This window comes from Bacteroidales bacterium (genome assembly GCA_012519055.1).
GTDB lineage: Bacteria > Bacteroidota > Bacteroidia > Bacteroidales > Salinivirgaceae > JAAYQU01.
Map to the genome: position 1 here is coordinate 1 of JAAYQU010000031.1, position 57,671 is coordinate 57,671.

At 35.2% G+C, this 57,671-nt stretch carries 45 protein-coding genes; 21 read left to right on the forward strand and 24 right to left on the reverse strand.

Annotated features, from left to right (window positions below; genetic code table 11):
* Positions 1-105 precede the first annotated feature (105 nt).
* The 4 genes from GX311_05455 to GX311_05470 are packed head-to-tail and all read right to left on the reverse strand — an operon-like array spanning position 106 to position 4,991.
* Entirely contained in the window at positions 106-2,010 is a 1,905-nt protein-coding gene (locus GX311_05455; GenBank protein ID NLK15826.1) for a sulfatase-like hydrolase/transferase, read from the reverse strand.
* A gap of 11 nt (positions 2,011-2,021) precedes the next feature.
* A complete protein-coding gene (locus GX311_05460; protein ID NLK15827.1) occupies positions 2,022-3,494 on the reverse strand; it encodes an alkaline phosphatase in 1,473 nt (490 codons plus the stop codon).
* A gap of 30 nt (positions 3,495-3,524) precedes the next feature.
* Positions 3,525-3,992, reverse strand: a complete 468-nt coding sequence (locus GX311_05465; GenBank protein NLK15828.1) for a pyridoxamine 5'-phosphate oxidase family protein — start codon at positions 3,990-3,992, stop codon at positions 3,525-3,527.
* An 18-nt stretch (positions 3,993-4,010) separates the two neighbouring features.
* On the reverse strand, positions 4,011-4,991 hold the full coding sequence (locus tag GX311_05470; GenBank protein ID NLK15829.1) for a LysM peptidoglycan-binding domain-containing protein: 981 nt from the start codon (positions 4,989-4,991) through the stop codon (positions 4,011-4,013).
* A gap of 138 nt (positions 4,992-5,129) precedes the next feature.
* Here GX311_05470 and cdd point away from each other — a divergent pair, with 138 nt between their 5' ends.
* A complete protein-coding gene (cdd, locus tag GX311_05475) occupies positions 5,130-5,612 on the forward strand; it encodes a cytidine deaminase (GenBank protein NLK15830.1) in 483 nt (160 codons plus the stop codon).
* Here cdd and GX311_05480 read toward each other — a convergent pair.
* The 8 genes from GX311_05480 to GX311_05515 form a co-directional block, all read right to left on the reverse strand.
* Positions 5,604-6,305 (reverse strand): NTP transferase domain-containing protein, encoded by a 702-nt coding sequence (locus tag GX311_05480; GenBank protein NLK15831.1) that lies wholly within the window; start codon positions 6,303-6,305, stop codon positions 5,604-5,606. The genes cdd and GX311_05480 overlap by 9 nt on opposite strands.
* On the reverse strand, positions 6,302-6,880 hold the full coding sequence (gene gmhA / locus GX311_05485; protein ID NLK15832.1) for a D-sedoheptulose 7-phosphate isomerase: 579 nt from the start codon (positions 6,878-6,880) through the stop codon (positions 6,302-6,304). The genes GX311_05480 and gmhA overlap by 4 nt, the downstream gene beginning before the upstream one ends.
* Position 6,881: 1 nt before the next feature.
* A complete protein-coding gene (locus GX311_05490; protein ID NLK15833.1) occupies positions 6,882-7,907 on the reverse strand; it encodes a dehydrogenase in 1,026 nt (341 codons plus the stop codon).
* A complete protein-coding gene (locus GX311_05495) occupies positions 7,904-9,043 on the reverse strand; it encodes a glycosyltransferase (protein ID NLK15834.1) in 1,140 nt (379 codons plus the stop codon). Before GX311_05495 ends, GX311_05490 begins: the two co-directional genes overlap by 4 nt.
* A 177-nt stretch (positions 9,044-9,220) precedes the next feature.
* Positions 9,221-10,228, reverse strand: a complete 1,008-nt coding sequence (gene gap / locus GX311_05500) for a type I glyceraldehyde-3-phosphate dehydrogenase (GenBank protein ID NLK15835.1) — start codon at positions 10,226-10,228, stop codon at positions 9,221-9,223.
* A 171-nt stretch (positions 10,229-10,399) separates the two neighbouring features.
* A complete protein-coding gene (locus tag GX311_05505) occupies positions 10,400-13,393 on the reverse strand; it encodes a T9SS type A sorting domain-containing protein (GenBank protein ID NLK15836.1) in 2,994 nt (997 codons plus the stop codon).
* A gap of 603 nt (positions 13,394-13,996) precedes the next feature.
* On the reverse strand, positions 13,997-15,481 hold the full coding sequence (locus GX311_05510; protein NLK15837.1) for a tetratricopeptide repeat protein: 1,485 nt from the start codon (positions 15,479-15,481) through the stop codon (positions 13,997-13,999).
* A gap of 86 nt (positions 15,482-15,567) precedes the next feature.
* A complete protein-coding gene (locus tag GX311_05515) occupies positions 15,568-16,041 on the reverse strand; it encodes a hypothetical protein (GenBank protein ID NLK15838.1) in 474 nt (157 codons plus the stop codon).
* 388 nt (positions 16,042-16,429) lie between these two features.
* Between GX311_05515 and GX311_05520 the strand changes: the two genes are divergently transcribed.
* The 8 genes from GX311_05520 (at position 16,430) to GX311_05555 (ending at position 23,598) form a co-directional block, all read left to right on the forward strand.
* Positions 16,430-16,651, forward strand: a complete 222-nt coding sequence (locus GX311_05520; protein ID NLK15839.1) for a hypothetical protein — start codon at positions 16,430-16,432, stop codon at positions 16,649-16,651.
* Positions 16,652-16,761: 110 nt separating this feature from the next.
* Entirely contained in the window at positions 16,762-17,457 is a 696-nt protein-coding gene (locus tag GX311_05525; GenBank protein NLK15840.1) for a response regulator transcription factor, read from the forward strand.
* A gap of 8 nt (positions 17,458-17,465) precedes the next feature.
* Positions 17,466-18,134 (forward strand): YggS family pyridoxal phosphate-dependent enzyme, encoded by a 669-nt coding sequence (locus GX311_05530; GenBank protein ID NLK15841.1) that lies wholly within the window; start codon positions 17,466-17,468, stop codon positions 18,132-18,134.
* A 37-nt stretch (positions 18,135-18,171) separates the two neighbouring features.
* Positions 18,172-19,149: a dihydroorotate dehydrogenase-like protein gene (locus GX311_05535; protein NLK15842.1), complete on the forward strand. Its 978-nt coding sequence runs from the start codon at positions 18,172-18,174 to the stop codon at positions 19,147-19,149.
* 259 nt (positions 19,150-19,408) lie between these two features.
* Positions 19,409-20,320 (forward strand): hypothetical protein, encoded by a 912-nt coding sequence (locus GX311_05540; protein ID NLK15843.1) that lies wholly within the window; start codon positions 19,409-19,411, stop codon positions 20,318-20,320.
* Between the two features lie 123 nt (positions 20,321-20,443).
* Positions 20,444-22,180: a dipeptidase gene (locus GX311_05545; GenBank protein ID NLK15844.1), complete on the forward strand. Its 1,737-nt coding sequence runs from the start codon at positions 20,444-20,446 to the stop codon at positions 22,178-22,180.
* A 5-nt stretch (positions 22,181-22,185) separates the two neighbouring features.
* Positions 22,186-22,806 carry an ATP-binding cassette domain-containing protein gene (locus tag GX311_05550; protein ID NLK15845.1) on the forward strand — a complete coding sequence of 207 codons (621 nt, stop codon included), beginning with the start codon at positions 22,186-22,188 and terminating at the stop codon, positions 22,804-22,806.
* A 3-nt stretch (positions 22,807-22,809) separates the two neighbouring features.
* Complete coding sequence (locus tag GX311_05555; protein ID NLK15846.1) at positions 22,810-23,598, forward strand: ABC transporter permease; 789 nt, start codon at positions 22,810-22,812, stop codon at positions 23,596-23,598.
* Positions 23,599-23,780: 182 nt separating this feature from the next.
* Here GX311_05555 and GX311_05560 read toward each other — a convergent pair whose 3' ends face one another.
* From GX311_05560 to GX311_05595, 8 genes are all read right to left on the reverse strand, one after another.
* Positions 23,781-24,974, reverse strand: coding sequence for a hypothetical protein (locus GX311_05560; GenBank protein NLK15847.1), 1,194 nt, complete (start codon positions 24,972-24,974; stop codon positions 23,781-23,783).
* A 13-nt stretch (positions 24,975-24,987) separates the two neighbouring features.
* Positions 24,988-25,788: a hypothetical protein gene (locus tag GX311_05565; GenBank protein NLK15848.1), complete on the reverse strand. Its 801-nt coding sequence runs from the start codon at positions 25,786-25,788 to the stop codon at positions 24,988-24,990.
* A gap of 93 nt (positions 25,789-25,881) precedes the next feature.
* Positions 25,882-26,151, reverse strand: coding sequence for a hypothetical protein (locus tag GX311_05570; protein ID NLK15849.1), 270 nt, complete (start codon positions 26,149-26,151; stop codon positions 25,882-25,884).
* Positions 26,152-26,163: 12 nt separating this feature from the next.
* Positions 26,164-26,466 carry a PKD domain-containing protein gene (locus tag GX311_05575; protein ID NLK15850.1) on the reverse strand — a complete coding sequence of 101 codons (303 nt, stop codon included), beginning with the start codon at positions 26,464-26,466 and terminating at the stop codon, positions 26,164-26,166.
* A 188-nt stretch (positions 26,467-26,654) separates the two neighbouring features.
* Positions 26,655-27,287 (reverse strand): hypothetical protein, encoded by a 633-nt coding sequence (locus GX311_05580; GenBank protein ID NLK15851.1) that lies wholly within the window; start codon positions 27,285-27,287, stop codon positions 26,655-26,657.
* A 306-nt stretch (positions 27,288-27,593) separates the two neighbouring features.
* Positions 27,594-29,021: a T9SS type A sorting domain-containing protein gene (locus GX311_05585; protein NLK15852.1), complete on the reverse strand. Its 1,428-nt coding sequence runs from the start codon at positions 29,019-29,021 to the stop codon at positions 27,594-27,596.
* Between the two features lie 87 nt (positions 29,022-29,108).
* Positions 29,109-31,571, reverse strand: coding sequence for an endonuclease MutS2 (locus tag GX311_05590; protein ID NLK15853.1), 2,463 nt, complete (start codon positions 31,569-31,571; stop codon positions 29,109-29,111).
* A 70-nt stretch (positions 31,572-31,641) separates the two neighbouring features.
* A complete protein-coding gene (locus GX311_05595; protein ID NLK15854.1) occupies positions 31,642-33,042 on the reverse strand; it encodes a hypothetical protein in 1,401 nt (466 codons plus the stop codon).
* Between the two features lie 255 nt (positions 33,043-33,297).
* Here GX311_05595 and GX311_05600 point away from each other — a divergent pair, with 255 nt between their 5' ends.
* The 6 genes from GX311_05600 (at position 33,298) to GX311_05625 (ending at position 42,439) form a co-directional block, all read left to right on the forward strand.
* Entirely contained in the window at positions 33,298-33,945 is a 648-nt protein-coding gene (locus GX311_05600) for a WbqC family protein (GenBank protein ID NLK15855.1), read from the forward strand.
* Between the two features lie 49 nt (positions 33,946-33,994).
* Positions 33,995-37,282, forward strand: a complete 3,288-nt coding sequence (locus tag GX311_05605; GenBank protein ID NLK15856.1) for a SpoIIE family protein phosphatase — start codon at positions 33,995-33,997, stop codon at positions 37,280-37,282.
* Between the two features lie 99 nt (positions 37,283-37,381).
* Positions 37,382-38,071, forward strand: coding sequence for a hypothetical protein (locus GX311_05610; protein ID NLK15857.1), 690 nt, complete (start codon positions 37,382-37,384; stop codon positions 38,069-38,071).
* Between the two features lie 44 nt (positions 38,072-38,115).
* A complete protein-coding gene (locus tag GX311_05615) occupies positions 38,116-38,832 on the forward strand; it encodes a 2-phosphosulfolactate phosphatase (protein ID NLK15858.1) in 717 nt (238 codons plus the stop codon).
* Positions 38,833-39,016: 184 nt separating this feature from the next.
* On the forward strand, positions 39,017-41,314 hold the full coding sequence (locus GX311_05620; GenBank protein NLK15859.1) for a T9SS type A sorting domain-containing protein: 2,298 nt from the start codon (positions 39,017-39,019) through the stop codon (positions 41,312-41,314).
* A gap of 12 nt (positions 41,315-41,326) precedes the next feature.
* Positions 41,327-42,439 (forward strand): hypothetical protein, encoded by a 1,113-nt coding sequence (locus GX311_05625; GenBank protein ID NLK15860.1) that lies wholly within the window; start codon positions 41,327-41,329, stop codon positions 42,437-42,439.
* Positions 42,440-42,516: 77 nt separating this feature from the next.
* Here the strand turns inward: GX311_05625 and GX311_05630 are convergent, their stop codons facing one another.
* On the reverse strand, positions 42,517-43,845 hold the full coding sequence (locus tag GX311_05630) for a PhoH family protein (GenBank protein ID NLK15861.1): 1,329 nt from the start codon (positions 43,843-43,845) through the stop codon (positions 42,517-42,519).
* A 73-nt stretch (positions 43,846-43,918) separates the two neighbouring features.
* On the opposite strand from GX311_05630, the gene GX311_05635 reads away from it, so the two are divergent.
* The 4 genes from GX311_05635 (at position 43,919) to GX311_05650 (ending at position 47,998) form a co-directional block, all read left to right on the forward strand.
* Positions 43,919-45,229 carry a bifunctional folylpolyglutamate synthase/dihydrofolate synthase gene (locus tag GX311_05635; protein ID NLK15862.1) on the forward strand — a complete coding sequence of 437 codons (1,311 nt, stop codon included), beginning with the start codon at positions 43,919-43,921 and terminating at the stop codon, positions 45,227-45,229.
* 378 nt (positions 45,230-45,607) lie between these two features.
* Positions 45,608-46,393, forward strand: coding sequence for a formate/nitrite transporter family protein (locus tag GX311_05640; GenBank protein NLK15863.1), 786 nt, complete (start codon positions 45,608-45,610; stop codon positions 46,391-46,393).
* A gap of 584 nt (positions 46,394-46,977) precedes the next feature.
* Positions 46,978-47,445, forward strand: coding sequence for a hypothetical protein (locus GX311_05645; GenBank protein ID NLK15864.1), 468 nt, complete (start codon positions 46,978-46,980; stop codon positions 47,443-47,445).
* A 139-nt stretch (positions 47,446-47,584) separates the two neighbouring features.
* Entirely contained in the window at positions 47,585-47,998 is a 414-nt protein-coding gene (locus GX311_05650; protein ID NLK15865.1) for a hypothetical protein, read from the forward strand.
* 89 nt (positions 47,999-48,087) lie between these two features.
* Here the strand turns inward: GX311_05650 and speA are convergent, their stop codons facing one another.
* The 3 genes from speA to GX311_05665 form a co-directional block, all read right to left on the reverse strand.
* A complete protein-coding gene (gene speA / locus GX311_05655) occupies positions 48,088-49,977 on the reverse strand; it encodes a biosynthetic arginine decarboxylase (protein ID NLK15866.1) in 1,890 nt (629 codons plus the stop codon).
* 109 nt (positions 49,978-50,086) lie between these two features.
* Positions 50,087-51,802 carry a GNAT family N-acetyltransferase gene (locus GX311_05660; GenBank protein NLK15867.1) on the reverse strand — a complete coding sequence of 572 codons (1,716 nt, stop codon included), beginning with the start codon at positions 51,800-51,802 and terminating at the stop codon, positions 50,087-50,089.
* A gap of 48 nt (positions 51,803-51,850) precedes the next feature.
* The gene (locus GX311_05665) at positions 51,851-52,627 is read right to left on the reverse strand and encodes an ATP-binding cassette domain-containing protein (GenBank protein NLK15868.1); all 777 of its coding nucleotides are present in this window, start codon (positions 52,625-52,627) and stop codon (positions 51,851-51,853) included.
* A gap of 246 nt (positions 52,628-52,873) precedes the next feature.
* On the opposite strand from GX311_05665, the gene GX311_05670 reads away from it, so the two are divergent.
* Both GX311_05670 and GX311_05675 read left to right on the forward strand, forming a co-directional pair.
* Positions 52,874-55,963, forward strand: coding sequence for a tetratricopeptide repeat protein (locus tag GX311_05670; GenBank protein NLK15869.1), 3,090 nt, complete (start codon positions 52,874-52,876; stop codon positions 55,961-55,963).
* 24 nt (positions 55,964-55,987) lie between these two features.
* Positions 55,988-57,655 carry a hypothetical protein gene (locus tag GX311_05675; protein NLK15870.1) on the forward strand — a complete coding sequence of 556 codons (1,668 nt, stop codon included), beginning with the start codon at positions 55,988-55,990 and terminating at the stop codon, positions 57,653-57,655.
* The last annotated feature ends 16 nt before the right edge of the window (positions 57,656-57,671 follow it).

Here is a 57,671-nt window from a genome sequence, read left to right on the forward strand (position 1 = left end):
AATTTCCAACTCGGCAATAATTTCAAATGCCTTTTCTATATTTCTTTTCGAGATACTTTCTAAATTTTCCATATTATCTACTTATTTCTGTCGGCTCAAACTGCACTACCTTGGCATTACCGCTAACTTGTTGTTTATTAATCTGTAGCGATAGTCTTGAATAATGGCTTTCAGTAACTGTAATTCTGTAAGTTCTCGATAGTTGTGTTGTTTAACTAAATTTTTATTCAAAAGCTTATCGTTCAATGGGTCATACACACCGATCAGCTTTTCGCCATCAAATTGAATTAGCAGTGAATCGGCAATTAATTGGTAAACATTATTGAGATAATTTATAGCCCAACCAGAATCACGATTAAATACCGAAGTACCATAACATAAAATTGTATCTTTTAGGTTAAGATAATTAATCACCGAAGGGAAAATATCGGTCTGTTGCACTACATGGTTTTTAGCACCTATCATATCCTCGTTGGAGGGGTCAAAAAACACCAACGGTATTCTGTAGTTTCCGTGCATATTGGCAAATTCGGGAGTGTAGCTTTGTGCTGTATGGTCGGCGGTTAAAACAAAAAGTGTGTTTTTGTACCAATCTGATTTGGAAATCCTGTCGAAAAATTGTTGCAATGCATAATCGGCGTAGCCAATTGATTCCAATATTGGGATATTCCCTTTTGGAAATTTTCCTGAATATTCGTTCGGTATTTTGTACGGATGATGTGACGACAACGTAAAAATACCGGCAAAAAACGGAGATTTTACAGTATCAAGATAGTTGGCAATATATTGAAGATAAGGCTCATCGTAAATACCCCAGCTACCATCAAAATCTGCTTTATTGCCAACATATTCGTTCTGCCCAATATAGTTGTCAATACCGGCAGCCTTTGAAAAATTGTCGAAACCCATTGTTCCGTTTATTCCGCCATGGAAAAAAAATGTTTCGTAGTTGTATTTTTCTAAAACAATTGGCAATGAATTAATCATGTTAGAATTGTACTGGCTTGTAATATAAGGATTTTCTAAAAGTGCTGGTATTCCACTTATTATTGCGGGCAACGCTTCCATTGACTTCTTGCAATTTGAGTATGCACGTGTAAAATAACACGACTTCAGCATTAGACTATCTAAAAACGGTGTATATCCAAAATCATTTCCCGACAAAAGAAGGCTGTATTCTGCACTGAAACTCTCTAAAATAAGTATTATTACATTTTTTTTCGTAGGCAATTTTGTCTGATGATATATTTGTTTAGGTGTGAAAATATCTGACAACTGTTTTTGCGGAAAATAGTTTACTTCTTCAATTCTGTCAGGCGAGTATGAGTTTATTAGTGTGAATGTTGAGTTAGTTACCAATGCAACTTTGTTGGGTTTTAAATATTTTACTGCCGTAAGTGTATTTATGGGCCTTAATTGCAAGCCTCCTCGAGCACCTATTATCATTAAGCCAAAAATTGCAACAGATATAGCTGTTTGATATGTAGCTGTTTTTAAGGTAAGCTTTGTTTTTCTATACTCATGTTTTTTCCCGGGGTATAGTTTAAATAATCCAAAAACAGTTAATCCCCAAAGCAATATTATGTGCCAGTAATCGATAATAAAAACAGGTATCAAGTTCCATATATCACCGCTTGTTTGTACAAAATAGAACAAGTCCCATGTTGAGCGTTTGTTAACGAAAGAATAGTATTCAATATCAATAAAGTTGAGTAGTAAAAAGGTAGAGTTAACAATAATAAATATCCAAAATGTGATCTTTTGAACCTGTTTACGATATTTCCACTCACCTGGAATAAGATGTAACAGTATGAAAATAAAGTTTGTATATAATATTGCTGATATGTCAAACCGCAACCCGGCAACAAACGCTATCAAAAGTTCGATAGCATCAACACGAAAATAGTTGGTGTTAAAAATATAGAACAAAAATCTACAAACAGAGTATGCCGCTATAATCAGCAGTAGCCTGTATAAAAGTAACTTTTGAGTTTGTATATAATTTTTCACGACGTTTAATACTATTTTTTATCGTTTATATGTTCAATTTGCATAAGTTCGGCTAGTTTCCAAGCCAAGTCGGTATTATCATGGAATCCTGCAAAAAGTTCAGAACCAGTTCCGCTTGCAAACACCATAGTTGGTTGCCATGTGTGTGCACCTGTTGCCCAAGCAATTCCAGCTTTCGAAGCTAAAATATTAATTGCTTTTGACGCGAGTTTAAACATTTCAGAGTCAGTTTTGTCGGAATTGCGTTTCACGGCGTTGTTAAAGCAGTTCTCCAAATCGGTTAACTCTTCTTTAGTTAATTCCATTTCAGAATTCCCAATTCCAACATATTTTTTCAATGTGTCGGCAATTTCGGCAAAGTTGACATTCTGTTTTTTTACCTCTCTGTAGTTTTTTAAAATCCTCGATAATGAGTCTACTGATACTTGTTGATATTTTAACAATGCGGGATTGCTTTCATATTTACCTTCACGATTGCCGAGGCTTAGCCCGCCTGTCTCGTGGTCAGAGCAGACTACAATTAACGTATTTTCGGGATGTCTTTTGTAAAACTCTAACGCAATAGCTATTGAGTTGTCAAAATCTATAATATCGCGAATACTCGTAGCAGCATCATTTGAGTGATTTGCCCAGTCGATTTTTCCGCCCTCAACCATTAAGAAAAAACCATCGGAATTGTAGAGAAGTTCTGTAGCTTTTGCAACTGTTTGTGCCAGAGTTAAATCCGTTTCGTTAAAATCTATGGCGTACTGCATAGCGTTTTCAGTATCGAGGTTCTGATTAATGAAAATAAGACTTTTATCTAATTTCTGTAAGCTCAAAAACTCGTTGTTACTGCTTAGTACGTTAAATCCTTTGTTTGACAGTATTTCAATCAGTGATTGTTTGTCTTTATCCTTGCCAGTTATTTGATCAAAACCACCTCCGCCAAAAAGGTCAAAATTTGATTCACCTATTTGTAATCCTATATCATAATATTGGCTTCTTTCGGGAACGTGAGCATAAAAAGCTGCCGGCGTAGCGTGGTTGATTGTTACTGACGATATCATTCCAACTTTATAGTTTGCTTTCCTTGCAGAGTGGGCGATTGAATATAACGGCTCTTTTTTGTCTGCCGTCATTCCAATGGTGTTAATCGTTGTTTTAGAGCCAGTTGCCAACGCAGTACCCGCTGCCGCGCTACCTGTTATAAGTCTGTTTTTTGCGTGCGTTCGGGCTAATCCGACATGCTCCATCTGGGTCATATTTAAACGTGGCGTGCTATGGTTGTTGTCTGATATTGCTGCTAAATAGCTTTCTGTTAGGATTATATGCGAAAGTCCCATTCCATCGCCAATAAAATAGAACACATATTTTGCTCTGTTTTGTTTTTGTGCTTTATTATTACTGTCGCAACTACTCCAAAGTAATGCTGATACAATGGTAATTGTAAATAAGACAAACGAGATTTTTTTAATTTGATTTAGGGTTTTAAATGGTTTCATAAGGTTTTAAATTAGAAATTTATAAATCTGTTATAGTTTACCGTACTGTTTACATTTTAATTCTTTAGGCTTTAATATAAATACAATAACGTTGTTAACTGCCGGGTCGCTGAATGTGAAATCTTTATCTGAGTACTGTTTCATAAAAATTTTCAAAGCCTCAATTTTCTGTTCCTTATCTTCAATGAATTTAATTTCTCCTTGTGCATATAAACTTCTGTAACTCAATCCGTAGGAGCAAGCTACGTTTTCGTTTTGATGAAAATACCGATGATTTGTGCTAAGTGCAATTGACACACTAGGGTTTCTTTTCAAACAATCTATTTTTTTACCTTTTGGGTCGCTGTGAAAATAGAAAACACCGTCTTTGTATCCGAAATTCATCAGTATAACGTAAGGTTTTCCGTTTTCGTCAACCATAGCAAGGCTACACGTATCGGCACTTTTTATTACCTCATTAATCTGCTCATCTTCTGTTATCCATATAGTTCTTCTCATAATGTAAACTGTTTATTTTCAACTATTTTCAGGTTTCCGTTTGCGTAAATACATTTTTTGTCCAACTTCGGGCTCTTCGTCTGCTTCCATTCTGTTGAGCTTATACAATCGGTTCAATCTAATACCGTATTTCTGTGATATTGACCACATTGTCTCTCCTTCTGTGACTGTGTGATAACGAAAATCGCGATCTGCTTTCCTTCTTTTTGGTTGTAAAAATATTACCTGTCCTTGCTTTATTTCGGCTGACATTTCGCGTGAAATATCGTTGTACTTGTACAGCTCCCAAGGCATTTTGTTATGTTTTTTTGTTAAACTTCGCCAGGTGTCATTTTTTTGTGCAATCACATAATCTATGCGATTGATTTGTCCGCCTTTTACGCCGTATAGGTCTATTTCAGTTGACTCAGGTGTTTTGACAATTGGTTTTGTGGGTTTAACATCTTTTATTATTTGTGTGGTAGTGGTTTGTTGGGCTATTCTGGGCTGAACCTTAACATCTTGGTCGAACAGATAGAGTTGATTCTCCTCGATAATTCTTATTAACATGTTGTCGTAATTTTTTTCTGTAGCGTAACCAGCAGCCTTTAAGCCTCTACACCAACCTTTGTAGTCGGATGGCGACAATTCGAATAAAAATGCGTATCTGCTACCTTGTGATAAAAAGTCACTATGATCTCGAAATGACTCTTCGGCGTTATCGTAAGCTCTGAAACATTCGCCTTTGTGGTCGTCGTCGTGAGTTATCTTTCTTCCTGTCCAGTTCTTGTGGCACTTAATTCCAAAGTGGTTGTTTGCCTCTTTTGCCAACCTGCTGTTACCCGAACCCGACTCTAAAATCCCCTGTGACAGTGTAATAGATGCAGGAACACCTGTCCTTTGCATCTCTTCAATAGCGATATCTTTATATAATAAAATATATTCTTCGCGAAGTATCTTCTGGGAGAAAAGTAGCTGTCCCAGAAAAATTAAAATAAGACTAAAATTTACTTTTGACATTTGTTGGTAGTTTTACGTAAAACACTTTATCTTGCTAATTGTGTTATTTTTGTAGAAATAAATTGATCTCAATTGCAAATATACCTATTTGTAGATATTGAAAAAACGATATTTGTGATAATTTAGCAAAACAAGACTATGAAGACAATAGAGATTAAATCAATAATAAATGAATATAGCTCATTAGAAGAGCTTAGTGAGGTATCGAAAAACTTGTGTAATTCGGCTTTAGAAGCGGCAAAAACTGCTTACGCTCCCTATAGTAAATTTCAGGTAGGGGCTGCAATAATGTTGGAAAATGGGGTGGTGGTAAAGGGTAGTAATCAGGAGAATGCGGCTTATCCAAGTGGATTGTGCGCAGAGCGTGTTGCTCTGTTTTATGCTAACTCAACTTATCCCGATCAAGCAGTTGAAGCTATTGCTATTACAGCAATTCATAATGGAAGTCAAGTTGAAAATCCAATTTCTCCGTGTGGTAGTTGCAGGCAGGTTATTGCAGAAACGAAACAAAGATTTAACAAAAAAATAAAGATACTTTTATACTCTTCTAGCAAAATTTTGGAAATAAGTGATTCTGATACACTGCTTCCTCTTTCTTTTGTAATGGATGATTCAGAGTAGTTGATTAATATCGCTTTGCGCCTTTTCGTAATCTTCAGGAATACCAATATCAATAAAATATCCATCGGAGACAGTTCCGTAAACAGTTTTATTCTTGACCTCTTTTTCTAAAACATCTTTCTCAAACGAGAATTTTTCTGCACTTACGGAGTTAACAATGTCTTTATCAACAACATATACGCCTGTATTGATAAGTCCAAATTTGCAAAACTGCTTCTCCTGAAACTGAGTTACCAATCCCGATTTATCTGTTTTAACCGAGCCGTAGCGGTCAAAGTTTTTAAGCTCTTTAAGCGACAAAGTTATTTTGGCACCATTTTGTTTATGAAAATTTGCTAACTCTCTTAAATCCGATTTGAAAAAACTGTCGCCATTCAGCAAAAAGAAGCAGTCAGATTTAATGCTGTTTGATGAGAACTTTACTGCCCCGCCAGTTCCTAAAGGCTGGTTTTCAATTGCATAGACCAACTCTAAATTTTCAAACTTTTCGCCAAAGTACTCAATAATTGTCTCGTGACGGTACCCTACACTAAGCACAACTCTATTTAATCCAAACGAGTTGATGTACTTCAAAATATAGTAAATAAATGGCTTGTTGCCAACTGGAGCCATTGGTTTAGGCACATCAGAAACAACTGATTGTAAGCGTGTTCCGAAGCCACCGGCGAGAATTATAGCCTCTTTGCAAATCATGGCTTAGGAAATAGTGTTGATTCAACAATTTCGCAAATAATGTGACCAATCATAATATGAGATTCCTGTATGCGTGGAGTATCGTTCGATGGCACATTTATCAGAATATCAGAGACTTCTTTCATTTTTCCGCCAGTTGAGCCAGTTAACGATATAGTTTTCATTCCTAGCTTCTTAGCTTGCTCCATTGCTTTTATAACATTTTTGGAATTTCCAGATGTACTTAGCCCAATAAGAATATCTCCACTGTTCCCGACTCCCGCAATGTATCTTGCATAAACTTCGTCGTAAGAGTAGTCGTTGGCGACGGCAGTCATATATGAAGTGTTTACGTGAAGTGCTTCAGCTGCAAGAGGAGGACGGTCGTAATAAAATCGCCCACTAAGCTCTGCAGCAAGGTGTTGCGCATCAGCTGCTGAACCTCCGTTACCGCAAAACAGAACCTTTTTATTGTTTTTATAGGCATCAATTATTGTTTCTGCCGCATTTTCAATCGATTTCAGTAATTTCTCAGAGTTTAAAATCTCTTTTTTTACCTCAATCGAATTGTTTATTATATTTGATATTCTTCCCATACTATTTTATTGTCCAAGTAGTTAAACCATATTTTACAAATTCGTATCTATGTAAAGATCCTCCAAACTGTTTCAGAGTGTTAATCACGTTAAATCTCACGTTTTCAGGGCAATAAAATACCATAAATCCTCCGCCACCTGCACCGCTTATTTTCCCTCCAGTAGAACCCGCCTTAATAGCAGCTTTGTATATATCTTCAATCAGCGGGGTTGTAATTCCTTGCGCCATTTTTTGTTTTTGCTGATGTCCGTAATCTAATATTTCTCCTATTTTATCTAACTCCTCTTTTAAAATAGCTTCTTTCATTATAATAGCCTGATTTTTAATCTCATGCATCGCATTAACAGACTCCTGGTTATTTTGCCTTACGTTGTTTTGTTGTCGTTCAATTATTTTGGCAGATTCACGGCTTGTGTCAGTATAGAACAGTAACATATTATGCGCGAGCTCGTTTAGTATTTTTGTTTTAATTCTCAACGGGTTTATAATCACTTTGTTATCATTGTAAAACTCCATAAAGTTGATTCCCCCAAAGGTTGCAGCATATTGGTCCTGTTTTCCGCCAGCCATTCCTAAGTCTATCCTTTCGATTTCATAGGCAAGATGAGCCAAATCGTAGTGTCCTAATGGTAAAAGTTTCCATTCGGCAAAGGCTCCAAGAATTGCCGTTACCAAAGTTGAGGATGTGCCTAATCCACTACCGGCGGGAGCGTCAACCCACGTAGTTAGTTCAAAACTCATAGGCTTTTTTATGTAGTCTTTAACAATGCGGTTATATACGCCTTTTGCCAAATCTAGCTTTCCGTCAATTGGCAGTGACATTTGCGCATCGTATTCAATTTTATCGTTCTTGTCGTAGGCATGTATAATTATTTTGCCATCGAAACGTGGTATAATTGTGGCATAAGCGTACATGCTAATAGTTCCATTCAAAATCGCACCTCCGTAAAGGTCGCTATATGGCGATACGTCACTACCTCCGCCTGCTAAACCAATTCTTAAGGGTGCTTTACTTCTAATAATCATAATGTTATCTGTTTGTAAACAGTTTGTATAGTGTTAATCATTCTTTCCCAAGAATACTTTTGTTTCTCCTCTTTTATCCCTTGAACGAATTGTTCAGTTCTATTGTTGGTGAAGAAGTCAGCTATGGCATTAGCGATTTCTGTAGTATCAATATCTACAACGTAGCCAACCTTACCATTTGGAACAATCTCGCTTAATCCTCCAACATTCGTAACAACCATAGGTTTTTCAAAATGGTATGCTATCTGCGTAACCCCACTTTGAGTAGCACTTTTGTACGGTTGAACAACTAAAGAGGCTGCACCAAAGTATAAGTTTACTTCATTATCGGGTATAAATTTCGGATAAACAATAACTCTATTGGTTAAATCAAGTTTTTCAATCATTTGATAGTATTTTTCACTATCAGAATAAAACTCACCGGCAATAATTAATTTTACAGGAAGTGTTTTAAGAATCTCATTTGCAAAGGCTTCCAAAAGTAAATCTAAACCTTTGTAATCGCGTATTAGTCCAAAGAATAGAATATATTTGTAGTTGTCATCAAGTTTCAATTGCTTGAATGACTCTTCTGTTGTTAAAGATTTGCCAAAATTATCATAAAGTGGGTGAGGGCATAGTCCTCTTGGTTTTTCTTTGTTGAAGATTTCCAAATCTGATTGAACGCTTTCCGACATTGAAACAAATCCGTCTATATGTTTAATAAACCAACGGGTAAATATTTTGTCGCCAAATCGTTTTTCATGAGGAACCACATTGTCTAAAATTGATATGACTTTTGTGTGACCGTTTTTTCTAATTTGCCTTGCTATGGTTCCAAAGCACGGACCCATAAATGGCAACCAGTATTTAATAATAACTATATCGTATTTTTCTTTTCGCAATCGTCTGCCTACATTAATCCAATTTAGTGGATTGATTGAGCTTATAGTACGTTTAATACTAATATTTCCTTCATATTCCCATTCGGCATATTGAGTTTTTCCCGGAAATAGAAATCCGGGGTATTGTAGTTTGAAAGTTTCAATTTTTACTTCGTCGCCATTGTCGGCAAATGCTTTGGCAAGTCGCTCGTTATAAACAGCCAAGCCTCCACGATAGGGATATGCAGTACCTATAATTAATACTTTTGCCATAAAGATATTGTTTCAGTTACAAAAATACCTTTTTTACTTGTGGATTTCGTATAAATTATGAAAATGAGAGAATTTTTTGTGATAATGCTCGTATTTTAGCATTATCAATGAGGTTTTGACTTACAAAAATAAGCCCGACACTGGGTGCCGGGCTTCTGTTATATAGATTTTTACTTTCTATTTAAAAGCTAATCTTGCTAAATCTACAACTCTGTTCGAATATCCCCATTCGTTATCATACCATGCTACAACTTTAATCATTTTGCCGTTAACCATGGTTAATTTAGAATCGAATATTGAGCTGTGTGGATTGTGAATAATATCGCAAGAAACAATCTCATCTTCAGTATATTCAACAATGCCCTTCATCTTACCTTCAGCGGCTTTTTTAACAGCTGCATTAATCTCTTCTTTTGTAACCTCTTTTTTCAAAGTAGCTGTGAAATCACATAGTGAGCCAGTTGGGGTTGGAACGCGAATTGAAAGACCGTCAATTTTACCGTTTAGTTCAGGGATAATTTTTCCTACTGCTTTGGCTGCACCTGTTGTGGTTGGTATTTGAGAAACAGCTGCCGAACGTGCTCTTCTTAAATCAGAGTGCGGAGCATCTAATATCATTTGATCGTTGGTGTATGCGTGAATAGTATTCATATATCCCAACTCAACGCCGAAGTTTTCATGTAATATTTTCACAATCGGAGCCAGACAGTTGGTTGTACATGACGCATTTGAGATACATTGATCTGTTGGTTTTAGATCAGAGTCGTTTACGCCTAGAACAATCATTCTGTCAATGGTGTCAGCAGCGGGTACTGTTAATATTACTTTTTTTGCACCTGCTTTAATATGGTCGCCGTAACCACCTTTTGGACTCTCTTTTGAGCGGAAAACACCTGTTGCTTCAATCACAATATCAGGAGTTTTAGCCCATTTAATTTGTGCAGGAGATCTTTCTGCCGACACGGGAATTTTTGCTCCATTTACAATTATATTGCTTTCGTCGAAATCTACCGTACCGTTAAATTTACCTTGAGTAGAGTCGTATTTAAGCAAGTGCGCTAAAATTTTAGTGCTTGTAAGGTCATTAATACCTACAATTTCAAATCCTTTTTGTTCGACCATGATTTTGAACACATTACGTCCAATTCGGCCAAATCCATTAATTCCTACTTTTATTGTTGCCATATGTGTTGTTATTTATGTTAATTAATAAACAAAATTAACGAATTATTTTTGAATTATCAAAATGTAAAGAGCTTAAAGGTATTTTTGGGGATGTATATTATATATGTGTCGACATATCAACATAAAAAAGGGCACTTTTAGGGTGCCCTTAAATTTATTTAGTGAAAAACATTATTTTACTAACAACTTTTCTGTTTTTCTTGCGTTGCCAGAAATGCATTGAACTAAATATGTTCCTTGTGTAAATTCAGAAACAGGTATGGTCAAATTATGTGTGCCAGCCTCAAGTTTTGATGTTTTGTGGCTATAAACTAATTTGCCTGTTAAATCGTAAACAACAATCTCAATAACCGATCTGTTATCAACAGAAATACTAATATTTGCAATGTCAGAAGCAGGATTTGGAAACACTTTAATATTTAGAGAATTATCCGCACTGTTATGATCACCAATTATTGGGTCTTCAATACCTACAAATATTGATGATGTGTCTGTAAATACTCCACGTCCGTATGTTGCAATAATAAATTCTCCATAAGTATATATTCCTGGTTGCTTTCTTTCATTATATCTTTGTTTGATACTAAGTACAGGATAGTGTCCCAATCCATTGTTACCCTCTTGCCATATTACGTTTGAACTTAAATAGTTGTCTGTAATGAATACGCCATGTTCTGTTCCAACAAGTAGCTGGCCGTCAGCAACTGAATATGGGTTTTTGTTTACACATGCTGAATAAACAGGCATTTTAGGAAGGTTTCCTTGAATTGAAGCGAAATTGTCATTCCATATTGTACTGCTAGTGCTTGCTGCATGCTCTGCAACATATATGTGCTCCTCGTTACCATATTGTCCCATAGTAACAATTAGAACTTCGGGATTTTTTGGGTCAGTCTCTAAGCTTGAAATATATCGTCCTTTAACTGCACCAATTTTTTGAACATGGGTTATTCTTGAGATAGCTGAGTCTAGAACCGCGTGGTAAGCAGAAAATGCTGCATGTCTAGGTCTTGTACAAGCGTGCAAGTTCGAAATTCTATAAATAATTGCCGAATCTTGATGATTTGGCTCAGTAGCTCCGTAAGCAATGTCACCGTCTGGAGAGAAAGCAACTGCCACAAAGCGAGTTGCAGGTTCTGAAGTACCGACACTGTCAAATAATGTTCTATTGTGAATATCCCACCAGTCAAAACGTTCTATAGGATTAAAGTTTAAAGCCTTTTTGGTGTACCATATTCTGTTACCCATGCCAAATAGAAATACAGCTTGATAAGGGTCTGGAAATGATATTGTGTCACCAACTTCATAGTCTCGATCGGGTGTCCACCATATCATTTGACCGCCAACATTGGCAGATTGAATTAGGTATGGTACGCCACATACGTAAGGTACTATAGCCATAACTCTTGATGTGTCAACCCTTATATGTGAAAAGTCATCACACTCCCATAATGCTACTGGAGTTTTCCATGAGGCATTTCTACCCTGCCAAATTAAATTGTCTGAACTCCAGCCATTATCAGAGGCCATTTTTGAAGACCAGAAATAGAAAAAGTCATCACCACCAGTGTTAGAACGCTGCATATTTCCTCTCTCATACGAAGAAATTATAACATTGTCGCTTAGGCTAGAGAATAAGCACTCTGTACCGTTGCCCCCTTGGATTTTTCTTCCATATTGATACTGTGAGCCTGGTAAATCATGTTTAAGAATGTAAGTGCCGTTATCTTGAGTTCCAACAATAATTTCCCCTTTGCTATTGATATCAGCACTATAACACAAGGTTGTGCGATAATAAGTATTCATAGGTTGGATACCGTTGCTGCCTATTCTATAAATTCCACCATCAGTTGCAGCAAATATGCTTGTCCCAGATGGATGTGGTGCAAAATCATGGATGCCTGAGTGAATATATGCTGTATGTTGTCCTTCTCCCACAGAGTAGTATATTTTGTTCCACTCGAATGCATGAGAACCTTCAACACCACTACCTCGCCAGACATCAACTCCAGCAATAAGAACTAGATTTTTAGATAATGCTAGTAATGAGTGTGCGAAAATTCCTGTTTTTGCAGACCATCCAAAAGGAATAAACTGGCTACTGTGTCCAAAACCAATTTTTTCCCATGTTTGTCCCTTGTTAAGAGTTCTGAATACACCTTCTAAATCACCTACAGAATCGGAGATTGAAGCAAAAATACATGAGGGGTCACTTTTTAATATTTGGTACACATATCTTCCGACTATTTGAGGAAGTTTACCTTCTTCAGTACCAGAAACAGACTCAAAAGTGCTAGAATTAGGTATACGAATATAAGTTTCATTGTATATGTTCGCTATGACCGTACCATCGGAACCCATTGCAACATCCCAAGATTGACCTTCAACATCAATTGCTTTTGCCCAAGTTTCTCCACCATTTGTAGTTTCCCATAAGCCAGTTGTTGTTGCAGCTAGTAATATATTTGGGTTTTGTGGGTGTGCTACAAGTCTTCTAGTGCCATAAAAGTTAGCTGAATTACTTGGAGAGGTTGATTCTAATCTAACAAAGGTGTCACCTTGTTGTTTAAATATTCCACCGCCTTTTATTAGAGGTACATCCTGAACTGATCCTGTGAAAAAATCATTATCTGTACCTGAGGCAATAAAATGTTTGTCAAATGGCTCGCCTGTCCCAAAATATATTGTTCCGTCGGCTGTTTGTGCAATTGATGATACAGATGTTGGGGTGTACCCTTCTGCAACTGAATAATCAACCTTGTACCAGTACTGACCACCGGTTGTTGACTTCCATATTCCACCTGATACAGATCCTGCCCACATAACATTTGGGTTGTCTTTATCAATCAAAACAGATCGTGTACGTCCACCGACATTATTTGGACCCTCTTCAATCCAATTAAATCCTTGGTGAATCCTAGATTTGGTCATGAATTGTTTCATCTCTTCATTGGCCTTAGCAATCATTTCAGGGCTTATGTTGCGTGTGTTTTGATTTGCTTTCATTTGAAACAACCATTCCTGAAACTGATCGGCTGAGTACATCTCTTTTACAGCATTTTGAGGTACGTAAGTTCTCTCGTATGTCGCTGTATTTGTATAGTTTAGGGTAATTCCCCCGGCTATTGCAGCCGCAAATAACATTAGTAAGTGTTTAGTTCTCATAAACATTTGATTTATTGTCTTGTAAATATTTTCTTAAATTGTGCGACAAGATAGAAATAATTTAACGAATAATGAATACAAAAATTTAATTTTCTTAATAAAATGTTAACTTATATCTACAACGTCAAGTTAATAAATAAATGTAATTTTTATTTATAGTTCTAATAACAAAGAAGAACAATAATATATTATTTAGCTGATGGTTGGGAAGATACGTAGTAAATATAACTATTTTAAAATACTATGTCGCCCAACTATTGCCTATGTTTGTTATTGCTCTTGGACTACCTTAATTTCATTTTGTGAATAGGCAGAACATTTTGACGACGACTGGCAAGAAATAAATATCAATGCAAATAAAAGTATTGATATTGCCACAATAAACTTTTTTTTCATAAACTTCACGGTTTTATATTTTTATAGTTATTAATTTTTTGTATCATTGAGTAGTGTGATTAAATCAAGAAATATATTAAATAGCAGTAACGACCGGTAATGCATGTATGGTTTAATACAACTACTGATGTGTTATAAACTCTTTCGGTGTACAAATATATTGCATAAATCTAAATGAACAAATAAGTATTTCAAAAATTTCCTTATTTATAATTTATTTAATTCTGATTTTGCTTTATCCTCAATATCTTTTCTGTTAGCTTTTTTAGCATATTGAATACTCTGATTGAAATAGTTACGCGCTTTTTCAATATTGTTTTTAATTACATAAATTTTACCACAATCGTATGCGGACTGAGCTTTGTAATAACTTTTTTCGGGCATGTCAGGATCTAAAGCTTTTTGAAATTTTTCTAAAGAATAGTCATAGTCTTGTAATTGGAATAAAATTCTCCCATATCTGTAGTAATATTCGAGTTTGAATTCTGGAGATAACTTTTTGACGTTTACTGAGTTTAGTTCGTTTTTAGCTTTACTATATAGCTTAGCATCAAATAATAGTCTGGCTTTCAATAGTTTTGGATGATGTTCTGTTTTTATTTCTCTTTCTGCCATTTTATCCCGAAAAAAATTGCTCTTTGGCATTAGTGACAATCTGTTCAGATACAGAGTTCGTGATGATTTTGAACCGTTAATTATTTCAATGTAATATAATCCCAAAAGTGATGCTCGCTTAAATACAACGTTTTCGGGACTTTCAATGTGTTTATTAAATTGTTTTTCTGCAAGTCGATAATTGCCTAGTGTTAAATTTGCCCAACCCTTAATGTAATTGTCCAAAGGGTTGTTAATTAACGAATTATTATTTGAGATATCTATTGCATTTTGAGAAAGTCCCGAATTAAGGTAATAGAATGCATATATTAACTTTTCAGTTTCAGTCTTAACTTTGACCTCTGTTTTATTTTCACTATTCTCGTTTAAAAGATTATTTACAATGGCATCAAAAATGGGCTTTTCTGATTCTGACCAATTGATTTTTATTAGGTTGCTATCTACTTTAAATGGTTTTGATATAAAATACTCGATAAATGAGTTTTTTTCAATAACTATCTTAACACCTAAATTGTAAACAGAGGCTAAAGCGTGTAGAGGAGGATAATCCGGATACTTATAGTAAGTTTCAGAAAACAGACTATTGGCTCGATATGCTGACCATAAAGCAGAAAAATATTCTTCGCGAAAAAAGTGTATTAAAGTTTTGTTTATCAATAAGCGGGTTTTAACATAGCCCCATTCGGCTGAGTTTTTTTCAAGTTTTTCAATTTTGTCTAGCAGATTAGTATTGATCTCGTACTCTTTGTGTAATCTTTCGGAATCCGTCGTGTAAAAGAGAGTCTTTAGAAGAACCTGATTGCATGTTGGCAATATATCTAATGGAGAAGTTGTGTTTTTTACTTTAGCAGACAGCTCGTAATTTGTTTTTGAAAAATCAAAATTCAGTACTTTCTCTAATCTAAGATCAAGTTCTTTTGGATATTTATAGGATTGGGGTATTGCAATTGCAGGTATGCAGAAAAGGAAAAAAAACGCTACGCTTACACTTGACAATTTTATCTTTTGCCTAATGAAACGAACATACCAACCTAACTTGGAACACAAGAAAATGATTATAATGCATGTGAGTTCCATACGACCTTATACTTAAAAAATTATAAACATATGAAAGTGGTTGTTTTTATATAAGTGAGAGTTTTGCGTAGGGACTCAAAAGTGGTTTAACTATTTGCTTTGTTGATATTTGCGAGATGGGTTAGCGCTTGTTCTAATGCCTCGCGCTGAGCCTTGGTAAGGGCAGAAATGCTAACTTCAGGATATTTTGCGATTTCTCCGCGCATTGATACATAAATTGTGATTTTGGGAACTAATCCAAACATCGTTTTTTTTATTTTATACCCTCTAAACAGTTCGGGTTTTATTTGGTAAGCTTTAAACTCTTTGTTCAATGGTCCTACACCATGAAATCTAAATAGAAGTGATTTTTGAGAAATTTCGCAATAAAAATAGCGGTACTGCATTATGCTTAAAGCGGCAAAAGCTACAGCCATAACTGCTGCCGATATTCCAATTATCCAGTATCCATTCTTTAATTCAAGAAACAATGCTATTATAGCTATTAATGCAAACACAACAGGAATAATTAAAAATATAGTTTTTACTCTTTGTGCTTCTTTGGTGTTTTCTACAATCATTTTTATTAACCCTCTTCGTTTCCTTTTTTGCAAAAATAGTGATAATTCTCTTTCATTCTGTTATTTAATGAAACTTTTTATCTGTCGGATTAATTCCCGTTTCCGTATATTAGGCAGTCTGTTTTATTATTTCATTAGAACATAGTTGTATAAATGTTATAATTTAGATAAAGAGACCAGTCTCACAGTTGATTGGTTCAAAGGTATATAGAAAAATAAATGAAAAACATTGAGAGTTTGTAAGTAAATAATATTATATTTGAAACACGATATTCCTTTAGAAATGTGGTTGAGCTGAAGTTAATTCATTGTAGCTTTTCGCATAGTGCAAAGGAGATTATATTAATATGGAAAATTGTATACAAATATTATAATATAAAGAGGAAATATGTCAGAATGTGAATGTTTACCAGGATGCCCATTTTTCAATGATAAGTTAAAAGATGTGCCTGCAATTGCTCAAATTTATAAAAAGAAGTATTGTTTAGGCGGCGATAAATACAGTTGTGCTAGATATATTGTTAGGAACGCCATAGGGAAAGACAAAGTGCCAATTGATTTATATCCCAATCAAATAGAAAGAGCAAATGAATTAATATCATCAAAATGATTTACTTGTTAGCTGAAAACAGTATGTGAAAAATAATTTTTAAATATATTTGTTTCGAAAAATATGTACTAGCCGGTTTTAAAAGAGATACGGTATAATTAAAGCCATTTATTATGACACAAAAAACAAAGATATTGATAGTTGAAGATAGTCTTCCAGAAGGAGCCATGCTGGTTGATATTTTAGAAGATGAAGGTTTTGAAGCTAATCATGTTATTGATGCAGAACAAGGAATACGAGCATATCGCGAAGGAGGCTATGATTTGCTTTTACTCGATATAATGCTCCCTGGGAAAGATGGTTTCCATCTTGCAAAACAAATCAAAGCCATAAATGAAGATGTTCCAATAATATTCCTAACAGCACGGACATTAAAATCGGATGAGATACAGGGGTTTACAATCGGAGCAGACGATTATCTTACTAAACCATACGACAGAGAATTGCTTATATGGCGCATTAAAGCAGTGTTAAAACGACACATATCTGCAGAATCCAGTATTCCGGATATTTTTCAAATCGGGAAATATCTATTTGATTATAAAAACCTTACTCTTACGCGAGGTTCTAATGTCCGCAGAATGACAAGGCGTGAAGCTGATATACTGCAAATGCTTTGTATAAATGAGGGTCAACTTGTTAAACGAGATGATATATTAATTTCCATATGGGGCTCAAATGATTATTTCAATGGTCGTAGTCTTGACGTTTTTATTACCAAATTACGTAAGTATCTGAAAGATGATCCAAAGGTTATTCTTGAAAATATTCATGGGGTTGGATATGAGTTAAAGTATCCAAAATAGGTCTTAAAATGATTAAACAAAATATTCAAACCATTCTCTCACAATTACCGGAGCATGTTACATTAATAGCAGTCTCAAAAACACATTCTACAGACACCATTTTAGAAGCGTATAATGCTGGATTAAGAGATTTTGCCGAAAATAAAGTACAAGAACTTACCGCAAAGCAACCGCTATTGCCAGCCGATATTAGATGGCATATGATTGGGCATTTGCAACGAAATAAAGTCAAATATTTAATACCCTTTGTACATTTAATACATTCGGTTGATAGTGAGCGACTTCTGAATCAAATTCAAAATGAAGCCACAAAAGCAAATAAAACAATATCGGTACTTTTGCAAGTACATATAGCTCAAGAAGATCATAAATTTGGATTTAACTCAGAAGAGATCAAAGAGTTTTTTGAACAATTGAAGAATAAAAACTATCCAAACGTCTCTATTAAGGGACTTATGGGTATGTCAACTTTTACCGATGACGAATCAATAGTAAAAAAAGAGTTTGATACTTTAAAGGATCTATTCGATTTGATAAAACTTAATCATGGAGACCAACTACCAGATTTTAAAGAGTTAAGCATGGGAATGTCGTCCGATTTTTTATTAGCAGTAAAACGCGGTAGTACAATGGTAAGGGTTGGTAGCTCAATATTCGGAGAAAGAGATTATAGTTAAAAAAATTAAATTTTAAACAATTAAAACTAACTACGATATGCCTAATTTAGAAACAACATTTGCAGGATTAAAACTGAAAAATCCTATTATTGTGGGCTCAAGCGGATTGACAAATAGTGTTGATAAAATCAAAGAGATATCTCAAAAAGGGGCCGGTGCCGTTGTTCTTAAAAGTTTGTTTGAAGAGCAGATAATTCACGATGTAAATAGCACCATAAAACATGGTACTTATCCGGGAGCTGATGACTATATTGCAGAATACATCAAAAGCAATAATGTCAACACATATCTAAATTTGATTAAAGAGGCTAAGGCAAAAACTGATATACCTGTTATAGCAAGCATTAATTGCCAAAACAGCACAAAATGGATAACTTTTGCAAAAGATATTGAAAGTGCCGGTGCGGATGCATTAGAGGTTAACGTTTATTTCTTGCCTATTGATAAAAACAAACCTTCGTCTGAATATGAGCAGACCTATTTTGATTTGTTAAAGTCACTCAAAGAAAACACAAAAATCCCTCTGATATTTAAGCTCGGAAACAACTTTACAAATCTCACCTATTTGACTAACCGATTAAATGCAAATGGAATATCGGCCATAACTCTTTTTAACAGGTTTTACGAGCCTGATATTGACGTAGATAATCTTAAACTTACAGCAGCAGAAATATTTAGTCATCCATCTGAGTCAAGAAAAGTTATTCGTTGGTTGGCTCTTTTGACCGATAAAGTAAAAGGGTTAGAAATATCGGCAAGCACTGGAGTTCACAGTAAAGAGACTGCAATAAAATATTTATTGGCAGGAGCAACAACTGTTCAGCTGTGTTCCGTAATTTATAAAAATAGTGTTTCTACTATTTCCGAAATAATTGATGGTATTAGCAAATGGATGGAATCTAAAAAGTTTGAGAAAATTTCAGATTTCAGAGGAATGATGAGTTATAAACAAATTTCAGATCCTACGATTTACGAACGTGCACAGTTTATCAAGCATTTCTCTAATTTTGAATAATCGTTAACTTTTATTTTAATATTTTTAAAATAGTGTGATTATTTTTGCTAAGGTCTGTGTTTCATATAATTATAAGACATTGAATTGAGTTTATATGGAAAACAGATATTTCATAATCATGTTTTTGTGTGTCAAATAGTTAGTAAAGTATTTGAATTTTGCTTTTTAATACTTACTTTTACGCCTGATACATAATAACATTTATATAAATATTTTGTATCTTTGAGAGTTAAATTTATCACTTAAATAACACCTAAACATGAGATTACTGTGTAATATATTCATAATATTATTAGCTTCAATGTTATGGATTTCTTGTGGTGCAGACCAATCAAAAAAGGTTGAAAAATCGTTAACTGAGCAGGAAGCAGATGAGCTTGATAAGATGAGTCAAGACTTTAATAAAGCAAAGCAAATTTTTTATTCGCTGCCATCACCAATTGAAACGGCAATGCTTATAAAGCGTTCGGGAGTTCAATTTAACGAAAGTTTGTTGAACAGAACCGACAATTATTCAAAATACACTACAACATTACAAAAAGCCTTAAACCTAGGTATATACAGTGCCGATTTGAGTTATGCCAGTATGTTCGACCAAACTCAAATTGCAATTCAGTATATGGGTATATCGAAGATTATGGCTCAAGATCTGGGAGTACTAAATGCAATTGACGAAGAAATTATACACAGGCTTGAAACAAATATTAACAGTCGTGATTCGATTATGGAAATTATCACAGAGTCGTTTATGAACAGTGATATTTATTTAAAAGAGAACGGACGACCTGAAACAGCCGCTATTATTCTTGCAGGTGGTTGGATTGAAGGGCTTTACTTGGCTGTAAAATCAGTTGATAGCAAACGAAGCGGTAACGATGATTTAGTTGATAGAATTATTGATCAAAAAATAAGTCTAAGCTCACTAATTCAACTTCTCGAAAGTTATCATAATATTGAAATGGTAAACAGGTTGTTGATAGATATTCGTAAGGTTTCGAATGTTTACGAAAATTTCGATGTTGTATATTCTCACATTGAAACACTTACTGATCCTGATGATCGTACAACAGTTTTAAAAGCTCGTACCGATGTTTTTAAATCAGCTAATGCATTAAAGTCGTTGGGTTACGTTGTAGATAGCTTGCGTACACAGTACGTTAAAGGGATGTAAGATTCACTCAATAAGTAGCGTAACTTGTTAGAAGTTAACATGGCAGATTAATACGGCATACTGATATGTGTTCGTAGTAGTCTGGATATCATATTTTTATAATATTTTACAATTTAAGGTCATATGAAACGAACCCTATTAATTTTCATTTCTCTATTTTGTTTAACATTTAGTTCTACCCCTTGTACGAGTTATTTGGTTTCAAAGGGAGCTTCAGTTGATGGCTCGACAATGATTACCTATATTGGCGATTCGCATATAAGATATGGTAATTTATATTTCAAACCGCGCGGTGTGTGGTCCGATGGAACAATGATAACCATATACGACCGCAGTTCAAACAAACCTTTAGGTCAGATAGCGCAAGCAAAAGAGACTTATCAGGTTATTGGCTTTATGAACGAGTATCAAGTGTCAATCGGCGAGACTACGTTTGGCGGACGTTCAGAGTTGAAAGACTCAACTGGAATTATTGACTGGGGTAGCATTATGTTTCTTGCTTTGCAACGTTCCAAAACAGCACGCGAAGCTATTAAGGTAATTGCCGAATTAACAGCTGAATATGGATATCACAGTAGCGGAGAGTCCTACTCAATTGCTGACCCAAATGAAGTTTGGATAATGGAGATTGTTGGCAAAGGCACAGATTTAAAAACCGATAAAAAGACAAAAGCAAAATATAATGCTAACAGAGGAACTGTGTGGGTTGCAATGCGAGTTCCGGACGGTTATGTGTGCGCACATGCCAATCAGGCGCGAATAACTACTTTTCCTCTTGAGGATGGAGTTAAGTCAATCAGTTCCAAAAGTTTAGATAAAATTAATAATCCTTCGATTGAGGTAGTTTATGCGTACGATGTTATAGATTTTGCCCGCAGTAAGGGATACTTTTCCGGTAACGATGCCGATTTCAGTTTTTGCGAAGCTTATGCTCCATTGGATTTTGGTGCTGCACGTTTTTGCGAACTGCGTGTTTGGGCGTTTTACAATCGTGTTTGTGGCGATATGCAACAATATTGGGATTACGCCACAGGCAAAACAAAATCAGGCGCCATGCCACTATTTGTAAAACCAAATCGCAAATTGAGCTATCAGGATTTAACGGCAGCAATGGGCGATTACCTACAAGGCACCGAGTTGGATATGTCAAAAGATGTCGGAGCGGGTCCACACGGACTTCCATATCGTTGGAGACCAATGACCTGGAAATATAACGACAAGGAGTATTTTCACGAACGTGTTACAGCAACTCAACAAACTGCTTTTTCGTGGGTTGCCCAGATGCGAAACTGGTTGCCAAATCATATCGGAGGTCTGTTTTGGTACGGTTTAGATGATGCAAATCACACTGTTCACACACCTTTCTATTGTGGAATGTCAAGTGTGCCACACTCTTACGCTGAAGGGAACGGCGATATTCTGACATACTCCGATAATGCAGCATTTTGGGTGTTTAACCGAGTTTCACACTTTTCGTATCTGTTTTACGATAGGGTAATTGTCGATATTCGTAAGAAACAAAACGAGTATGCCGAAAAGTATAAAGCGTACATTCCGGTAATAGATGCTGGAGCAGTGAGCCTACATAAAGAGAATCCCGAAAGGGCGGTTGAGTTTATTACCGATTTTTCGCACAACATGGCAAATGCATTGGTTAACGATTGGAAAAACTTCAGTAACTTTTTGTTGGTCAAATACTTAGACGGAAATATAAAACAGGAAATAGATGGCGAGTTTATACGCACGCCTTACGGATTTCCAAAAGGATTAAAGCAATTTGATTACCCCGATGAGTGGAAAAAAACAATTATCGACCAAACAGGCGATAAGTTTTTAGTTCCAAAAGAAAAATCTGAGTAGCTACGATGTACGTAAAAATCAAAGATTTACGTTATGAGGTCAATGGACAGGTTATAATTAATAATCTGTCTGTTGATATTTCCGAGGGGTGTAAATATCTGTTAGACTGGCCCTCGGGCACAGGAAAAACATCGCTATTGCGGATTTTATTTGGGTTTGCTGTGCCAACATCTGGAGAGATTTTTTTCGATGGAAAGATTGCTCAAAGAAATGATTTCAGAAATATCAGAAAATCAATAAGTTATATAAATCAGCATGCCGATTTACATTCGGGAGTTGTGAAAGAGGCTTTAGATGAGATTTTTTCGTATCCTGCCAATGCTACGATAGAAAATCCTGTGCAGAAATTAACAGAACTGTTGCCACAACTGAATTTACAACCCGAAATATTTACAAAACAGAGTGCAGACCTCTCTGGTGGCGAACGCCAAAGATTGTTGTTCCTGATTTGTAAGGTGTTAGACAAGCCGTTGTGGTTATTCGACGAAATTACATCAGGTCTCGACATAGATAACAAACGAACGGTAGTTGAAATGGTTGCAAAATCGAAACAGACAGCAATAATAAGCTCGCACGATACTGTTTGGCGCGAGAATCCTAACTTTATCTCAATTAAACTCAAATAAAACATGGGAGCATCAGACATCACGTATATAGGAATGATTTGGGCAATACTGTTGCTGATACCTGTTTTTTTAATAAACTATTTATTTGATTTAAAGCAGTTTAAGCCTTATGTCGTAGCCGCTATACGAATGATTGCGCAACTTGCTTTCGTAGGAGTTTACTTGCACTATATTTTTGAATGGAACAAGCCTTGGGTCAATTTTTTGTATTTAGTTGTGATGATTTTTATTGCTGTTTATCAGTCAATTAAACAAACAAAAATACCATTTCGAAGGTTTATATTTCCTGTAATTTTGGCAACATTTATCCCAACGGTTACTATTGTTCTATACTTCAATTATTTAATTGTTGGAATAAGTGATCTGTTCGATGCCAAATACTTGATTCCTATTGGAGGAATGATTTTAGGAAACTCAATGAAATCAAATATTATTGCGCTTGAGCGTTTTTATGGGGAGTTATCGACCAATACGCGAGATTATTTGGTTCCAATATCGTTTGGAGCGGACAGAAACAGGGCAGTAAAACCTTTTGTGCGAAAAAGCATTTTAGCCGCCATGAGTCCTATTGTTGCTACAATGTTAACAATCGGATTGGTTTCACTTCCGGGCATGATGACCGGACAGATTTTAGGCGGAAGTATGCCCGTAACTGCCATAAAGTACCAAATAGCTATAATGTTGGCAATATTTTGCTCAAACATTGTTGGCGTAGCGATGACGTTAAAGTTGGTTATTCCCCGTTCGTTCGACTGTTACGATATGCCTATTAAGTTGAAAGTTAAAAGTTGAAAGACGACATGCCTCTTCTCTAAAATAGCTACAATTGTTGATTGTTCACTTCGGCTACGCTTGCTTCGACATGTACGCCATCACTTTAAAACTTTGTTTCGTGTTTTTATGTTTGATTTACAGTTAAGATATTTTAATATGATGGTTTTTGAATATTTGTAGCTTGTTGTGTGGTGTTTTTATTAATACTCTCTTTTTACATTTCTTTCCATATTTCCTAATCCAATAGTTATATAGTGCATGTTCCCAGACATTCCATGATATTTTTTCTCAAACCTTGGAATAGTGTAGCCATATCTAATTCTCATAAACCAGTAACTTGTTTTAGGACTATATTTAGGCGTATGTTTTGGTCCAAATTTTATATCGAAGTTTATTCCAGCAATATATGTTGTTGTAAAATTTAATGATACTTCTTTTAGTTCAGGTGTTTTTTCTATATCTTTAGTCGTAGGACTAATATTCATTGTTCCAATACCTGCAAACGGTGATAGTTTAAACCTATTGCTATTATATGTCGCATAACCTAACGAAGCCTCGAGTAGATAACCCGTAGTTTTAGAACCTTTTTCCCAAGTACCCAAAGAGTAACTAAAATCCTTTTTTGTTTTATTGTATCTTGTATTGGCTCTGAGATACAATTCAAATTTTTTATAGCAAATATCAAGTGAAACTCCTAATGGGACATTGTTTGTATAGTTGTCGCTCAAATTTCCAGTGTATATGCCATAACCACTAAAAAGTTCATAAGCTATTCCCCAATTTTCTGGGATTAGTTTATACCTAATGTGCTTTTTTGTAAAGTCTTCAAATTTACTTTGTGGATATGTTTTAAGAAAATTGTCTGCTTGTTCGTTTAAAGAGTCTTGAGCATAAATATTTTTTAAATCCAATAAAATACATTCAAGGTTTAGATCTAATATCTGTTTTGTTTCGGAATCTAAATCGGAATCTTGTATTTGCCCTTTTATCAGTGTTTTATTCTTAAGAGTCATTTCTTTTAACCTGTCAAAAAGCTTATTGTATGGTTGACGAATACGTATGCAATAATTGTCAACTTTTGCTGGGGCGTAGTTCAGAAGATTTTCTGCTAACTCTGAATAATCCTTAGTCCAGTATAAAACAAACCAATATTCTCTTGGATAAAAGGCTATAAAATAATCATCTTCAATTTTTATTAAGTAATCTTTAATTTCCTTAACTTTCGCCAAATCTCCCTCAATAAACTTATCCAATAATAATCCCCGACCTTTAGAAATTATTATTGATTTTGAATCTTCATAATTAAGAATCTGTGATCTAATACTATCATCTTGACTATAGAGACAATTTGAGAATATTATTAAAATAAATGTGAGTTTAAATACCCTTATCATGATAAACAATCGTTTAAAATTGTCCAATCCCCCAAACTATTGCACATATAACGTAGGGTGTATCGCCTTTTGCATAATGGTCATTGAACTTAAGTATTTTATTATATCCGGCTTCTAATTTTAAACTAAAGTATCCTTGTGTATAATGGTATCCGTAGTACATGTTGGGATAACTATACTCATGTAATTTAATTTCTGTGTGAATACCAGCTCCGTAGGTAAATGAGTCAAAGATTTTATACTCTAAATCATTGTCCTCGGAAGATTTGTACTTATTGCTTTCTAAATTGCTTCCAGATATTGAAACATATGGAGCTAAATGAAATCTATCATTTCTAATTATAAAATATCCGCCTTTTATTCCAGCATCTATGTAAGGGAATTTGTCATCCACTTTAAAATCAAGTGTATCTACTTCCGAAACCGCAATAAAAGGTTCTTTCAATTTCAAGCTTGTTGCATGCATATATAAAGAAGTAAAGACTTTACCAATATTTATATCCATTGCCATATTGAAAGAGGCGTTGTTTGCAAAGTTCTTAGATAGATCATCTGTTGTAAATATCATACCTGAACCGAATGAGAAACCCCATGAAGCTCTTATCGTTTTTGCTGGCAGAAAGCCCTTTTCAAATGATTCATACTCTTTGTTTTTAAAATCGCGTTTATAGGATTCAAGTTTTTTGTTATACTCATTATCAGTACCTTCACGCTCAATAAATGTAATCAAAATATCAATAAGTCTTTTTGCTTGCTCATTAATCTGTGAACTATTGCAATTTGATAGAATCTGTTGGCTATTTTTCAGAATCATATCTTGGAGTTTTGGGATTAAATACTGGGAATTAGGATATATAACACGGTCTTTATTCTTCTCATAATCAAGCATAAGCGCGTTTGTTGTTTCTCAATCATTGGCTAACATATTGATATAAAAATCCTCTACGTAATAAAAAGATGAGTATGGTCCATCTTTTGTTTGTGCTGTCAGATAATCGTAAATCTCTTTAACTTTAGTTATGTTCCCATCGTTTAATTCTTTAATAATCAAACGTCTGCCGTTTAGCACTAAAATTTCAGTGCTATCTACGTAAGAGGCGATTTCATTGGCTATTTGTGTAAATGCGTTACTATACAATAATAGTATTGTAGTTAGTGTTAACAGTGTCTTTTTCATACGTTTTATCTATTAGTCAGTTACATTAATTGTTACAGTTTTTTCATCTGATTTTAGTCCATTGTGGGCTCTTAAATCAATAATATAATTTCCTTTTCTTTTATAAATATGGGTAGGATTGGTTTCGTTACCAATAGACATATCTCCAAAGTTCCATGAATAAGACTTTGCGTCAGTTGAAAGGTTTGTGAATTTTACTTCTTGTCCAGCCTTTGGTTCTTTGGGCTCCCATGTGAAATCAGCGACTGGTTTTTTTCCACAACTTGTCATAATTAATCCTAAAGCCAACCCCATTAAAATTTCTCTTGCTTTCATGTGTTTATATTTTTTCGTTTAACTGTTGACAATATGACAAGTGGCTGTTTGCGGAGCGCGTCTGTATCCCTCGTTGAAAAAGTTTAAAGTGGGCTACAATGCCCGAATTTACTAGAATACCCGCCATTTGCTATATTATGTGTTAGGCAAAGTTTTTCATTCTCATTTATTCTCTTTTCTGCAATCATTTATTTAACCGTAATAGAATTAGACTTTGATAAATCAATTAAATCCGTATTAAAGATATTTTCGTTTGTCTTAATCTCAATTGATGAAGTCTGATATGTTTCATTGCTAATTTTCTTAAACGATGCAATCTTTGAAGGTGAAGGTGCTACCTTTTTGGTAATCCTAATATTAGGCATGTCATTAAACATTCCTTCAATATATCCCTCAAATTGATACTCTCCTAAAAAATATGCTGAATTTGGTTCAATTTTTATCACATTAGATATCGTGTCTGAATATACCAAGTTTTTGTCGCCAGTTAAAATAACTCCAGAAAAAGACAATCCAGCCATTGGGTTATGAAATTGATTTACATTTGCTAATCCAATAGTTTTTGTAATTGTTTTTGTCGAATCATTAAATACTATAGATTTAGCAATCGTTGGTTCCTTGATTGTTATTAGCAGAATTCGATACTCACCTGGCTCAATGTTAAAATACATATTTGTAAATTCATCATCTCTGTAATCAGGTGCGATAATCTTTCCTGTATTTATTTCTTTAAAATAGAATTTTACATCCCTTGATGAACTCATATTCATTTTATAATCAGCAGACACGGCTATTATCGCAGTATTAACACTGGAAATCATTGTGTTTTTAATCTTTGGAACTGTTGATAATTGAACCATACAAGAACTTAAAAGAAGGAATGGTACAATACGTACTAACTTAAAAGAAATCAAGGTTTTAGTTTTAGTCATAATCTTTATGCTTTAATAATATTTTTTATCGGCTAATGTGTCGACTTAAAATTTTGCACAACGTTTTGCGTTAAATTCTAGTTGCCGATTTCGGAGCCGTTTTCCTGTCGAGCTACACACTGCTGTTGCGGGCTGCGAACTTCTTTGTCCGAACTAAGCCGGCAATTAAATTTAGTGTCGTGTTACCAAACGTATTTATTTGATTATAATCTTTTTACTTAATATCTTTTTTTCTGTCTTAACTTGAATAAAGTACATTCCGACAGGAATATCACCAATCCACAATTTATTCTGATTTCCAATTATTCTTTTTTGTAATCTTCCTTGCAAATCAATTATTTCAATTGACTGAATATTTTCCAACTCAATGTTTAAATAATCAGATGCTGGATTAGGATATATAAAATTTGAAACTTGAATCTCTCTGTCATAAATTCCAGTTGTAGCTTTAAAATTTCCTAGACTATCGGACAATATTAAATACATATCGTATCCACCATTTGTTAAATAATCCGTAGCACCAATCATTGCAAACTTATTTTCATTTATTTCAATCAATGAACCTGACATTTTATTTCCAGGGTTGTCCAATACTTTTGTATATAAAGTATCGCCAGTATTATTCATTTTAATAAAAAACAAATCACGAATTTGCTCTGCACCATTTGTTCCATCCGATAGATTACCGAATACATATATATATCCACTACCTGTTTCAATAATTGATTGCCCAGTACCTGAACAATATAATTCCTCAGAGTCTTCCCATAAATTAATTTGCCGTTCCCATAATATATTTCCAAGATTATCAATTTTGGAAACTAAAATGTCTTTTCTACTTTTTATTAAATCGTATTTATCTCCAGTAATAATTAATTGATTCGATGTATTTTCAAGCACTTCATTACCAACATATATTCCTTCATAACTATAAACGGTATCAATTAATGTATTCAATTCAGAATCAACTCTAACTAAAAACAAATTCGGCATTCCATCATTATAGCTATATCCAGTAATAACAATATCATCATTACTTGTTTTAATAATATCATTACCATTTTCAAAATCATAATCAGCGAAATTAAATATCAATTCATTTATTAGTTCTCCATTAAAACTAATTTGTTTCATTACAATGTCTGAATAGAAAACGCTGTCAATACCACCATCTGGAATTGTATCAATGTGGCTAAAAGCTAGTTTACTTCCTGTTAACAAGAATGATGTGTCATTATATAAAGTTCCCGAAGAAAAGGAATAATCACTATTATGCTTTATCCAATCAATTTCTCCATTATTGTTAATTTTCATAATTCCGCCATTTTCTCCAACTAAAATGTATTTATTATCTGGGAGTTGAACAATATCAATTCCAGAATTATAATAGTTAAAATCATAGGTCTTGGTTAAAATTGTATCACCTTTTAAATTACACTTAACAAAATAGAAAGAATATTCTGCACCCCATCCAAATAATACAAGGATAGAGTCATTTTCTTTTAATATTTTTTGTCCGACTTCGTTTTGAGTTTTTCCAAAAGTGCGATCAAAATATTCTTGAGAATACGATTTACTTAAAAGTGCAAAAATCAATGTAAAGATGATGACTAGTTTTTTCATGTGTTCCTCGTTTTTAATATGTTTGGTAACTTATAATTTACGTAACAAATATAATACATTCGTAAATATAAAACTTATAACTAATTGTTAATTGGAAAGTTTTACAACCGTAATCCCGTCTCCTCCGTGTTCAACATGTTCATCGGATATTTCGGCGACTTTGTTTACCGAACGCAAGTATTCTCGTATAACCTGTCTAAGTATTCCGTTTCCGCGACCGTGCAAAATTCGCAGGTCGTGCGAGCCAAACATTATAGCGTTGTCGATAAATTCGGCGACAATTTGTATTGCCTCGTCAGCGTATTTTCCTCTCACATCAATATAGGGTTTGAAAGAGAGTTGTTTTTTTGAAAATTCGCTGCTATGCATCGTCGGGCGACTTGCTCTCGATTGCTTGCGAGCCTTGTTGTTTGAGATATATTCAAGTTTTTCAGGCGATACCGTGGTTATAAAATCGCCAAAAGCAATAACCGCTGTCTTTTCCGATATTTCTAATATTTGCCCAATAGTGTTTTGTCCAACAATGCGAACGTAATCGCCTTTCTCATAGCTTTTTATCTCTTGTTCGGAACTCTTTTTATTGTTTGCTATTTTATGCTTACGCGCTATTCTGTTGACATGCTCGATACGTTGCTCCAACTCATCTTTGTTTTGGCTGTCTCTGCTCTTTAGATTATCTCGCAACAGGTCTAAATCCTTACGTGCTTCCGCTGTTTTCTCTTTATCGGCTTGCGACTCTTTGATTTCGCGTATAGTGTTCTCTATCTTCCTGTTAACGCCGTCTAAAAGTTTTTCGGCTTCGGAGGTTGCCTTTTGCTTAATATCAGATTTTAGTTTTTTTGCCTCATCAAGGAATGTAAGCTGTTTTTGGATAACCTCTTCCAATCGCTTCTCCTGCTTTCTGATTTGGTCGCGCTTCTCTTCCCAATATCGTTTGTCACGTAATATTTCGCGAAGGTGTTTGTCAAAGTTAACAGTATCTTCTCCCGCTCTTTTTTTGGCATCGTCGATTACATCGGGCGAGAGACCAATTTTATGAGCAATTTCGATGGCAAATGAGCCACCGGGCTTGCCCTGTTCGAGCTTAAATGTTGGCTCAATGCGTTGAGTATCAAACATCATGGCTCCATTCATAATGCCCGATGTTTGCGACGCATAATGCTTTAAGTTGCTGTAATGCGTTGTGATTACGCCAAATACACGATTTTGGTTTAGTTTATCCAAAATCGCCTCGGCAATGGCTCCGCCAATAATTGGCTCCGTACCGCTACCAAACTCATCAATCAAAACCATTGACATTGAGTTGCAATTGCGTAAAGTGTTTTTCATATGTAGCAGGTGCGAGCTGTAGGTCGATAAATCGTTATCAATGCTTTGGTCGTCACCGATATTTACAAACATTTTTTGGAAAATCCCAAGAGTACTGCTTTCACAAGCTGGGACTAACAATCCGCACTGCATCATATATTGTAAAATGCCTACTGTTTTGAGTGCCACAGACTTACCGCCGGCGTTAGGTCCTGATATAAGTAAAATTCTGTTTTCTGAGTTCAGTGAAATATCAAGCGGAACGACTGTTTTCTTCTCGGAAACAAAGTTCAAATGCAGTATCGGGTTAATCGCCAATCGCAAATCGACTATGGGGTCTTCGACAACCTCAATTTTTGTAGCAGTCATAGACATTGCCAAAAGAGCCTTTGAACGTGTAAAGTCGAACATCCCAAGAATATTGTAAGACTCCAATAAATCAGGAACATAGGGTCTTATTTCGTCAGCAAATGCTATCAGAATACGCCGTATCTCGCGTTTCTCTTCGAGCATATCTTCACGTATCGAGTTGTTTAATTCGACAGCAGCGGAAGGCTCTATATATACAGTTTTTCCAGTGGCAGACTCATCATGAACTATCCCTTTAATTTGCCGTTTATGTGTAGCTAGTACAGGAATCATTAAGCGACCTTCGCGTATAACTGGTTGTAAATCAGAATCTACCCAGCCAGAAAGTTGGGCTTGTTTGAAAATCTGTGTTACAGTTTTTGACACATGTTGCTGTTTCTCTGAAATGGAGCGTCTAATTTGTGCAAGTCCGGGCGATGCGTTGTCGCGTACAGTTGCGTTTTTGCCTATAATTTTATCGCACAGGTCGTAAACAAAGGGGTATAGCTTGAGCTTTTGAGATAATTTTGTAAGGTTTGGATACTGTTCTTGTCGCTCATCAGATTTAAAAAAGAGTGCAATTGCTTTTAGGGTTTTTAGCGACATTTTTAGATTTAAAACCTCTTCGGGAACGGGGAAGGTTCCGTGTGGCTTAATCCTTGCAAATACAGGTCTTAGGTCGTGATAGTTGTCTGTAGGAAAATCGTGTTGGTTTTGAATTATTCTTACAAATTCAAATGTCTGGTCGCGTTCTAACAGAACCGAATTAAAGTCGGTCATAAAGGACATTGAGAGAACTAACTCTTTGCCTTGCTCGCATAAGCATTTGTTTAACAACTTATTGCGAATAATGTCAAATCCTAATTTCTCTTCTATCTCTTTTGGATATAGCACCTTATTTTTTTAGACAAAGTTAAATAGCAAATGCGATTTTGCAAATAGGAGCGAGATGCTGTGTAAAAGGTTAACGATAAACATGGACAAATCCGCTGGCTTTGTGTTTATGACCGTCCCAACCCTCTCCCAGAACAATGTAAAAATATACACCAGGTTGTACCATCAAGCCATGTCCCATTCTGCGTCCGTCCCAACCTTCCCAGTCATCGTCATCACCAATGTATTCGTAAACTTTATCGCCGGCACGGCTATAAATATATACCTCTAATCTTTTTATTGACCGTGTTCCTTCCATTGTGTTGTCTCCGCTGCCGGTTGTATTCTCTTTATCTTTGAAAGTGAAAACATCGTTAACGCCATCCCCCGAAGGAGTAAAAACATTAGGAAGTTCGCCCAATGCGCTGTTATATACCGTAATATAGTTCAATATTGAATCGACACTTACGCATGCCTTTTCAGTATCAGAGGTAAAGAAAGATCTTCCTGTAGCCTTTAGTTTCACGGTATAACTTCCTGCGTCAACATATACAATAGAGTCTAAAGGTTCAAAATTGTGGAATCTTCTCCAAACCGTGTCGGGGCGATTTGAAAGTGACTCAGTCCTGTGCCATAGCGACCATTCATATGATACAGCATTTTTACTCAGGTTTTTAAACTGAACTTTAAAAGGTGCCTGTCCTTTAATATTTATTTCGCTTTCGGGTTTATCTTCGCCGTCTATTGACGCTACAAAGTCCGCTTCAACGCTAATGGACTGATATATCATTGTATCAACAGCATAGTGTCCGAGAGTGTCAGATATTTGAACAATAATCCTGTAATGTTCTTGTTCTCGAGGGATCGGAACAATTCGCGGAGCGAACGGAGGTGTAAAGGTACGTTGAACAGTATCTGGAATCCATGCATCATCGTATGTAGGATCCAGAAAATCTATTTGCCAATTATATCGTACTTTATTATTTAGCACTGTCTCTACATGGGGTAGAATATGCCTATTTAGGTAACGAAACTGTTCTGTTGTGAGTATTCCCTGTACTTTCAACTCATCGCAATCGGGACGATAAAAAAGTTTTGCACGCATATTATCGGCAAATAGAGCAAAATAATATATAGTATCTGTCTGACTATTAGTTACTTGAAGTTTATAAACGCCAGAATTGGTTGTGGTAAATTCTGAAACAGTCTCATTTTGATCAATTTGTAGTGTATCCCAAAAACCGTCAACGTCAACTTTTAGTTCTGACCAGGTAAATGTTGAGCTTAAGTTATTGATATCACGACCAGTGGCTTTCATTTTTAAATCCCAGCCACCTTGTCCGGGTCCGTAAAATACATAAATCGAATCCTGCTCAGCTTCAGGGCTGTAATTGGTAACAATAACCGTATCGGGTGATATGACAGTTAGTTGCGCCGATAGCTTTACATTAATCGTAATAAATATGAGTAAAAATAATATGTACTTTCGCATTAATATAGTTCTCTGTGTTTTAAATATTGGCTTGTGTGTTAGTCGTACAAAATAATTGTGGACTTCTTTAACGAAAACCTTGCAAAGTTATTATTTTTTTTGGCAGTATAAATATTTAAAGAGTAAAAGGAGAAAGGTAAAATTAGAAAGTTGGTGTACTGTAGTTCTTCGACTTCGGACACTAACAATCTTTTAACTTTACAAACTTTTAATTTTTAACCGTCATTGACCATTGCCTTGGTTTTTTTACTAACTTTGTCGAAAAGAGTCGGAATGGTTAGCGTAGTTTTAAGCACCGCGTATTTTCCTAATATACAATATTTTACAAAAATAATTTCTAATGAGATAGTTTTTATTGAGTATCACGAACATTTTATGCGTCAGAGCTATAGAACACGTAGTTGTATATATGGTGCCAATGGGCTTCAATCGTTAAATGTTCCTGTTGAAAAATACTCAAATAACACTAAAATATCGGAAATAAAGGTTGCTTATTACCCTGAATGGCAAAAAAATCATTGGAAAAGCATTATGTCGGCTTATAAAAATTCGCCCTATTTTGAGCATTATGCCGATAGTATAAAACCAATATTTCAAAGAAAATATGAATTGTTAGTCGAAATGAACTTAGAGATATTGCAAACGTTAATTAAAATTTTGAAAATCAGTGCAGATATTAGAAAAACTGATAATTATGAAACATCGGTTGATAACGATTGGAGGAACGGTATTCATCCTAAAAGGCAGTATGAGAAAAATGATGATAGTTTTGAACCGTTCCAATATTATCAGGTTTTCGCCTATAAATATGGCTTTATTCCAAACTTATCAATACTTGACGCCATTTTTTGCGAAGGACCGGCAACGATTAATATAATAAATAAATCGATAAAAGCTGTTTAATCAAATTCAAAATCACTATATTGACAGCCTGAAATATACATAGCAATTTATGAGCCGTTTTATTCTTGTTATAACCATCATATTTCTGAATATTAGTTATTTAGCTGCGAAAAAATTTGACCAGCTACAGTTTGTTAGATACACAACAGAACATGGTTTACCTGTTGGTACTGTCTGGAAAGTTTATCAAGATTCATGCGGCTATATTTGGTTTGGTACTGAAAATGGGCTTACTTTTTTCGATGGTTTGCAGTTTAAAACATTCTCTACTAGTGGTTCAAAAGTAAAATCTTTGAGTAATAATAAAGTTTACGACATTATTCAAGGTTACGATAAAAAGACATACATAGCAACTGCTGAAGGGATAAACGTATTTGACAAAATATCGGGGAATTTCTCTGTTTTAGAGATTAACGATACAGTAGTCAATTATCAAAATCAGCCTGTTAGGAGTCTTTTTGTTGAATCTGATTCAATTCTTTTAGCTGGATATCAAACACTCGGACTTGTACGTATCAATCTAAAAACAAAAAATGCAACAATTGTTAAACTAGTTGACGGCAATTTATATGTCCGTTCAATAGCAAAAACAGATGATCAAAAGCATTTAATATCAACTTTTGGGAAAGGTTTTTTTGTAATTGATCAAAATGGAAAAATTGAAAACTATCGCGTATGTGATAGTCACAAAGACCCAGTTGAACTTGAGGGACGAAACCGTGTTAATCAGGTGTTTGATCATAATGAAAAGTACAGTTTGATAGCTACTGAACGAGGTTTATTTAGGTTCAATAAACGTAGTAAAACTATTTCTGAAGTAGTTATTACAAGTCTTAAAAATAAAAACGGAGCAGCTCCACAAGTCAGAAAAATATTGCGAGATAGTAATGGCGACATATGGATTGCGACTTACGCAGGATTACTATACGTAGAAAATAACAACATAGAAAGCGGACACCTGTTTGAAACAGAGGAAAATAGTGAGTATTGTATATCAAGTAACCGACTACTTGACATAATGGAGGATAAGGGAGGCTCAATTTGGATAAGTAATTTTGATGTGGGAGTTAATGTTATACACGGGACAGATGTGCGTTTCCATCATATTTGTAAATCAGACGCTCCGAACTCACTTCCTGCAAATATTGTAACAGCTTTTGAAAAACTAGATAGTCGCAGAATGCTAATAGGTACTACCGGAGGAGGTATATCAATATTTAATATAGATACAGACGATTTTATTAATCTTAATCAAAAATATAAAACGTTAAGTAGCAGAGTATTATCTATACATAAAGATAGAGCAGGAATAATATGGATTGGAACATGGGGAGAAGGACTACAAAAGTTAGATATCGAAACCGGAAAAGTAAGTTCATATAAAAAAGGACATGATCAAGACAAATCTCTTGACAACAACACGGTTATTCAAATAGTCCAAGACGATGCAGAACACTTGTGGATAGCAACATTTAGTGGTTTAAATAGACTAAACATTATAACCAACGAAATAGAGCAATTTGATGAATATTTAGGAATAGGGAATACAGCCATATACACTATATTCAAGGATTCTGACAACTCTCTTTGGTTGGGAACAAACGGGAAAGGTCTTATATTATTTCATCCCAAAACGAAATCTGTCGAACGATATGTAACCGATGAATCCGATTCGCTTTCAATTGCAAGCAATACCATATATTATATAACAAAAGACACGCAAGGTAATTATTATATAGGTACAGAAAAAGGTATATCGGTTTTGAAATCGGGGAAAAACAAGTTCTATACCATTGATGAATCGCATGGGATTTCAAACAATATTGTTTGGGCAATAATTGAGGATAGCAAACAAAACTTCTGGATTAGCGGAAACAAGGGAATAACCCGATATAATTCCAACCTAGAAATATCAAATCCCGAAGCTTTTAAAACTTATGGAAAAAAAGATGGCTTAAGAAGTCTTGAGTTTAGTCAAGGAGCATATTACTATGACAAGAGCTTAAATCTTATATACTTTGGTGGCATACAGGGTTTTTATTACTTTAATCCATTGAAGATTGAGCCTAGAAAGTTTGCGCCCGAAATACAAATTACCTCGATAAAGGTTATGGATAATGAGTATGATTCTGACACATCGGTTACATTTATGAAGTCGTTGACACTACCGTACTCAAAAAACTTTTTATCATTCGAGTTTGTAAGTCTCGACTATTTTGAACCAACCAATAATCTTTTTCAATATAAGTTGTCGGGTCAGACAGAAAAATGGTCGCAACCAAGTACAAGAAATTACGTGTCATTTCCTGACTTGAAAGAAGGAAGTTATGTTTTACATATTCGTGGAACTAACAGCGAGGGGTATTGGAGCGATAAGCAACGCTCAATAAATATAACCATCACCCCACCTTGGTGGAGAACCAACGCTGCATACATTTCATATGTTTTAACAATAATAATAGGCGTTTTAAGTTTTGTACGGTGGCGGACATATAAGCTTGCACACGAGAAAAAGGTTTTGGAGGCAATTGTTGCAGAGCGAACCAAAGAGTTAAAACAGAAAAACGAAGATATTACAGCTAGCATTCAGTACGCAAAACGAATACAGCAAGCAATAATATTTCCTAAAATTACTGAATTCTTACGCGTTTTTCCTGAATCATTCGTCTTTTTTAAACCTAAAGATATTGTAAGTGGAGATTTTTTCTGGTATGGGAAAAAGGGTGATCGTCAATTTTTTGCCGCAGCTGATTGTACTGGTCATGGAGTTCCAGGTGCATTTATGAGCATTATTGGAAATAATTTGTTGGAAAAAGTTGTGTATGAGTACGGAATGTCAGAGCCACACGAAATACTCACTCAACTTGATATAGAAGTAAAAAGAAACTTAGGTCAGAAAGGCCGTCGCAATGATACGTTTGATGGAATGGATATTGCCCTGTGTGCTATTGATGAAGGCAGTAACAAACTTCTTTACTCGGGAGCTTATCGACCCTTAATGTTAATAAGAAACAACGAAATTATACAATATAAAGCTACAAGAGGCTCTATTGGTGGAAGTCAAATAAAACAAGAAAAAATATTTGATACCGAAATAATTGATCTACAGAAAAATGATACTATATATATCTATTCTGATGGAATAACCGATCAGTTTGGAGGTCCACAAAATAGGAAATTCAGCTCTTCAAATTTATACAAAACTCTGTTGGAGATACAAGATAAATCCATGTTGGAGCAAGAAGTCATTATTGAAAATATCATGCGCGAATGGTTAGAAGGTTACGTACAAATTGATGATATTATACTGACAGGTGTTAGATTTGAAAACGTATAGCCTAAAATATACCAGAAGTTCATTTTCATTATAATTAAAAAAATAAATACTTTTGTAAACTTAAAGTCAAATTGATTACAAACCAAAATAGCACTTTCCATGACTAAAGTTTTCGAATCATTAATAAAAAAACCATTAAAAGAACTTGACAACAGCACAGGAAAAGTATTTAGAACTTCGTTTTATTATATCTTTAAGTTATTAGCAGTCATAGTTTTAATACTTGGATTGTATTTAATAATTAGTGGGCTTTTTGGTAAAACAGGATATTTTGCAACACTTAAGGGTTATTTTTCTGGTTTTGAGTTAACAAGATCAATAATATGTTTTATTATAACCATTGCACTAAATTTTCTAATGTTTTTTGCTGTAGCAGGAGTTCTTTGGTACCGTGCAAATGATTTTAAAACCCGTGAGTTCTACAACGTCCTTTTTATTTTACCTCGTTTGATAAAAATATTTGGTGAAGCTGTTTTTTTGCTTCCAGCCATAGCGTCAACCATATCATTCATTGCAATATTATTTGCAGCTATTCCATACGCACCAATTGAGGGTTTAATTAGCATTACAGGCGGTTTTAGTACGAATCTTATAAATAACTTTATTGGAAATACTTTCAGTGCGATGTTTGTACAAAACTTCCACGATTATATATCGCTGTTATTTAGCGGTGGGATAATGGGGCTTATTACAGGATTTGCCTTGTCTTTTGCCATTCTACTTGGAACATACATGTTAGCTGAATTCTTTGAACTTGTTTTTAAGTTTCTAATGCGTAAAAACGATTAAACGCCATGTAGAGACGGAGCATGCTCCGTCTCTACTTATTAAATATGGAAACAAAACCACATTTAGATATTTGCTTCTCTCCATTGCAATATAACGTTTATCACAGACCCGGTAATATAGTGGTTCTTGTAGATGTTATAAGAGCAACAACAGTTTTTGCGACAGCTCTATTCCACGGAGCAACAAAAATAGTAGCTCTGCAGGAAATTGAAGAGACCATGGAGTATGGTAAGATGGGCTACTTGACTGCCGGTGAAAGGGATAGTTATAAGTTAGAAGGTTTCGACTTTGGCAATTCCCCTTTAGAATATTGCAACGATAAAATAAAAGGCAAATCAATTGCAATAACTACAACCAACGGTACGCAAGCATTAAGTGTTGTTCCCGAATCGACAAAAGTAATTACAGGCGCATGGGTTAACGAAACAGTACTATTAGATTATTTAAGAAACTGTGATAAAAACATCTTACTACTTTGTGCAGGCTGGAAATTTGCCGACAGTATAGAAGACACACTTTTTGCGGGGCAACTCGCCTCAAAATTGCTTGCTGATAGTCATTATACAACTTCTGATAGCACACAAATAGCAATCTCGTTGGCAAATATTGCAAAAAACAATGAACTTGAGTTTATACTAAGTCACTCCCCGAGACTAAAATCAAAATATGATATGCTGAAAGATGATATCGCATATAGTTTAAAAAGAGATGTTGCTCCTGTAATTCCAAATCTTGTAAACAAAGCATTTGTTTGCCAATAATTATCAACACAATAAATGCAACAAATCAAAATTTTATTAAACAACTAATATTTTTCTTTGTATATTGCAATGCAGATAATCAAAAACAGTAACTTTGTAAGAATAACATAATAGAAGATATTTAAACATAGTTATTAATAAGCAGTATAAATTTAGTATAAACACAAATTAAAAATATAAACAAATGAAAACTAACAAATTATCTTTTTTACTAGCTATAGTATTAATTTTTACTATTTCAGCACATGGTCAATATGTGACCCCAGGAAACAATTCATCTTTTACGTTAACTGACTTGGTAAACGTGTCGACTGGTGTTGTAACCGGAGGGGACGGGCACTTTTTAATCAGTAACGCTCTTACAATTTCTGCAACCGACACACTTAAAATTCTTACTGACGACACGGTTTTAGTAAGTGCCACAATGCGCATAACAGTAGAAGGAGTTTTAATTTGTAATCCTCCTAATTTAGCAGTTTTTAGAGCACAAGACACAACTGCACCATTTGATGGGTTCAGGTTTAATGATTCTCACAATTCGTTATTGCAAAACGCATCAATTGAGTTTGCTGGAGGGAATAGGGTTATAGGTTCAAACATGACAATCAATAACTGTAGATTTTACAAAAACGCTTATAGTCAAACTAGCGGTGCAATTGATGTTTTTCAGTGCAATCCGACTATATCTAACTGTACATTCGATCAGAACCAACGTTGTGGAGTTTCTAGTGGAACCAATGCATCGGCTTCACCAAAGATTTTGAACTGCTATTTTTATAAAAATGGTACACTAAACCAAAACCGCCCACAAATAAATCTCGGGTCAGGCTCATCTGAGTCCGATACTGTAATTATTCGTGGAAATACAATAATTGGTGAGTACCCTAGAGTAGGAGGTATTTCGGCAGCCACACTTACGGGTGGACAACTAAAAATTGTTGTTGATTCTAACTATATTGTAGGCAACAGATACGGTATCAACATGCAGGGAGCAGGTGTGAATTATGTAATCACAAACAACGATATTATTGACAATAATTTAGAAACAAATCCCAACCTTGGAGGTAGTGGAATTAGCTTCAGTACGGGCAATTCCGGTATCGTATCGAATAACCTGATAACAGGAAACCTTTGGGGAATAACGATACTGAACTCAGCACAGCCTAATATTGGAGAGATTGAACCATCAGTTGTTAATACAGGTAAAAACCATATATACAACAACGGAAACAATGGTCAAACATATAATTTATATAACAACACTTCAGGACTGATAAAAGCACAAAATAACTACTGGGGCACCAATGATGTAGATTCTGTTGAGTTGGGTATTTTTCACTATCCAGACGATAGTACATTGGGATTAGTTGATTATTTGCCTATATATCAAAATAACCAAATGTTATCGTTTGAGTTAACTGACGGTTCTGTTAGTGCAACTGGTAACATAGAAGGAGAAACTATTACAGTACAATTTAACACGACAGTTAATGTTGAAAACCTTACAGCTACATTTACCGTATCGGACGGAGCAACAGTATTTGTAAATAATGAACAGCAAATATCGGGTGTGTCAACTCAAAATTTCAACGATACTGTTATTTATACAGTTGTAGCTGAAAACTTAGAAACAAGAGATTACTCAGTAGTAGTAACGATTTACGAAGCAAGTAACGAGAATCAACTACTTACATTTTCACTAACCGATGGAAATGAAACAGCAGTGGGTGTAATTACAGGTAACATTGTTAATGTTGATTTTGATTCAGAAGTAGATCTTTCACAATTAACAGCAACATTTACTTTATCAGATAGTGCAACAGCTTGGGTTAATGGAGAGTTGCAAGAGTCGGGCGTTTCAATTCAAAATTTCAGTGATACTGTTATTTATACTATTATGGCAGAGAATTTAGAAACAAGGGATTATGCAGTAGTTGTAACAGCTTATGTTCCAAGTAACGAGAATCAATTGCTCACATTCTCATTAACCGATGGAGAGCAAACAGCAGAAGGCGAAATTACAGGAAATGTTGTTAAGGCTGTATTTTTTGCATATACAGATCTTTCGCAGTTAACTGCAACTTTCACATTGTCCGATAAAGCGACAGCTTTGGTTAACGGTGTTGAGCAAGTTTCAGGCGAAACCGTAAACGACTATACAGATACGGTTACATACGTAATTAGAGCGGAGAACGGTGAAACCAACGAATATATAGTTATAGCTGAAATACATGTTGGCATCAATCATGCAAATATTGATGTGAAAATTATGCCAAACCCTGCTAATGAAAACGTTATGATTCAAAGTGACTGTAAAATATTGAACATAAATTTGTATGAAATTAACGGAAAACTAATAAAATCGTGGGAGGCCGATAGTGACAGTAAACTTATTGAAGTGGGAGATATTAGCGGAGGTGTTTACATATTGAAAGTCGAAACAGCCCAAGAGACTATTACACAAAAGTTAATTATTCATTAAAAACATAAGTTTGTGAGAAGGAATATTAGGAAATATTGGTTTGCTGTCAACTTATTGCTAACGGTTTTAGTTCTGCAAACAAATGTTGTTAAAGGCTCAGGATTAGCTTGTGCCAATACGTATGACCGATATTTCCTAATATTTGATAATGGACGAATAATCAAGCAGGATCATAACGTTGCGCAAAAGTATTGGGTAGGACACAATTATATTGCTTTTGTAGATTATATGAGTTCTTTAAGAGTGTATTACAACTCACATGCACTTGAGCTTACATCAGGTATTTCTGAAATTACTCCAGACGATTCGATGTTTGTGTGGTTGTCAGCTGGAACTCTTAGAGCATGGAAAGACGGGGAGGTTTTTTTAATAAACAGGTTTGTTGAGTTTTACAAAGTAAACGAAGGAACAGTTGTGTTTTTTGATCAAAACGAACGTACATTAAATGTATGGTATGATGGTCAAACTTACATTCTTGACGAAAACCATGTTGAATTCCCGCTAACATCTATGCAAATTAGCTATCAAACAGTTGCATGGCAAACTCCTGATTATCAGTTCAAACTCTTTTTTAACGGTAATATTATTAGCAAGCCAATTTATGAGGAGAACCTGTTGTATCAAACAGGCAAGCATTTCTGCGTAATTAACAACCCAGTCTCGCATGAATTTGAGATGCTTACCCCAAATGGAATATATACTTTAGAAAGTACTCATGCTAAGTGGTGGCAAACTAAATACGACAAATTATTATATCTATCAAATAGTGATGATTTGAAAGTTGTAGTAGGAGACTATAACTCAATTATTGGCAATAGTAAGCCAGAAATGAATTCGCTAACAAACAGAGGATTATATTATGATAGATCACAGCATGTTTACTATTATGAAAATCACATCGAACGATTTATAATCAATTATATCCCACATTATTATTACGTATTCAATGACTATTTTATGTTTCGTAACGAGCTAGGTCAAATTCAAATATGGGATAAGGGGGAAGAGGAGTTTCCTCCATTATCGCCCGCAGCAGAAATTACTCCCATGACCGATGTATTGGTCATAAGCGAGGCGACTAAAACATCGTTTTGGTATAAAAACAAACGGTGGGATTATCAATAATTCAAGGTACAAGGAACAAGGTAAAAGGTGCAAGTGGATTTCTTCTTGTACCTTTCTCCTTTTACCTTGTACCTATATTATAGTAGATTACTCGCCATTTCAGCCAAGGCACTTCGTTCACCCTTTTGTAAATGAACGTGCATAAACAACGGCTGTTTTCTTATTCTGTCGGTTAAATATGATAATCCGTTAGAACGAGCATCGAGATATGGAGTGTCAATTTGCTGAATATCACCAGTAAAGACAATTTTTGTTCCTTCTCCTGCTCGGGTAATTATTGTTTTTACTTCGTGTGGTGTTAGGTTCTGAGCCTCGTCAATAATAAAGTAAACGTTGCTAAGACTACGTCCACGAATATATGTCAGTGGAGTTATAACTAATCGTTCATCATTAAGCATTTGGTCAATTTTTTCCGATTGCTTACTGTGCTTTTTATTCGCTGTTTTAATGACACCTAAATTATCAAACAAGGGCAACATGTATGGACCTATTTTTTCTTTCACATCACCGGGAAGAAAACCAATATCGCGATTAGATAGTGGAATTATTGGACGCGCCAGCAAAATATGATCAAATTCGCTTGCCATCTCTAAAGCAGCTGCAAGAGCAAGTAAAGTTTTTCCTGTACCAGCCTTTCCCGTAATGCTTACAAGTGGTACTTGTGGATTAAGCAGTGCGTGAAGTGCAAATCGCTGTTCAATATTTCTCGGTTCGATGCCATAAGCAAAATTCTTAGTGACAGCGTGCAACTGTTGCGTTTCCATTTCATAATAGACAGGTATAGTTTGCTCGCCATCTTTTGAGCTGAAAATCATATGCTTATTCTCATCGGGGAGTTTTGGCAACGGAATATTTTTTGCTTCAACAGGCTCTTTTGTTTGGTACATGTTGTATATAAACGTTGGATCAATATTTTTTATCTCCTCGGCACTTGAAAAAATATTCATATCCGTAACCATGTCGGTTTCATAGTCTTCGGCAGGAATGCCAAGCGCTAATGCTTTGATTCTCAAGTTTATATCCTTTGAAACAAATATTACTGGCTCTTTTCTTTTATTCTTTACATATTCGGTTATAGACAGTATGTTGTGATCAGGAGTATTTGCAGGAAAATTGCTTTTAAGTATTTCTGAAAACTCATGATTTGGTTCAATATACAATTTGCCTAAACCTTTGCCGAGCGAGACACCATTGTTAAAAAGACCGTCTCCAGCAAGACTACTTAAATCGCGAGCAATTTGTCTAGCATTAAAATTTATTTGATCAAAGCCTTTTTTGAAATTATCAAGTTCCTCTAAAACGGTTATAGGAATTACAATATCATTATTCTCAAAATTTTGCAGACATTTAAAGTCGTGTAGTAACACATTGGTATCTAGTACAAATACTTTTTTCTTTGAAGCCATAGTTTAAAAATTATAGTTTTTGTAAAGTTAACAAATATCTTTGCAAAATAAATTTTCGAAATGTTAATTTTTTATGACATATCAAGAGACCTTAAATTACCTGTTTTCACAATTGCCAATGTATCAAAGAATTGGTGGTGCAGCTTATAAAGCTGATTTATCGACAACTCAAAAATTAGATGAGTACTTTAATCATCCACACCAGAGGTTTAAGTCGATACACGTTGCAGGTACCAATGGAAAAGGATCGGTTTCGCATATGTTGGCATCGGTTTTTCAAAATGCAGGTTTCAAAACAGGACTTTATACATCTCCCCATATGTTGGATTTTCGTGAGCGAATAAAAATTAATGGTCAAATGATACCTGAAAACGAGGTGGTTGAGTGGGTTGAGCAACACAAAGCCATTTTAACCAAACTATCGCCAAGTTTTTTTGAAATGACTGTGGCTTTAGCTTTTGACTATTTCGAACGGCAAAATGTTGATATTGCAATTGTGGAAGTCGGCATGGGCGGGAGACTAGATTCTACAAATATCATTACGCCGGAACTATCTATTATTACAAATATTGGTCTCGATCATACACAGTTCTTGGGTAATACTTTAGCCGATATTGCAAGAGAGAAAGGCGGTATTATAAAAGAAGGTATTCATGTGGTTGTTGGCGAATATAACAACGAAACATTGCCAGTTTTAAAACAGTTGGCAGATAATGCAAAAACTGTGTTAACAACTGCAGACGAGCAATTTAGACTACTGGACAGCAAAGTAGAAGAAAATGGCATTAAAAAGTTTTTTGTTGAGGATGTAAAAGAGCGCAATAAATTTGTTGTTGAGTTGGATTTAATAGGTTTATATCAGGACAAAAATATAATTACGTTTTTAGCGTCATTAACAGAGATTTGTAAAATATTTAATTTAGATTTCAAAGAGTCAATTAAGGCAGTTAAACATACTGCATCTACTACAGGATTGATGGGACGTTGGCAAGTTTTAAAACAAAAGCCATACGTTGTTGCCGATATTGCACACAATGCAGATGGAATAATAGAAACATTTAAACATGTCAAAGGTCTGAAATACAAAACCTTACATATAGTATTGGGTGTTGTTAACGACAAAGATGTAAAATCAATGCTAAAAATGTTGCCCGAAAATGCTAAATTTTATTTCACGCAACCATCGGTGCCACGTGCATTAGACTTTGAAAAATTATACGATTTAGCTAAAGCCGCAGGTTTCGATGGAGAAAAATTCCCAAAAGTAAGTATGGCTATCCAATCAGCAATAAACAAAGCTCAACCTGATGATATGATATATATTGGCGGCAGTGCATTTGTTGTTGCTGACGCTCTGCAATTAGCAATCGAGTTAAAAAGTTAAAAGTAATTTACGATAGCAATAAATCAATTGAATGTCAGGATATTGTAGAGACGTCATATTATACCAATTGTAATTTTAAAATAGTACAATCTTTTTAAAATTTTACAATTGTAAATGCCGATGTTACAGATACATAGTTCAAACGAACGATAGTGAGGTTTGGACTATAGTAGCTGTCCAATCGGTATTATGGCGTCTCTCTGCAATTAGCAATGAACAATGATAGGTGCAAGGAGCAAGGTACAAGGAGCAAGTGTAAGCCTTTCGGCTTTTTGGTGGACAACGCTTGCGTTGTCTATACTTGTACCTTTCACCTTGTACCATTTACCTTTTATACTATATTTGCGGATTGAAAATTAACATTAAATTATTAGTTATATGGATAATATTAAACCTGCAGAGATTGTTAGAGATATTACCTTAATGGGAGCACAGAAAGCCAAACTTCCAATTAAGGACATACTTATTCGTGGATTTTTAGCCGGAGCTTTTTTAAGTTACGCAACTACACTTGCTTTTACAGTTGCAACGCAATCCGGATTGAGCTATGTTGGAGCAATGGTTTTCCCCGTAGGATTTATTATGATTGTTTTGCTTGGTTTAGAACTTGTTACGGGAAATTTTGCAATCGTTCCAATGGCTGTTATGGACAAACAGATAACCATGCGAGGGCTTTGGCACAATTGGTTTTGGGGCTTTACTGCTAACTTATTAGGTGCACTATTTTTCGGAATCTTGTTTGTGCTTTATAGTACCAAACTGGGAACAACGTATAATTTTGAGACAGCAGAAAGACTCATTGCAGTAGCTACCGATAAGACATTAGCTTATAAACAGCAAGGTGCAGGCGGAATGGTTGTAGTAATAATAAAAGCTATTCTTTGTAACTGGATGGTAACCTTGGGCATTGTAATGGGAGCCACTTCAAACTCTACAGTAAGTAAAATTTTTGCAATTTGGATTCCGATATTCACTTTCTTCGCAATTGGCTTAGAGCACAGCGTAGTTAATATGTTTGTTATCCCAACGGCTATGATGGCTAATGCACCTATAACCATGTACGACTGGTGGATATGGAACCAAATACCTGTAACTTTGGGTAATATAGTAGGGGGCTTTGTATTTACGGGGCTCTTCTTACACCTAACCTACAAAAATAGATAGTTAAAGAGTTAAAAGTTATCCGTGTTTTCCAAAAAAAGAAATAATATCAAACTTTGTTATGTCCAAAGGATATTTTTTATATATTTGTTAATGAAAAGGTTGCATTTGGTAGTTGAAGCTATCAGTGTTTACTTTTCAGACAAAATTTTTTAATGTTTAACTAAATGAATAATAGTATGTAAATAAAATTGAAATATAAAATATAGCGTTTAGCCGAATTCTCTCATCGAAATCTACCAAATTTCCAAACTGAACGGGATATTAAGCGAAACGCCACGCCAAGGCGTGGTCGTTGCTTTACTTGTTCAGTGGGTTTTGGTAGAACCTCGATGAAAGTGAGCTTCAGACCACGTTTTTTTTGTATTAACCGAAAGCAAAAAAACAAATAAGTAAACCGTAATAAATTTATCAACATTAAAATTTTTAAATTAAACTAATATGGTTCAGCGAAAGCCAACGGGCTAACCACCCAGCGTGACAACAAAAATTTATTAATCTAATCAAAAAGTGGAGTCCAGAAATCACTTAAATAAACGGGGCGGAACTGAAAAGCCAGATGAGTAAGAAATTTAAAACAAACAAATATGAAAGTTTTTAGATTATTATTAGGTAGCCTTTTACTGTTAGGCGTAGCAACATTAAGTGGTTGTAAGAAAGAAAAAGAAGAAGTAAAAGTTGATAAAAGAGATCAATATGTTGGGACATGGAATTATACTCAAACAGGTAGCATGACACTTTATCATAATGGTGAAGCTGTTTACACTGTACCAATGGACGGAAGTGGAACAATGTCAATTACAAAATCTGGTGAAAATGATTTAATAATTGATGGAGTGAAATTTACTGTTAATGGTAACAATTTGACTGCTCCTACGCAGAGTCTAACCGATGCCTCTGATGGATTTAATTATGTAGCAACAATAACTACTGATAATGGCACCTTAGCTCCAAATGTTATTACTATTAATAATTCAATTACAGGAACATGGAATAACAGTGATGGAGATACAGGAAATCTTTCAGGTACATTAACAACCATTTTAACCAAGTAAAAAATAAATTAGATTACTAAAGTAGCCATAATGTATCAATCTTTGTTATGGCTTTTAAAGAGGAGTCCAGATACCTCTCTAATAAACGGGGCGACAGCGAAAAGCCTTATGAGTAGCATCATTTAAAAAAAATAAAAAAATGAAAGCATATAAATTTTCAATATTTGCAATACTTTTAACAGCGTTAATTTCATTTTCAAGCTGTTCGTATCGTTTAGTCGATTTTACAATAATAAGTTCAAAAAACCACTCTTTAAATCTTGACCTAAGCCAAGGAAAGCAGGTAGAAGGTTCAAGTAAAGGTTTTTTGGGACTTGGAGCAACGATTAAAGATGCTATGGATAAAGCATTACAAAGTGCAGGTTCAGAGTATGATTTACTTGTAAATGGAGTTGTAAGAGTACAAGATTACTTCTTTGTATCGGGGTATAAAGTAACAGGAACAGCCGTTAGTTCTGCAAAATTAAAAGCAATGTTAGGGGAAAAAGGTTTTGAAGAGTGGTGTAAAGCAAATAATATATTTGACCCTGAGCAAGCAGTAGTTATGAAATAACAAACAACCTAAAAGGGCGGAGAATCAAACTTCCGCCCTTTAATATAAAATTCGTGTAAAATCTGTTTAATCCGTGTTATCTGTGTTCTCTACTCCAAGTAAGTATATCCATACAATCCCGACCGATAATTCGATAAAAACTCTTTTCCCTCTTCGGTGGTTATTTTGCCAGCTTTTACTGACGACGTAACCCAAGTCTCAACGGTTCTTACCATTTTCTTTGGATTATACTGTACATATTCAAGTACTTCGGCAACGGTCTCACCATCAATAACCTGGTCGATTGTATATCCTTTTTTATCCACAGAAATATGCACTGCATTTGTATCGCCAAACAGATTGTGTAGATCGCCCAAAATCTCTTGGTATGCTCCAACTAAAAAGACTCCGATGTAATATGAATCCTTTTTTGGAGTGTGTATTGGCAAGTAGTATGAAAAGTTGCGTGTAGAAATAAAGTTTTCAATCTTACCGTCCGAATCGCAGGTAATATCTTGAATGGTTGCAGAGCGATTGGGCTTCTCATCATGTTGTTGTAAAGGAATAATAGGGAAAATTTGGTCTATCGCCCAAGAGTCTGGCAGAGATTGAAAAAGCGAGAAGTTACAGAAGAACTTGTCCGAAAGGAACTTAGGCAGTTGTCTTAATTCGTCGGGGACGTGCTTCATAACTTGTGTCATTGAGTATATCTCGCTTGCGATTGTCCAGAAAAGACGTTCAACCTGTGCTCTTGTTCTCAAATCCAAAAAGCCAAGGCTAAAGCGGTCTAAAGCCTCTTCGCGGATCTGTTGTGCATCATGCCAACTCTCAAACATTCGTGGTTGATTTAAGTTGTCCCAAATGGAATAAAGTTCTTTGACAAGCTCATGGTCAGTTTCAGCAGCCTCCTCGTCGTTATCCCATTTCGGAAGGCTTGTGGCTTCCAAAACCTCAAACACTAAAATAGAGTGGTGAGCAGTTAAAGAACGCCCCGATTCGGTTATAACGTTCGGGTGGGGGAGCTCATTTTTATCAGCTGCATCGGCAAATGTTGATACAGCATCATTAACATACTCTTGTATGGTATAGTTTACGCTACTGCCAGTCTCTGATGATCGTGTTCCGTCATAATCCACTCCTAAGCCTCCTCCGATATCGACAAACTCGATGTTATATCCTAATTTTGATATTTGTACAAAAAATTGTGCGGCTTCCCTTAAAGCTGTTTTTATGCGCCGTATTTTGGTTATTTGACTACCTAAATGAAAATGCACTAACTTTAAGCAATCGCGCATCTTGTATTTTTCTAATAAATCGAGAGCATCTAAAATTTCGCTTGACGATAATCCAAATTTGCTGACATCGCCACCGCTATCTTCCCACTTACCGCTGCCAGAGCTCGCGAGTTTGATTCTAATTCCTAGGTTTGGTTTGACTTTTAATCGTCTGGCTATTGTTGCGATAAGTTTAAGTTCGTTAAGTTTTTCGACAACCAAAAATATTCTGCGACCCATTTTTTGTGCTAGCAGTGCCAGTTCAATATAGTCTTCATCTTTGTAGCCGTTACAAATAATGAGGGAGTCGCTGTCGGTATTAATTGCAATTACAGCGTGCAGTTCTGGTTTTGAGCCAGCTTCCAAACCGATATTGAATTTTTTCCCGTGTGTAACAATCTCTTCAACAACAGGTTGCATTTGGTTGACCTTGATTGGATATATAATAAAAGTCTCTGCTTTGTAGTTGTACTCTTTCCGAGCTTCTTGAAAACAGCTTGCCATTTGCTCAATACGCATATCCAAAATATCGGGAAACCTGATGAGCATGGGAGTTGAAAGGTCTCGCAGTTGAAGTTCATCAACCAACTCTTTAAGGTCAACCGGGTGGTCGCCTTTTCTGGGAGTAACAACAACATTTCCTTTTTCATTTATTGAAAAATAGGGCGATCCCCAACCTTCAACGTTGTACAACTCCATTGAGTCTTCAATTCTCCATTTTCTCATTTTTTTCTCAAATTTTAAATTGGTTAAATATTAAGACTTTGTTAGCCATTTTTTTCATAGCAAAAATAGCTCCATATTTTAATATAAACTCATTTAAAATAACAATAATTTAACTCTGCTTGTTAAATCTTTCTAGAATACTTTCATCTTCAATCTCTTTTGAAAGTGATTCGATTGTGCTATACGGAACTTCATAAAGGTCAAGAACAAGCAAGCCGTCTAAAGCGTCATTAAATTTTGGATCGATGTTGAAACCAATAATTTTTGCGTTAAGTTTGAGATACTTTTTTAGCAAAATAGGCATCTTGTTTTTATCTGGCTCAATATCACTTATATATTTGTCTATCTTACTCATATCATCTTTTGCCTTTTCAAGAATGATATTAGTGTCGAACTTCATATTTGGTTTAAAACGTGTTCGTGGTGTGATATATTTAGCCATGCTTTCATCGTAGTAGTACTCTTTTAGAAAGCTTGTAATCAAATCTTTACTAAATTTTGAAAATTGATTACTTATACTTACAGGTCCTATCAGATATCTATATTCGGGGTGTTTTAATAGAAAATATAAAATCCCTTTCCATAGCAAGAATAGTGGAAGGGGTTTACGTTGATACTTTTCAACAATAAACGAGCGACCTAATTCCAAACTCTGTTCCATTATTGGCAACATTTCCGAGTCGATTTTGAATAGAGCGCTCAGATAAAAGCCGTTAATACCGTATAGTTGTGTTATATCCTTGCCTCTACCAACACGGTATGCCCCAACAATGTTAGAATCTATCTCGTCCCAAATAAACAAGTGGTAGTAATATAAATCATACTCATCAATGTCGATGCTTGAGTTGGTGCCCTCTCCAACGGCTCGGAAAGTAATTTCTCGTAAACGTCCGATCTCTTTCAAGATATTTGGGATAAGGCTACTGGGTGTACAAAAAACAGTCATATCTCCACTTTGGAAAAGAGTATAATGTTTTCTAACCTGTTCAACCTCAGCTATCTGTACTTCTATTGGAATAGGCTCAACAATCTGTTCCGGAGTTTTTGATCTGCCTAAGCGTGGAACAAAGAATTTTTTCACATCTATTTTATTGTCCAAGGCGTAAGTTCTTGCACGTAAATATCGTCCATACTTTTCGTTATCAGTAAACTCTTCGGTCTCTTTTGGCAAAATAGGGCTTCCTATTCTTATCTGAATATTGCTGTTTCGTTTTGATATCAAATCTCCTGCAGAGCCTAATATTGGAGACATTGATCCAATAAGATGGAATAGGTTTCCGCTCGATCCACTGATATGTATTGGGATAACTGGAAGATCAACACTTCTGATAAATTTTATATACTCCTCGCGCCAACGCCTGTCTGTAATCCCTTTGGTATCAATGCTGTATGTGCTTACTCCGCCTGCCGGGAATATACACAGAGGATGTCCATTACTAAGGTGTATAAGTGCCTGTCTTATTTGTCCAATTGAGCTGATAAAAGGATTGGTGTTTTTTCCAGTTTTAAATTGAATCAGGTAATCTTTTACAATAGTTACCTTGTTTATTAAGTCGGTGGCAAATATTTTTACATCGTGGCGTTTTTTTGCTAATGTGTTTATCAGCAACAGTGCATCAATACCTCCAAATGGGTGATTGCTAACAACAATAAAACTGCCAGATTCAGGAATATTATCAAGCTCTTTTTCAGTAATTACGATATTTAGTCCCAATTCATCCAGAGTATCATTAATAAGCTTTTCGCTGTCGCGATTATCAGTTTTCTCTTTTGGGTGAACATCAATTATAAATCGAAATATTCTTTTCAGTAAAGCTTTTACCATTGTTCTTGATTAATTTTAGATTGTTTAACAATTGAATTAATAGAAAAATTAGTTAATTGTTTTGCTGTCAGATTGTTCGAGGTTGTCTTGTTTGTCGATTTTTAAATCAAACAAAGCCTCCATCTGCTCTTCAAGATTTATGAAATTAAGAACAGTATCCTGACGTTCGGTTACGGTGTTATCGGTACAAATTATAGTCCTTGATTTGAATTTGTTTAAAATAACCGTATCGTGTGTTGCCATGATTACTGTAGTACCTTCGTTTTTCAAATTTGTGAGTAAGTTCATAATATTCTCAGATGTATCAGTATCAAGGTTCCCCGTGGGTTCGTCTGCAAGTATAAGATCAGGATTATTAAGAATAGCTCTTGCTATTACTACGCTTTGTTGCTCGCCACCAGACAGTTCATGAGGCATTTTGTACCCTTTAAAACTCAGTCCTACGCGTTCAAGGACCTCATTTATACGTTTATCGATAAGCTTCTTTTTTGTCCAGCCAGTTGCTTTCAAGACAAATGATAGATTATCATGTACTGTTCTATCTGTAAGTAGTTGAAAATCTTGAAAAACAAATCCCATTTTTCTTCTCAAAAATGGAATCTCTTTCCTCTTTAGTTTGTCAATTTTGAAACCGCAAACGGTACCTGTACCAGATTTTAATGGAATTTCGCCATACAAAGCCTTAAGTAATGTCGATTTCCCTGAACCGGTTTTCCCGATTATATACAAAAGTTCGCCTTTTTTTACCGTTAAATTGACATTCCGTAAAACTGAGTACTCTTTGTGAGAGATGTCAACACTGTTTAATTCGCAAATTACATCCATTTATTCTCTTTTTTGACAAATATATCAATAAAACAAACCTTTACAAACCATTTTACCTGTTTATTTTTTTTGGATAACAAGTACTGTTTTTTTAGGCAAATTTAGATAATGTTTGTTATATTTGAGCGTTTTAGTACAAAGACGAATATGTACTTTAAGGACAGATATAATATCTATTCGTGTTTTTGCCTTTATATACTGTATTTTATAAATAAAACTTCAAAAAACACTTGATAAAAAGCGAATATGACAACAACTCAAAAGAATCCCATTTTTGCGATCAAGAATCTGCTTTTGTTAATAACTCTTTTTATTTATCCCTTTACAATCGTTTTTTCGCAAGACTACAGCTTAACGTTTGATCCCGAACGCGACTACAAGGAGGGATTGCGTCTTTTTAATGAAAAGCGTTATGCTTCTGCTCAGCAATATTTTGATAGGCTCAGTGATCGCGAACAAAGAGTAGGGTTTAGCGATATTTCATCAGATGCCGAATATTTTGGAGCTATTTGTGCTATTGAACTACACAACAAAGATGCCGCAGCCCGTATATTGAGATATATTGAAAATCATCCGGGCAGTCCACGAATAATGATGGCGCATTTTCAAATGGGACGACATTTGTATAGATTAAAAAACTATTCGGCAGCTGCAAAATGGTTCGACAAGGTTACGCGGCAAGATTTAGTTGAAGACCAATTAGCAGAGTTCTATTTCAAAAAAGGATACTGTGCATATATGACAGAAAATTATGTTTTGGCAAATAGAATGTTTTACGAACTTGTAGATAAGCCAAAATCAGATTTTTATGAACCAGCCCTCTATTACTATTCACATCTTGAGTACGAAAAGAAGAATTACCAAACAGCACTACAAGGGTTCGAGAGACTAACTGAAAGTCAGGTGTTTGGTAAATATATGCCATATTATATATCTCAGATATATTTTCTTCAAAAACGATATCAGGAGGTAATTGATTACGTTCCGCAACAAATTGATAAGGTTGATGATGAGCGCGTTCCGGAACTAAAACGAACTATTGGCGAGTCGTACTTTAGATTAGAGAAGTTCGATAGTGCAGTCCACTATCTTGAACAGTATAAAGAGGTCGCCGAAAGCTACGAAAGATATGATATTTATCAACTTGGATTCGCCCATTATAAAATCGGGAATTATGAGCAAGCAACAAAAAATCTAAGCATGGTAACAAACACTACCGATTCGTTGTCGCAAAATGCTTATTATCACTTAGGAGACAGTTATTTAAAATTAAATGATAAGAAAAATGCTCACTTAGCTTTTGGTAATGCCTGGCGTATGCCGTTTTTAAAAGATATCCAAGAAGATGCACTGTTTAACTATGCAAAACTAACTTACGAGCTTAGCTATGCCCCATTCAATGAGACAATTAGAAACTTTGAAACCTATCTTGAAATGTTCCCAAATTCGGGACGTAGAAATGAGGTTTACGACTATTTGGTAAAAGTTTATCTAACCGGACGAAACTACAAAGAAGCTCTCGCTTCATTAGATAGGATAAAAGATACGAATAGGATACTCGATAATGCCCGACAACGCACCACTTTCTATTACGGGATAGAGTTGTTTACTAATCAAAATCTCACCGAAGCTGCAAAAATGTTAGAGCAGTCAATTGCTTCCAAAGGCGATGATCATAAAATGAGAGCAATGACAAGTTATTGGTTAGCAGAGGTTTACAATCGTCAAAATAAATACAGTGCAGCGTTAAGCTCATACGATCAGTTTCTTACAACGCCCGGTGCATATAACACTAAAGAGTATAGACTAGCAAACTATAATATTGGTTATATCTACTTTAATAAAAAAGATTATAACAACGCAATCCATTGGCTAAAACTGTTTGCCGAAAGACCCATTGCCGACAAACGATTTGAAATTGATGCTTACCTAAGACTTGGTGATAGCTATTTTGCACAGAAACAGTATTCTCGCTCGGTTGAAAATTATGAAAAAGCAATTGTTGCAAGTGATGGTACAAGTGAATACGCTTATTTCCAGAAAGGTATATCTTATGGGTTGATTGAAAAACAGAAAGAAAAAATAGAAACACTAAACTATTTTTATACAAACAACAGATCAATTTATGCTGATGTTGCAATTTACGAAATTGCCAAAGCCTATACACGTATGGGTAATAACGAGAAAGCAATAGAGTCGTACCAATATATCGTAAATTCATTTCCCAATAGCTTGTTAAACGTAAAATCGCAGTTACAAAGCGGACTTTTAGCTTTTAATTCGGGCGAAAATCAACGTGCGGTAAACTATTTAAAACGTGTAATCGAGAATTATCCCGCAAGTCCCGAAGCTAACGAGGCAGCTGCAACATTGAAAAATGTCTATGTTGAAATGAACGATGTTGACAGCTATTTTTCCTATGCTAAAGCAATTAATCGAGATGTAAGCGCAATCGAAAAAGACTCGCTAACATTTATAACCGCTGAAAAAGCTTATTTGTCAAGTGATTACAATAAAGCAATATCAATGCTGACAGACTATTCTAAAAAGTATCCCAACGGAAAATTTCTGTCAAATTCCGAGTTCTACAGAGGAATGAGTGCATTAAAGATTAAGGATACAACAATGGCAATAGCTGCTTTTACTAAAGTTGCTGAGCTTCCAAGAAATATTTACTCAGTGCTTGCTGTGACAGAATTGTCGAGACTTTGCTATAGAACAGGCGATTACGCTTTAGCCATTAAATCATATGAAAAATTGATAGAGATAGCCGATGCAGAAGAGCTTCTTGCTGAGGGACATATCGGAATAATGCGCTGTAACTATAAGCTAAACAATTGGGACAAAGTTCCAGAGGCGGTCGAAGATGTTTTAAAATTGCCAGGTGTATCGCAAGAGATTCAAATTGAAGCTATATACTCTCGTGCTAAAGCCCTATACGCTATGAATAGCTATGGTAAAGCTTTGATAGATTTTAAGGAATTACAAGCAAATACTAGAACACCCGAAGGAGCAGAGGCAAGGTATATGGTAGCGCAAATATTACAAAAAACAGGTAAGCCCGACGATGCAGAAAAAGCAATTCTTGAATACATAAAAGTATCGACACCGCATTATAAGTGGTTAGGTGAGAGCTTCTTATTATTAGCAACAATTTTGAAAGATAAAGGCGATAATTTTCAAGCAAAAGCATATTTACAAAGCCTGTTAGATAGTTATCCTGATGATAACGATGGAGTGAAAGTCCGGGCTAATGAGATACTAAGCTCAATTTCAATGATTGAAAATGAACCCTTTGAAAAACAAGGCGAAGATGTTTTAATAGATGTACAGTAAAACTTTTCGAAAAATTATAAACGTATGAAAATTTACACCAAATCATTAATTAGCATATTGTTCGTAGCCGCTATATATACGTCAGCACAAGCCCAAGAGCCTAAAAAAGAGCAAACTAAAGAGGTAGTGGTTGAGAAAGAGTATGAACCAGTTGTTCGTGAAGCCGAACGCATTACGTTACTACCTGAATTTGAAGATACTGCAAAAGTTCAAATCGATTTTGATTATAATATAAGGTCTTCAGCTATGTACGGCAAATTTGCACCTCGAGCAATTAAGCCAGCTAAGCTTATGGGAGAACCTATCTATCCAATTGAGCATGCGTATATTTTGTTAGGAGTAGGAAATTATCTTTCCGGAATAGGTCAAGTTAGAGTAAATTCGTTGAGAAACCAAGAGCATCAATGGTTTGCAGGAGCTGATTTTTTTGGTTCATTTGGAAAAATCAAAGACCAGTGGAACCGTGATGTTAAACTAAACTCCACAGATACGGAAATATTGGCAAACGGGAAAAAGTTTTTCAAACGCTCAGCGCTGGAGGGCAATATACAATTCAACAATAATAGATGTAACTACTATGGTCAAGCCATTTCTCCCACTGAAATTACCATCCCCGACTCGCTACTAACAGATGATTATCAATCTGTTACCCGTTTTAATGCTGATATTTCGCTTTATAGTTTCGATCGTAGCAGCAAGAAAGCCAATTTCACTACTACGTTAACATTTAATCATTTACAAGCAAAAAATGATGTGGTTGAGGATAAGTTTGGTCTTAACGTTTATGTTGATAAATATTACGACAAGCAATTTCTTGGCATGGAGGCGAAATTCAAATACATTAACAATGAAAACCTGCCCGACACCATAAGTAACTTTTTTATAGATTTTAACCCTTGGTTGGGATTATTCGGGAAAACATGGCGTATCCAGGTGGGAGCCAACTCTACTTACAACGAGCATATTACAAAATACTATTTATATCCTAATGTTAAGCTACATTACAATATTGCGGCGTTTTTCTTGGTGCCTTATGTCGAGGTGACTGGGAATTACCAATTGAATACATTTGAGCGAATGGTTGATGAGAACTTTTTTATCAATCCACGGTTGTCGGTCGAACCCACAAATAATAAATTGATTGTTAACGGTGGGATAAGAGGTATGGTTAGTAGTCGTTTAGGTTTCAATGCTAATGCAACATATCAGAAAACAGCAAATCAATATTTTTACGTGCCCGACACATCAGACCTTCGCGGACGCTTCTTTACAGTTGAATATGACAATATGTCAATCTTTTCAGTAGGTGGCGAGCTTTCTTGGAAGCAGTCCGACCAATTAAATATTATTTTGCGTGGACAATATTCAACCTATACCCTCGATTCACTTGCAGCACCTTGGCACTTGCCACGTATTGTTGCAGACTTAACCGTCCGATATCGTTTGATAGAAAAATTGACACTCTCAAGTGACCTATTTTATCGTGGCGAAAGAACTGTCAAAAAAGTTGACGGAACACAGGGAGTTTTAGATCCTTTAGTCGATTTAAACATAATGGCAGAGTACCAGCTAAACCGTATTTTCGGGTTTTTCATCAAAGGATGCAATATTCTTAATCGTCGTCAGTATGTCTATGACAACTATCAAATGCATAGGTTGCATGTTTTGGCGGGGGCTAAGATACTATTTTAAAGTCAATTAGCAATGT

Excerpts from the sequence above, each read along its gene's own strand:
- GX311_05470 (NLK15829.1), bottom strand. The coding sequence starts at position 4,991 with ATGTCAAAAGTAAATTTTAGTCTTATTTTAATTTTTCTGGGACAGCTA.
- GX311_05505 (NLK15836.1), bottom strand. The coding sequence starts at position 13,393 with ATGAGAACTAAACACTTACTAATGTTATTTGCGGCTGCAATAGCCGGG.
- GX311_05550 (NLK15845.1), top strand. The coding sequence starts at position 22,186 with ATGTACGTAAAAATCAAAGATTTACGTTATGAGGTCAATGGACAGGTT.
- gap (NLK15835.1), bottom strand. The coding sequence starts at position 10,228 with ATGGCAACAATAAAAGTAGGAATTAATGGATTTGGCCGAATTGGACGT.
- GX311_05635 (NLK15862.1), top strand. The coding sequence starts at position 43,919 with ATGACATATCAAGAGACCTTAAATTACCTGTTTTCACAATTGCCAATG.
- GX311_05650 (NLK15865.1), top strand. The coding sequence starts at position 47,585 with ATGAAAGCATATAAATTTTCAATATTTGCAATACTTTTAACAGCGTTA.
- GX311_05535 (NLK15842.1), top strand. The coding sequence starts at position 18,172 with ATGCCTAATTTAGAAACAACATTTGCAGGATTAAAACTGAAAAATCCT.
- GX311_05615 (NLK15858.1), top strand. The coding sequence starts at position 38,116 with ATGGAAACAAAACCACATTTAGATATTTGCTTCTCTCCATTGCAATAT.
- GX311_05540 (NLK15843.1), top strand. The coding sequence starts at position 19,409 with ATGAGATTACTGTGTAATATATTCATAATATTATTAGCTTCAATGTTA.
- GX311_05555 (NLK15846.1), top strand. The coding sequence starts at position 22,810 with ATGGGAGCATCAGACATCACGTATATAGGAATGATTTGGGCAATACTG.
- GX311_05595 (NLK15854.1), bottom strand. The coding sequence starts at position 33,042 with ATGCGAAAGTACATATTATTTTTACTCATATTTATTACGATTAATGTA.
- GX311_05620 (NLK15859.1), top strand. The coding sequence starts at position 39,017 with ATGAAAACTAACAAATTATCTTTTTTACTAGCTATAGTATTAATTTTT.
- speA (NLK15866.1), bottom strand. The coding sequence starts at position 49,977 with ATGAGAAAATGGAGAATTGAAGACTCAATGGAGTTGTACAACGTTGAA.
- GX311_05610 (NLK15857.1), top strand. The coding sequence starts at position 37,382 with ATGACTAAAGTTTTCGAATCATTAATAAAAAAACCATTAAAAGAACTT.
- GX311_05530 (NLK15841.1), top strand. The coding sequence starts at position 17,466 with ATGATTAAACAAAATATTCAAACCATTCTCTCACAATTACCGGAGCAT.
- GX311_05465 (NLK15828.1), bottom strand. The coding sequence starts at position 3,992 with ATGAGAAGAACTATATGGATAACAGAAGATGAGCAGATTAATGAGGTA.
- GX311_05570 (NLK15849.1), bottom strand. The coding sequence starts at position 26,151 with ATGAAAAAGACACTGTTAACACTAACTACAATACTATTATTGTATAGT.
- GX311_05480 (NLK15831.1), bottom strand. The coding sequence starts at position 6,305 with ATGATTTGCAAAGAGGCTATAATTCTCGCCGGTGGCTTCGGAACACGC.
- gmhA (NLK15832.1), bottom strand. The coding sequence starts at position 6,880 with ATGGGAAGAATATCAAATATAATAAACAATTCGATTGAGGTAAAAAAA.
- GX311_05580 (NLK15851.1), bottom strand. The coding sequence starts at position 27,287 with ATGATTTCCAGTGTTAATACTGCGATAATAGCCGTGTCTGCTGATTAT.
- GX311_05605 (NLK15856.1), top strand. The coding sequence starts at position 33,995 with ATGAGCCGTTTTATTCTTGTTATAACCATCATATTTCTGAATATTAGT.
- GX311_05660 (NLK15867.1), bottom strand. The coding sequence starts at position 51,802 with ATGGTAAAAGCTTTACTGAAAAGAATATTTCGATTTATAATTGATGTT.
- GX311_05665 (NLK15868.1), bottom strand. The coding sequence starts at position 52,627 with ATGGATGTAATTTGCGAATTAAACAGTGTTGACATCTCTCACAAAGAG.
- GX311_05560 (NLK15847.1), bottom strand. The coding sequence starts at position 24,974 with ATGATAAGGGTATTTAAACTCACATTTATTTTAATAATATTCTCAAAT.
- GX311_05640 (NLK15863.1), top strand. The coding sequence starts at position 45,608 with ATGGATAATATTAAACCTGCAGAGATTGTTAGAGATATTACCTTAATG.
- GX311_05575 (NLK15850.1), bottom strand. The coding sequence starts at position 26,466 with ATGAAAGCAAGAGAAATTTTAATGGGGTTGGCTTTAGGATTAATTATG.
- GX311_05545 (NLK15844.1), top strand. The coding sequence starts at position 20,444 with ATGAAACGAACCCTATTAATTTTCATTTCTCTATTTTGTTTAACATTT.
- GX311_05645 (NLK15864.1), top strand. The coding sequence starts at position 46,978 with ATGAAAGTTTTTAGATTATTATTAGGTAGCCTTTTACTGTTAGGCGTA.
- GX311_05630 (NLK15861.1), bottom strand. The coding sequence starts at position 43,845 with ATGGCTTCAAAGAAAAAAGTATTTGTACTAGATACCAATGTGTTACTA.
- GX311_05515 (NLK15838.1), bottom strand. The coding sequence starts at position 16,041 with ATGATTGTAGAAAACACCAAAGAAGCACAAAGAGTAAAAACTATATTT.
- GX311_05490 (NLK15833.1), bottom strand. The coding sequence starts at position 7,907 with ATGATTATTAGAAGTAAAGCACCCTTAAGAATTGGTTTAGCAGGCGGA.
- GX311_05495 (NLK15834.1), bottom strand. The coding sequence starts at position 9,043 with ATGGCAAAAGTATTAATTATAGGTACTGCATATCCCTATCGTGGAGGC.
- GX311_05510 (NLK15837.1), bottom strand. The coding sequence starts at position 15,481 with ATGGAACTCACATGCATTATAATCATTTTCTTGTGTTCCAAGTTAGGT.
- GX311_05460 (NLK15827.1), bottom strand. The coding sequence starts at position 3,494 with ATGAAACCATTTAAAACCCTAAATCAAATTAAAAAAATCTCGTTTGTC.
- cdd (NLK15830.1), top strand. The coding sequence starts at position 5,130 with ATGAAGACAATAGAGATTAAATCAATAATAAATGAATATAGCTCATTA.
- GX311_05520 (NLK15839.1), top strand. The coding sequence starts at position 16,430 with ATGTCAGAATGTGAATGTTTACCAGGATGCCCATTTTTCAATGATAAG.
- GX311_05670 (NLK15869.1), top strand. The coding sequence starts at position 52,874 with ATGACAACAACTCAAAAGAATCCCATTTTTGCGATCAAGAATCTGCTT.
- GX311_05675 (NLK15870.1), top strand. The coding sequence starts at position 55,988 with ATGAAAATTTACACCAAATCATTAATTAGCATATTGTTCGTAGCCGCT.
- GX311_05565 (NLK15848.1), bottom strand. The coding sequence starts at position 25,788 with ATGATTCTGAAAAATAGCCAACAGATTCTATCAAATTGCAATAGTTCA.
- GX311_05585 (NLK15852.1), bottom strand. The coding sequence starts at position 29,021 with ATGAAAAAACTAGTCATCATCTTTACATTGATTTTTGCACTTTTAAGT.